This window comes from Shewanella xiamenensis, from assembly GCF_014647135.1.
Lineage (GTDB): Bacteria > Pseudomonadota > Gammaproteobacteria > Enterobacterales > Shewanellaceae > Shewanella > Shewanella xiamenensis.
In genome coordinates this window covers 115,343-173,013 of sequence record NZ_BMOP01000005.1, presented here as the reverse complement: position 1 = coordinate 173,013, position 57,671 = coordinate 115,343, and the positions used below count along the sequence as shown (strand labels likewise).

General features: G+C 46.1%; 47 protein-coding genes and 8 tRNA genes (2 of these 55 running past the window's edge). 17 read left to right on the top strand and 38 right to left on the bottom strand.

Annotation, left to right across the window (positions count from 1 at the left end):
* The 8 genes from rsxB to IEY09_RS06915 all read right to left on the bottom strand — a co-directional run.
* Positions 1–394 carry the 5' portion of an electron transport complex subunit RsxB gene (rsxB, locus tag IEY09_RS06950; RefSeq protein ID WP_011626120.1) on the bottom strand. The gene continues 188 nt to the left of window position 1, outside the view, so 394 of the gene's 582 nt are visible here — the first part of the coding sequence; its start codon is at positions 392–394; the stop codon falls past the left edge of the window.
* A complete protein-coding gene (rsxA, locus tag IEY09_RS06945) occupies positions 395–973 on the bottom strand; it encodes an electron transport complex subunit RsxA (protein ID WP_023267235.1) in 579 nt (192 codons plus the stop codon).
* Positions 974–1,098: 125 nt separating this feature from the next.
* Entirely contained in the window at positions 1,099–3,003 is a 1,905-nt protein-coding gene (locus IEY09_RS06940; protein WP_188870417.1) for an EAL domain-containing protein, read from the bottom strand.
* A gap of 202 nt (positions 3,004–3,205) precedes the next feature.
* A tRNA-Asn gene (locus IEY09_RS06935) sits at positions 3,206–3,281 on the bottom strand.
* 45 nt (positions 3,282–3,326) lie between these two features.
* Positions 3,327–3,402, bottom strand: a tRNA-Asn gene (locus tag IEY09_RS06930).
* Between the two features lie 45 nt (positions 3,403–3,447).
* Positions 3,448–3,523 (bottom strand) — tRNA-Asn (locus IEY09_RS06925).
* Between the two features lie 31 nt (positions 3,524–3,554).
* Positions 3,555–3,630, bottom strand: a tRNA-Asn gene (locus tag IEY09_RS06920).
* A 48-nt stretch (positions 3,631–3,678) separates the two neighbouring features.
* A tRNA-Asn gene (locus tag IEY09_RS06915) sits at positions 3,679–3,754 on the bottom strand.
* Between the two features lie 1,079 nt (positions 3,755–4,833).
* Here IEY09_RS06915 and uvrB point away from each other — a divergent pair.
* Positions 4,834–6,855 carry an excinuclease ABC subunit UvrB gene (gene uvrB, locus IEY09_RS06910; protein WP_188870415.1) on the top strand — a complete coding sequence of 674 codons (2,022 nt, stop codon included), beginning with the start codon at positions 4,834–4,836 and terminating at the stop codon, positions 6,853–6,855.
* Positions 6,856–7,003: 148 nt separating this feature from the next.
* Here the strand turns inward: uvrB and rrtA are convergent, their stop codons facing one another.
* On the bottom strand, positions 7,004–7,618 hold the full coding sequence (gene rrtA / locus IEY09_RS06905) for a rhombosortase (protein WP_188870413.1): 615 nt from the start codon (positions 7,616–7,618) through the stop codon (positions 7,004–7,006).
* Positions 7,615–8,334, bottom strand: a complete 720-nt coding sequence (gene queC / locus IEY09_RS06900; protein ID WP_188870411.1) for a 7-cyano-7-deazaguanine synthase QueC — start codon at positions 8,332–8,334, stop codon at positions 7,615–7,617. The genes rrtA and queC overlap by 4 nt, the downstream gene beginning before the upstream one ends.
* Positions 8,335–8,522: 188 nt before the next feature.
* Here queC and queE point away from each other — a divergent pair, with 188 nt between their 5' ends.
* Positions 8,523–9,191: a 7-carboxy-7-deazaguanine synthase QueE gene (gene queE, locus IEY09_RS06895; protein ID WP_188870409.1), complete on the top strand. Its 669-nt coding sequence runs from the start codon at positions 8,523–8,525 to the stop codon at positions 9,189–9,191.
* Positions 9,192–9,371: 180 nt separating this feature from the next.
* On the opposite strand, the gene IEY09_RS06890 is transcribed toward queE, so the two are convergent.
* The 3 genes from IEY09_RS06890 to IEY09_RS06880 all read right to left on the bottom strand — a co-directional run bounded on the left by IEY09_RS06890 (position 9,372) and on the right by IEY09_RS06880 (position 9,782).
* Positions 9,372–9,456, bottom strand: a tRNA-Tyr gene (locus IEY09_RS06890).
* 117 nt (positions 9,457–9,573) lie between these two features.
* Positions 9,574–9,658: transfer RNA gene (locus IEY09_RS06885), tRNA-Tyr, on the bottom strand.
* A gap of 39 nt (positions 9,659–9,697) precedes the next feature.
* A tRNA-Tyr gene (locus IEY09_RS06880) sits at positions 9,698–9,782 on the bottom strand.
* 125 nt (positions 9,783–9,907) lie between these two features.
* Between IEY09_RS06880 and IEY09_RS06875 the strand changes: the two genes are divergently transcribed.
* The 3 genes from IEY09_RS06875 to IEY09_RS06865 all read left to right on the top strand — a co-directional run bounded on the left by IEY09_RS06875 (position 9,908) and on the right by IEY09_RS06865 (position 13,205).
* Positions 9,908–10,396 carry a VC2046/SO_2500 family protein gene (locus IEY09_RS06875; RefSeq protein WP_088585641.1) on the top strand — a complete coding sequence of 163 codons (489 nt, stop codon included), beginning with the start codon at positions 9,908–9,910 and terminating at the stop codon, positions 10,394–10,396.
* A 148-nt stretch (positions 10,397–10,544) separates the two neighbouring features.
* Entirely contained in the window at positions 10,545–10,832 is a 288-nt protein-coding gene (locus IEY09_RS06870; protein WP_037418691.1) for a DUF406 family protein, read from the top strand.
* Positions 10,833–11,021: 189 nt separating this feature from the next.
* A complete protein-coding gene (locus IEY09_RS06865; RefSeq protein WP_037418694.1) occupies positions 11,022–13,205 on the top strand; it encodes a putative bifunctional diguanylate cyclase/phosphodiesterase in 2,184 nt (727 codons plus the stop codon).
* A 120-nt stretch (positions 13,206–13,325) separates the two neighbouring features.
* On the opposite strand, the gene IEY09_RS06860 is transcribed toward IEY09_RS06865, so the two are convergent.
* Together IEY09_RS06860 and IEY09_RS06855 are read right to left on the bottom strand one after the other, a co-directional pair.
* Positions 13,326–13,820 carry a YchJ family protein gene (locus tag IEY09_RS06860; RefSeq protein ID WP_037418697.1) on the bottom strand — a complete coding sequence of 165 codons (495 nt, stop codon included), beginning with the start codon at positions 13,818–13,820 and terminating at the stop codon, positions 13,326–13,328.
* Positions 13,821–13,849: 29 nt separating this feature from the next.
* Positions 13,850–14,425, bottom strand: coding sequence for a YybH family protein (locus IEY09_RS06855; RefSeq protein ID WP_172590214.1), 576 nt, complete (start codon positions 14,423–14,425; stop codon positions 13,850–13,852).
* A 132-nt stretch (positions 14,426–14,557) separates the two neighbouring features.
* On the opposite strand from IEY09_RS06855, the gene smrA reads away from it, so the two are divergent.
* Complete coding sequence (gene smrA / locus IEY09_RS06850; protein WP_037418703.1) at positions 14,558–15,148, top strand: DNA endonuclease SmrA; 591 nt, start codon at positions 14,558–14,560, stop codon at positions 15,146–15,148.
* A 140-nt stretch (positions 15,149–15,288) separates the two neighbouring features.
* Here smrA and IEY09_RS06845 read toward each other — a convergent pair whose 3' ends face one another.
* Positions 15,289–17,139, bottom strand: coding sequence for a M2 family metallopeptidase (locus IEY09_RS06845; protein WP_188870406.1), 1,851 nt, complete (start codon positions 17,137–17,139; stop codon positions 15,289–15,291).
* Between the two features lie 218 nt (positions 17,140–17,357).
* Between IEY09_RS06845 and psrA the strand changes: the two genes are divergently transcribed.
* The gene (gene psrA, locus IEY09_RS06840; protein ID WP_037429545.1) at positions 17,358–17,996 is read left to right on the top strand and encodes a TetR family transcriptional repressor PsrA; all 639 of its coding nucleotides are present in this window, start codon (positions 17,358–17,360) and stop codon (positions 17,994–17,996) included.
* Between the two features lie 16 nt (positions 17,997–18,012).
* Positions 18,013–20,292, top strand: a complete 2,280-nt coding sequence (locus IEY09_RS06835) for an acyl-CoA dehydrogenase (RefSeq protein WP_188870405.1) — start codon at positions 18,013–18,015, stop codon at positions 20,290–20,292.
* Between the two features lie 140 nt (positions 20,293–20,432).
* Here the strand turns inward: IEY09_RS06835 and pyk are convergent, their stop codons facing one another.
* Together pyk and IEY09_RS06825 are read right to left on the bottom strand one after the other, a co-directional pair.
* The gene (gene pyk / locus IEY09_RS06830; protein ID WP_037418713.1) at positions 20,433–21,872 is read right to left on the bottom strand and encodes a pyruvate kinase; all 1,440 of its coding nucleotides are present in this window, start codon (positions 21,870–21,872) and stop codon (positions 20,433–20,435) included.
* Between the two features lie 185 nt (positions 21,873–22,057).
* On the bottom strand, positions 22,058–22,912 hold the full coding sequence (locus IEY09_RS06825; protein WP_011072455.1) for a MurR/RpiR family transcriptional regulator: 855 nt from the start codon (positions 22,910–22,912) through the stop codon (positions 22,058–22,060).
* 312 nt (positions 22,913–23,224) lie between these two features.
* On the opposite strand from IEY09_RS06825, the gene zwf reads away from it, so the two are divergent.
* Genes zwf through IEY09_RS06805 form a run of 4 tightly spaced genes read left to right on the top strand, consistent with a single transcriptional unit; the run spans position 23,225 to position 27,906 of the window.
* Entirely contained in the window at positions 23,225–24,697 is a 1,473-nt protein-coding gene (gene zwf / locus IEY09_RS06820) for a glucose-6-phosphate dehydrogenase (RefSeq protein ID WP_037418717.1), read from the top strand.
* 9 nt (positions 24,698–24,706) lie between these two features.
* Entirely contained in the window at positions 24,707–25,405 is a 699-nt protein-coding gene (gene pgl / locus IEY09_RS06815) for a 6-phosphogluconolactonase (RefSeq protein ID WP_037418721.1), read from the top strand.
* Positions 25,406–25,417: 12 nt separating this feature from the next.
* Positions 25,418–27,244 carry a phosphogluconate dehydratase gene (gene edd, locus IEY09_RS06810; protein ID WP_188870403.1) on the top strand — a complete coding sequence of 609 codons (1,827 nt, stop codon included), beginning with the start codon at positions 25,418–25,420 and terminating at the stop codon, positions 27,242–27,244.
* Between the two features lie 20 nt (positions 27,245–27,264).
* Positions 27,265–27,906: a bifunctional 4-hydroxy-2-oxoglutarate aldolase/2-dehydro-3-deoxy-phosphogluconate aldolase gene (locus IEY09_RS06805; protein ID WP_055648241.1), complete on the top strand. Its 642-nt coding sequence runs from the start codon at positions 27,265–27,267 to the stop codon at positions 27,904–27,906.
* Between the two features lie 73 nt (positions 27,907–27,979).
* On the opposite strand, the gene IEY09_RS06800 is transcribed toward IEY09_RS06805, so the two are convergent.
* From IEY09_RS06800 to IEY09_RS06790, 3 genes are all read right to left on the bottom strand, one after another.
* Positions 27,980–29,320, bottom strand: coding sequence for an anti-phage deoxyguanosine triphosphatase (locus tag IEY09_RS06800; protein WP_188870401.1), 1,341 nt, complete (start codon positions 29,318–29,320; stop codon positions 27,980–27,982).
* A 25-nt stretch (positions 29,321–29,345) separates the two neighbouring features.
* Positions 29,346–29,933 carry a 5'-deoxynucleotidase gene (gene yfbR / locus IEY09_RS06795; RefSeq protein WP_037430288.1) on the bottom strand — a complete coding sequence of 196 codons (588 nt, stop codon included), beginning with the start codon at positions 29,931–29,933 and terminating at the stop codon, positions 29,346–29,348.
* A 220-nt stretch (positions 29,934–30,153) separates the two neighbouring features.
* The gene (locus IEY09_RS06790) at positions 30,154–31,368 is read right to left on the bottom strand and encodes a pyridoxal phosphate-dependent aminotransferase (RefSeq protein ID WP_037418735.1); all 1,215 of its coding nucleotides are present in this window, start codon (positions 31,366–31,368) and stop codon (positions 30,154–30,156) included.
* 740 nt (positions 31,369–32,108) lie between these two features.
* Between IEY09_RS06790 and IEY09_RS06785 the strand changes: the two genes are divergently transcribed.
* A complete protein-coding gene (locus IEY09_RS06785; protein ID WP_188870399.1) occupies positions 32,109–33,491 on the top strand; it encodes a Na+/H+ antiporter NhaC family protein in 1,383 nt (460 codons plus the stop codon).
* A 208-nt stretch (positions 33,492–33,699) separates the two neighbouring features.
* Here the strand turns inward: IEY09_RS06785 and IEY09_RS20205 are convergent, their stop codons facing one another.
* From IEY09_RS20205 to IEY09_RS06700, 17 genes are all read right to left on the bottom strand, one after another.
* Entirely contained in the window at positions 33,700–33,915 is a 216-nt protein-coding gene (locus IEY09_RS20205; protein WP_037430289.1) for a DUF2897 family protein, read from the bottom strand.
* A gap of 28 nt (positions 33,916–33,943) precedes the next feature.
* The gene (kdsB, locus tag IEY09_RS06775; RefSeq protein WP_011622622.1) at positions 33,944–34,681 is read right to left on the bottom strand and encodes an 8-amino-3,8-dideoxy-manno-octulosonate cytidylyltransferase KdsB; all 738 of its coding nucleotides are present in this window, start codon (positions 34,679–34,681) and stop codon (positions 33,944–33,946) included.
* Between the two features lie 82 nt (positions 34,682–34,763).
* Positions 34,764–35,834: a 3-deoxy-alpha-D-manno-octulosonate 8-oxidase KdnB gene (kdnB, locus tag IEY09_RS06770; protein WP_088585631.1), complete on the bottom strand. Its 1,071-nt coding sequence runs from the start codon at positions 35,832–35,834 to the stop codon at positions 34,764–34,766.
* Between the two features lie 19 nt (positions 35,835–35,853).
* Complete coding sequence (kdnA, locus tag IEY09_RS06765; protein WP_037418748.1) at positions 35,854–37,041, bottom strand: 8-amino-3,8-dideoxy-alpha-D-manno-octulosonate transaminase KdnA; 1,188 nt, start codon at positions 37,039–37,041, stop codon at positions 35,854–35,856.
* 339 nt (positions 37,042–37,380) lie between these two features.
* The gene (can, locus tag IEY09_RS06760) at positions 37,381–37,986 is read right to left on the bottom strand and encodes a carbonate dehydratase (protein WP_037418751.1); all 606 of its coding nucleotides are present in this window, start codon (positions 37,984–37,986) and stop codon (positions 37,381–37,383) included.
* A gap of 420 nt (positions 37,987–38,406) precedes the next feature.
* Positions 38,407–38,844 carry a substrate-binding domain-containing protein gene (locus IEY09_RS06755; protein WP_037418757.1) on the bottom strand — a complete coding sequence of 146 codons (438 nt, stop codon included), beginning with the start codon at positions 38,842–38,844 and terminating at the stop codon, positions 38,407–38,409.
* 10 nt (positions 38,845–38,854) lie between these two features.
* Positions 38,855–40,033 (bottom strand): porin, encoded by a 1,179-nt coding sequence (locus IEY09_RS06750; protein WP_188870397.1) that lies wholly within the window; start codon positions 40,031–40,033, stop codon positions 38,855–38,857.
* Between the two features lie 241 nt (positions 40,034–40,274).
* Positions 40,275–41,105, bottom strand: coding sequence for an alpha/beta fold hydrolase (locus IEY09_RS06745; protein ID WP_188870396.1), 831 nt, complete (start codon positions 41,103–41,105; stop codon positions 40,275–40,277).
* A gap of 67 nt (positions 41,106–41,172) precedes the next feature.
* Positions 41,173–41,925 (bottom strand): M15 family metallopeptidase, encoded by a 753-nt coding sequence (locus IEY09_RS06740; protein WP_373290351.1) that lies wholly within the window; start codon positions 41,923–41,925, stop codon positions 41,173–41,175.
* 5 nt (positions 41,926–41,930) lie between these two features.
* Positions 41,931–43,076, bottom strand: coding sequence for a succinyl-diaminopimelate desuccinylase (gene dapE, locus IEY09_RS06735; protein WP_037430294.1), 1,146 nt, complete (start codon positions 43,074–43,076; stop codon positions 41,931–41,933).
* Positions 43,073–43,417 carry an ArsC family reductase gene (locus IEY09_RS06730; RefSeq protein ID WP_037418768.1) on the bottom strand — a complete coding sequence of 115 codons (345 nt, stop codon included), beginning with the start codon at positions 43,415–43,417 and terminating at the stop codon, positions 43,073–43,075. Before IEY09_RS06730 ends, dapE begins: the two co-directional genes overlap by 4 nt.
* A gap of 244 nt (positions 43,418–43,661) precedes the next feature.
* Positions 43,662–46,331: a TonB-dependent receptor plug domain-containing protein gene (locus tag IEY09_RS06725; protein WP_037430297.1), complete on the bottom strand. Its 2,670-nt coding sequence runs from the start codon at positions 46,329–46,331 to the stop codon at positions 43,662–43,664.
* 454 nt (positions 46,332–46,785) lie between these two features.
* Positions 46,786–48,060, bottom strand: coding sequence for a translesion error-prone DNA polymerase V subunit UmuC (gene umuC / locus IEY09_RS06720; RefSeq protein WP_188870392.1), 1,275 nt, complete (start codon positions 48,058–48,060; stop codon positions 46,786–46,788).
* Positions 48,057–48,464, bottom strand: coding sequence for a translesion error-prone DNA polymerase V autoproteolytic subunit (gene umuD / locus IEY09_RS06715; protein WP_229777742.1), 408 nt, complete (start codon positions 48,462–48,464; stop codon positions 48,057–48,059). Before umuD ends, umuC begins: the two co-directional genes overlap by 4 nt.
* A gap of 101 nt (positions 48,465–48,565) precedes the next feature.
* Positions 48,566–49,708: a hypothetical protein gene (locus IEY09_RS06710; protein ID WP_099458129.1), complete on the bottom strand. Its 1,143-nt coding sequence runs from the start codon at positions 49,706–49,708 to the stop codon at positions 48,566–48,568.
* 265 nt (positions 49,709–49,973) lie between these two features.
* Positions 49,974–52,490, bottom strand: coding sequence for a glucan 1,4-alpha-glucosidase (locus tag IEY09_RS06705; RefSeq protein WP_188870451.1), 2,517 nt, complete (start codon positions 52,488–52,490; stop codon positions 49,974–49,976).
* Between the two features lie 129 nt (positions 52,491–52,619).
* Positions 52,620–54,215 carry an MFS transporter gene (locus tag IEY09_RS06700; RefSeq protein ID WP_188870390.1) on the bottom strand — a complete coding sequence of 532 codons (1,596 nt, stop codon included), beginning with the start codon at positions 54,213–54,215 and terminating at the stop codon, positions 52,620–52,622.
* Between the two features lie 610 nt (positions 54,216–54,825).
* Here IEY09_RS06700 and IEY09_RS06695 point away from each other — a divergent pair.
* The 4 genes from IEY09_RS06695 to IEY09_RS06680 all read left to right on the top strand — a co-directional run.
* Positions 54,826–55,119 carry a YciI family protein gene (locus tag IEY09_RS06695; protein ID WP_037431416.1) on the top strand — a complete coding sequence of 98 codons (294 nt, stop codon included), beginning with the start codon at positions 54,826–54,828 and terminating at the stop codon, positions 55,117–55,119.
* A gap of 88 nt (positions 55,120–55,207) precedes the next feature.
* Entirely contained in the window at positions 55,208–56,089 is an 882-nt protein-coding gene (locus tag IEY09_RS06690; RefSeq protein ID WP_188870388.1) for a LysR family transcriptional regulator, read from the top strand.
* Positions 56,090–56,227: 138 nt separating this feature from the next.
* The gene (locus IEY09_RS06685; protein WP_188870386.1) at positions 56,228–57,325 is read left to right on the top strand and encodes an alkene reductase; all 1,098 of its coding nucleotides are present in this window, start codon (positions 56,228–56,230) and stop codon (positions 57,323–57,325) included.
* Between the two features lie 8 nt (positions 57,326–57,333).
* A protein-coding gene (locus tag IEY09_RS06680) for an alkene reductase (protein WP_188870384.1) crosses the window boundary here: on the top strand, positions 57,334–57,671 show its beginning. 772 nt of this gene lie beyond the right edge of the window; the window shows 338 of its 1,110 coding nt (coding positions 1–338); the start codon lies at positions 57,334–57,336; the stop codon falls past the right edge of the window.

Here is a 57,671-nt window from a genome sequence, read left to right as displayed (position 1 = left end):
CGCCAATAATGGCGTCGACAGGACAGGCCTGAATACATTTAGTGCAGCCAATACATTCATCTTCGCGAATATAGGCGACTTTTTTGACTTGGGACTGAGCCTCGGCGTTGAGCGGCTCTGGCTCGACCCCCATTAAGCTGGCGAGTTTTTCCATGGTCGCAGTGCCGCCGGGGGGGCACTTGTTGACTTTATCGCCATTGGCAATGGCTTCGGCGTAAGGACGACAACCGGGATAACCACATTGACCGCATTGAGTTTGTGGCAGAATCGCTTCGAGTTCATCGACGATAGGATTACCTTCAACCTTAAATTTTAAGGCAGCAAATCCGAGTAATACCCCAAAGAACAATGCCAATAGGGTCAATAAGATAACGGCAATTAACATGGTGGACATCTATTTAACCAATCCTGTAAATCCCATAAAGGCCAATGACATCAGGCCCGCGGTGATCATGGCGATAGCACCGCCTTTAAACGGCATGGGCACATCGGCCGCCGCTAAACGTTCACGCATCGCGGAAAACAGAATTAACACTAAGGAAAAACCCACCGCAGCACCAAAACCATAGATAGCAGATTGAATAAAATCGTGTTTTTCGTTCACGTTTAATAGGGCTACCCCTAATACTGCACAGTTAGTGGTGATCAGCGGCAGATAAATTCCCAGTGCGCGATGTAGGGCTGCACTGGTTTTCTGCACTACCATCTCGGTAAATTGCACTACCACCGCAATCACCAGAATAAAGCTCATGGTACGCAGATAACTGAGATCAAAAGGCAATAATAGGTATTGATTCACTAGGTAACTGAGAATGGATGCCAAGGTCAACACGAAAGTGGTCGCCATAGACATACCGATAGCGGACTCCAGTTTGCTGGAGACCCCCATAAATGGACATAAGCCTAAGAATTTCACTAATACGAAATTGTTGACCAGTACAGTGCTGATCAACAACAGGAGATATTCACTCATCTCAATACTTGTCTAAACGGATCTTGGCCGTATTATCGACTTTTCCGTTTGCATAAACAACATATAGAATGCAGGGTTAACTATCTTTACTGTAAATATGCATGCTTGATTAACCCTGCATTGGTTTAAATTTGATCAGTTAGGGTGATGGCCTGTGGCTGGGCAATGTAATAGCCTTGGAGGCCATCAACGAGAAGTTTTTCGAGGGTTAATTTTTCTTCTTGGCGCTCAACACTGGTCGCAATTACGCGGATACCAATACGTCTGGCAACGTCTACCATCATACGCACAAAGAATTTGTTATTGCTGTCTTCATCGATCGCCGAGGTGTAGCTACCATCAAGCTTAATGTAGTCTGGGCGCACTTCGCTGAAGAATTTGAACGAGGTAAAGCTCATGCCAAAACGCTCAATTGATACCCTCGAACCTACGCTATGCACTTCACGTACAAACTTATAACTCGCCCCTAAATTGGCTTGCATACCGGATTCGTTAATCTCAAATACTAAGCGTGAAGCGATATATTTATGCTTGCCAAGAATATCCTTTAACCAGCCTACAAACAGTTCTTGATGCGCTGAAAAAGCACTGATGTTGATGCCAAAATTGCCGCTAATGGTGGGATTTTCTTTAAGCATTTTTAATGTAGTGATCACCACGAGTTTATCTAATTCTGTGCTCATTCCATGGCGCTCCGCCATGGCAATGACTGTGGTGGTCGGTAAAAACTTCCCTTCACTATTGTAGAAGCGTGCCAGCAACTCGCGATATACCTCTACATCGTTACGGCAAGGTTGAATCGGTTGTTGGAAAAATTTAAGCGCTTGGCGGGTGATTAGGTCATTGATTGCCAGTTTCCAACGGTCGTCACCAAATTGCTGATCCGCATTGAGTTTCTCTTGAATATGATAACTATTAGGACCAAGGGTTTGCGCTATGCTGACAGCCGTATCTGCAAGGGATAGCAAATTGACGGGATCTGTCCCTTGTTGGTATGGGACAAGCCCGATATGTGCCGCGGATTCTGCTTTGATCATCTGTTGATATTCATCAAGGAAAATTTTCAGTTGATCTAAAAACTTAGGTCCATCCTTTAACACTAAATCGGGCAAAAAAATCGCAAAATCGGCACTGGAAACGCGGTAGCACTCTGCATCGGGATATTTTGAACAGGCTTTACGTATGCAATTAGCCACATTCGATAAATAATCGTCACCCGCTGAGCGCCCTTGAAGTTGGTTGATATGAGCCAGTTCAGTCGCCTTAACCATGGCCATTAATCCGAGTTGAGGAATGGCACGATTGCTAATACTTTCCAACTTGGAGGTAAAACGAGGACGACTGCCAAACCCCGTAATGGGATCTTGATAAGCCACTTTATGCAGTTTCTGGTTTTCCTGTGTGAGGCTATCGACTCGTGATTTTAACGTTGTTCGGCATTCCTCAAGCGCTAATCTGACGGGGGTCATTTCGCCATTCAGTCTAGAAGACTCTATGGCTGAAAAACTCAACTCCGGAACATGCATAATATAATCGGCAGCATAACGGATAGAAGATTTTAATTTATTGATAAGTAATAAAAAAACAACAACTAATACAATGTAAGCTAGCAGCAATGAGAATCCTAGCTGCTGGGTATTGGCAATGGCGTTTTCGATGGCTTGGTTAACACTCAACTTAACTTGTAACCGACCCGCAGGCAGCTTTTGTGTATGTGACAAATCTAAGGAAAATAACCCAGCAAGTGGGTGAGCCATTTGGGCGTTGAGTTCACCTTGAGTGTAATTAAGTTGCCCATCAGTATCATCAATATATTGAAAAAATTGCAGAGGGTAATGTTCGGAGAGGCGTTGGTAAAGTTCGCTACCATTACCTTGCCACTGGTCAAAGTTGGCCATGTATTGTTTGAAATTATTGAGTTCCTGCTGTTGTTCTGCCTGTAACTGGTGATTTTCGCTTTGATAAATCCAACCAAAAAGGCCTAAAAAGATCAGCAACAAAAAAATGGGATACGATTTAGACATCGCCATAAAATTCGCTCTCAATATGTCAAAGTATGTGCAATAAGATATTGCATGAGATTTGAAATAACACCGTTATCTGCGTGATGATACACGGTATTTTGGTTAACAAACTGCTCACAGTGTAACCGTATTTAAGGCAAAACAGAAATGAAAAGCGTGATCTATAAGCGTTAGATGTAGGATAAAAAACAGATGAAGTGAAATAAAATGGCTCCCCTGACTGGACTTGAACCAGTGACATACGGATTAACAGTCCGCCGTTCTACCGACTGAACTACAGGGGAGTAGAGGGTGCGATATGACTATCGACTTTAGATATTACTTTAAAATGGCTCCCCTGACTGGACTTGAACCAGTGACATACGGATTAACAGTCCGCCGTTCTACCGACTGAACTACAGGGGAGTAGAGGGTGCGATATGACTATCGACTTTGGATATTACTTTAAAATGGCTCCCCTGACTGGACTTGAACCAGTGACATACGGATTAACAGTCCGCCGTTCTACCGACTGAACTACAGGGGAATCGTTTTAACGTATCAGCTTGCTAACTAAGTGGCTCCCCTGACTGGACTTGAACCAGTGACATACGGATTAACAGTCCGCCGTTCTACCGACTGAACTACAGGGGAATCTTAGTTATCTAACTGTATTCTCATTGATTATCAATGATTAAAGAGTGGCTCCCCTGACTGGACTTGAACCAGTGACATACGGATTAACAGTCCGCCGTTCTACCGACTGAACTACAGGGGAATCGCTTTAATCGTCTCGATGACTCGTTGAGAACGGAGCGCATAGTAAAACGCTCTGTTGGAGGAGTCAACTCGAGTTACTAAAAAAAGTGTAATTATGCTGTTAAGTGCTCATCTAATGTGCATCATGGTGTAGAAATCAGCATTTTGATGAAGAAATAACTTAACTTTTCGCAAGATAGCGCTGTTCGGTACCATAAAATTTGTCAATGAAAAGTGCTTAAAGGCTGGCTCATATCTTCAATTGCTTAAAGATCCGTCGCTTGAGCATCAAAATCACTACGGCATTGAATAAATACACGAAAGTGCAAAATTGGCTGAATGTTTACAGGAACTAATAGCAAACAAAGTCAATGCGGATTCCGGCAGATGCGAACCCTTACTCAGAAAGGTTTTTGCCCGCATAAATAATCGCTTACCTCGTTATAATGTTAATGATGCTATTTGGGCTGAGTCTATTGCGTGAGTAGTGAGCGCTGACGTTTAGGCGAATAGAGCCACAACTCGGGCATTATCCTCTTTCTAGTCACTAGATGAGCGCCGTTAAACATTAAGATGACCATTTGATTGCAGCAAAGTGAAACTTTTTGACTACGGCGTTTTAGTGCTCAAACTGACGATAAAACGCACTGAAATTCAGGATTAATGCCAAATTAATACACAAGGAAGGACTTTCATCTGCTTACAAAATTGCAACTTAAATTTATGCTAAAAAAGATAAGGCTTGCAATTGTCAACTATCTGAAATTTAAGGATTAATATTTTTATCGCCAAAATAGTGCAATTTAAGTCCATCGCCCGTGCACCAAGGGTTTGCCGCTTGTTTTAAGTCGCAACTCACAGGGTTATCCACAGAATTTGTTGATAAGTCGAAATAAGCGAGAAACCATGCGGGATTGAGGAGTATTTTTCATCCCCAACATTGGAGATAAATGGTTTGTAATTTAATTACATTTGATAAAAGTTACTACTTGTTACATTGGCGTTTATGTTCAGTGTAGGCTGATTATAAGATAACTGCTGGAGCTTAATCTGTCTCTTGATTAGAATGGTTCGACTAACCACAAGGATATGTAGCGCGTGTCAGAATCTGTTTTTCAGCTTGAATCCCAATTTGCCCCCGCAGGTGACCAGCCAACAGCCATTGCTAAATTGGTTGATGGCCTCGAATCAGGCCTTGCTTGCCAAACCCTATTAGGGGTGACGGGCTCTGGTAAGACGTTCACCATCGCCAATGTGATTGCCAAGCTTGGGCGACCGACCATTATTATGGCGCCAAACAAAACACTCGCCGCACAGTTATATGGCGAGATGAAAGAGTTTTTCCCCAATAATGCGGTGGAATATTTTGTCTCCTATTACGATTACTATCAGCCCGAGGCGTATGTCCCCGCATCCAATACCTTTATAGAAAAAGATGCCTCGGTAAACGCCCATATTGAACAAATGCGGCTATCGGCCACTAAAGCCCTGCTGGAACGCAAGGATGTGGTGCTGATTGCCTCGGTATCGGCGATTTATGGTCTTGGCGATCCTGACTCTTACCTCAAGATGCTATTGCACCTGCGCCAGGGCGATACCATGGGACAGCGGGATATTCTTAAGCGCTTGAGTGAATTGCAATACACCCGCAATGATATCGAGTTGCAGCGCGGTACCTTTCGTGTTCGCGGCGAAGTGATTGATATTTTCCCTGCCGACTCAGACCGCTACGCGATTCGGGTAGAGCTATTTGACGATGAGATTGAGCGCTTAAGCGAGTTTGATCCGTTAACTGGGCAGATTGTTAAACGTATCGCCCGCACCACAGTGTACCCTAAGACCCACTATGTGACGCCGCGGGAAAAGATCCTTGAAGCCACCGAGCTGATTAAACAAGAGCTGCGTGAGCGCAAGCAATATCTGCTCGACAATAATAAGTTGATTGAGGCGCAGCGCATCCACGAACGGGTGCAATATGATATCGAGATGATGGTGGAGCTAGGCTATTGCTCCGGCATTGAAAACTACTCCCGCTATTTATCCGGACGCGCCCCCGGTGAGGGGCCACCAACGCTGCTCGATTACTTACCCGCTGATGGTTTATTGGTTATCGACGAATCCCATGTCACCGTGCCACAAATTGGTGCCATGTATAAGGGTGACCGTTCCCGTAAAACCACCTTGGTGGAATATGGCTTTCGTTTGCCCTCGGCGTTGGATAACCGGCCGCTGAAGTTTGAAGAGTTTGAGCAGTTAATGCCGCAGACGATTTATGTGTCGGCGACGCCAAATCCCTATGAATTGGATAAGAGTGGCGGCGAGATTGTTGAACAAGTTGTGCGGCCCACAGGATTGCTCGACCCTGAGCTTGAGGTGCGCCCCGTTGGCATTCAAGTGGACGATTTGCTCTCTGAGGTCGCTAAACGGGTTGCGGTAAACGAGCGGGTGTTAGTCACCACGTTAACTAAACGTATGTCGGAGGATTTAACCGAATACCTCGATGAGCATGGCGTCAAAGTCCGTTATTTGCATTCGGACATTGATACCGTGGAGCGGGTGGAGATCATCCGCGATCTGCGCCTGGGTAAGTTTGATGTGCTGGTCGGGATTAACTTGCTGCGCGAAGGCTTAGATATGCCGGAAGTCTCGCTCGTCTGTATTTTGGATGCAGATAAGGAAGGCTTTTTACGTTCTGAGCGTTCGCTTATCCAGACCATTGGTCGCGCCGCCCGTAACGTTAATGGCAAGGTGATCCTCTATGCCGATCGCATCACCAACTCGATGGCAAAGGCGATGGGCGAAACCGAGCGCCGCCGTGAGAAACAGCGAGCCTACAACCTTGAGCATGGCATTGTGCCAAAAGGCGTGGTCAAGCGTATTACCGATGTGATGGATGTGGACGATGGCAGAGAGTCTGAAAAGGGTTATGGTCAAGCATCCCTTGGCAGAGTCGCTGAGCCTAAAGCCAAACGTTATCATGCAGATGCTGCGCAGCTGAGCCATGATATCGACAAGCTCGAGAAGCAAATGCATGAACATGCGCGTAACTTGGAGTTTGAACAGGCGGCGGCCTTGCGTGATGAGGTGAAACGCTTAAGGGAATTACTGATCAGCGCATAAATGAGTTTCTCGCCTAAGCAAGGCGTTGAGACTCGACGCTGTGATGCTAACGTTCTGCCACTAAGGTGTTTTACTGAATAAAAAGCCGCTAACACAATGTGTTTAGCGGCTTTTTATTGGATTAGATCATCAAAGAAGAATTAAGTATTTACGCTTTAGCTTTGATTAGTATCGAGCGTTGGAACACAAAGAATAATAGCGCGCACAGTAATCCGCAGAGCAAACCAACTAAGTGTGCTTCGGTGGCTACCCGCGCGCCGATCATTGCGGTTACATCATCACTGGCGCCATAGAACTGTTCATGGCCGACTTTGACTATCACCCCGAGCAGCAGCAAATAACCAGAGTACATTTTGCGGCGAATATCCTGCACTGCGCCAAAGGTAAATAGGCCATGTAACATGCCGCTCAAGCCTACATAGCCAAATAATTGTGGGTAACATAAATACAGACCAATGCCTTCAAACAGACAAAGCAGGATAAACAGCGCGGTTAATCCCTTAAGCTGGTAATGAAAGTGGTGCAAAAACAGCACTACCCATAATCCCGCGAGGTTCATCAGCAGGTGCCAATGATTGGTATGCAGCAGATTACCGGTAATCAGGCGCCACCACTGGCCGTCACTGATATCGCTGCGTCGATAGGCGAGCAGATTATCTACGCTTGGGGTAAAAAGTCCCGCAACATACAAGAGTGCGCAGAGCAGACTGACGACAAGCGCCAGCCAATAGGGGCCGAGTTTATTAAACGTCACCAATCTCACGCCTTTGGTTTACCCGTTTCAGTTGCCTTGTCGAGCGACGCCATCACCTCTGCTTTATTTTGCAGGTAATCCTCTAAGCCTCGTTTACGAAGATGGCAGGCTGGGCAGTCACCGCAACCATCGCCGACAATGCCGTTATAACAGGTCAGGGTATGGTGGCGAACTAAATCGAGCAGCTGATATTTATCGGCTAATGCCCAGGTTTGGGCCTTGTTGAGCCACATTAATGGCGTGATGATCTCAAGCTTTTTATCCATGCCTTGCACCAGTGCTGATTCCATTGCACGGACAAAGTCGTGGCGACAGTCGGGATAACCCGAAAAATCGGTTTCGCAGACACCGGTAATAATCGCCTCTGCCCCTAATTGATAGGCGTAGATCCCCGCCAAAGTCAAAAATAGGATATTACGCCCAGGCACAAAGGTATTGGGCAGGCCGTTTTCCATTAACTCGTGGGACACTGGGATCGCATCCCGGGTGAGGGCAGAAATGGCTAACTCGTTGAGTAAACTCACATCCATCACTTTATGGCTGGTGATGTTTAAGCGTTTGGCGAGGGATTTAGCCACGTCAATTTCTTCACGGTGGCGCTGTCCATAATCGAAGGTGATCCCATGGACTTCATCATACTGTGTTAAGGCTTGAATAAGACAAGTCGTTGAATCTTGTCCGCCACTGAAAACCACTACCACCTTTGAAACTGATGCTGCTGACATAGGATCCACTTAAATTGACACATAAAATAGGGCGTAAGTGTAACTCAGGCGCTAGGGCTTGCAAACTCTTTGCTGGCGCGTGGCGACGGGTATGCGGCACTTAGTATCACAATGGCAGAGGCGGTAAAAACTTGCAGCTGCATCTAAAATCCTCTATAAATGCCGCCCCAGAAAAACGGAACGCTAGCATGAATTACCCAGTCAACGAAGTCTTTGAAACCATTCAAGGTGAAGGTGTCTTTACCGGAGTGCCCGCCATTTTTGTGCGTTTACAGGGCTGTCCAGTAGGCTGTGCTTGGTGTGATACCAAACAGACTTGGGATCTGCTTGAGGAAAACAAGGTGTCACCCGAACAAGTGATTACCGTCGATGGTTCCGTGGGGCGCTGGGCTAACCATACGGCGCAGAGTCTTATCGAGGCGTTCAACGCTAAGGGATACACGGCGCGCCATGTGGTGATCACAGGTGGTGAACCTTGTATGTACGATCTGCATGAATTAACTCACACGTTCCATGCTGCCGGCTTTGCCACTCAAATCGAGACCAGTGGCACCTTTGAGGTGAAGTGTGATGCTGATACCTGGGTGACTGTCTCGCCCAAGATCAATATGAAAGGGGGTTATAAGGTGTTAGCGCAGGCATTGACCCGCGCCAACGAGATAAAGCATCCGATAGCGACCGAACATCATATCGACGAACTCGATGAGTTACTCAAAGGGATTGATGTGTCAGCGAAAACTATTTGTTTGCAACCGATCAGCCAAAAACCAAGGGCGACGGAATTAGCCATGAAGGTGTGTATTGCTCGCAACTGGCGTTTATCGATTCAGACCCATAAGTACTTGAATATCGATTAATCGCCGCTTAGTGCTGTGCACTCTTCTTTAACGCTCCGAATGGGGCGTTTTTTATCAGCTAAATCTATGAATTAAAGACAATAGTTTTAAGTAAGCGATAAAAATAATTTTGGATAAGGTGGAGTGTTAGAAACAAAACTTAGGGAATAAAGCGGTATATAGCGTGAGATGAGAAAGAAGTGGTGGAGGGAGAAGGATTCGAACCTTCGAAGGCGGAGCCGTCAGATTTACAGTCTGATCCCTTTGGCCACTCGGGAACCCCTCCACATATTTTCTTCCGACTTTTAAGTTGCGCTTAAAAATCATCTTAAATCTTGGCCAGATTTAAGGGTAAAGCAAGTTTACAGCAGACTAACGATTGACGAACAACAGAAGATAAAAGTGGTGGAGGGAGAAGGATTCGAACCTTCGAAGGCGGAGCCGTCAGATTTACAGTCTGATCCCTTTGGCCACTCGGGAACCCCTCCACGAGTATCTTTTATAGCATCGCTAATTGTTAGTGCAAATGGTGGAGGGAGAAGGATTCGAACCTTCGAAGGCGGAGCCGTCAGATTTACAGTCTGATCCCTTTGGCCACTCGGGAACCCCTCCTCAATTGCGGCCGCCATAGTAGTCAGAAACCTTAGGCATGTAAAGTCTAAATATGAAAATTTTCCTAAAGTTCTTGTTCAACTGGTCGATTAACTGACAACGAGTTGTTTTGGCGATGTTTTTTTATGCAAATCGATGTTCCTTTAATCAATGAAGCCCAAATTGGCTCCCGCTTAAATGCGGCAATCGAACACAACAGGCGAGGTGAGTTTGCCCTGTTGCTGTCGCTATTGTCTGCTGACGCGAGGGACATGGCGCAGTTTCAATGGCAAAAAGAACTCGATACTGCCGAAAAACTACAACGTCAGTTTGAATTACCACCAAAACAAACGTTAGTGGCGGATTTATCCTCAGACAATCATATTATCGACAATAGCGCCGTGTTTATGCAGCAAGGGGCAAGAGCATTTCAATTGCAACAGGCCTTGAGACCGGAAGCGTTAGTGATCCGAGGTGGTGAACCCATCGCCATGGCCGAAGCCTTAAGTAACTGTGAGTTTACAACTCGCTTGCGTCAGCGGGGACAATTGCCATCTCCTCAAGTTGAAATCATGCACTTTGCCGATCAACTGGCGATCCAACGTAATTTGATCCCACGCTTAGCCAGTGCTTAATGCTACTGAGGCTATTTATTCGGGTAATAAGCGTGAGCAATACCTGAGTCTCTCTCATCATCATTCCCTATAATTAGTCGTTAGTGATATTAATGTTGAGTCGCTTATGTTGAGTTTTTAACATGAGACCATTAGAGAGGATAACCCTATGAAAGGTATCATTGCAGGACAAACCCCCACAGTAAACGACACATGTACCGATTGCGGCAGCTTTGTCGACATCGGTGCTGTGATTGATGAACAAGATACTGTGCTTGAGTTGCAGTTTACGGGTGGCGAGGCGGAAAATGAGGCGGCAAAGATGGTTGAGCGTGCTCAGACACGTTTTCGACACACGCAAGCGAGCGTTACTCGAGGTGAAACGGGTGTGACGCTCAAACTGGTATTTGATGTCAGTGTCGAAAAAATGATTTTCCAGTTAGAGAATGGTCTATAGCGCAACCCCTGTGATACAAGTCGAGGTTAATTTGTAATAAAGTGTGGCCGATGTTGCTGTTTTAAATGTAGATCGTGTAATCTGCGTCAACAAAAACAATGATAAATCGGCTCCATTAACACTCCTATCTTTGGTGTGTTAGTCGCAGCATTATCGTTTTACCCAACACGAAGTTTTGTAGGGATCAGAGTGAAGCGACGTCAGCATCAACACTTATTAGAGTCTTTAGTCCATTCTACGGCAAAGCAGCAGGGTGATTTCACTAAGACGGCAGAGTTAGCGACAGAGCTACTGTGTCAGAATTTAGCGGTCTCCTTGGTGTCGGTGTGGATTTTTTCTGCCGAGCAAAACACCCAATCTCTCGTCGCCCAGTTTGGGGCGATGGCGCTGCAGGACATCTACCGTCCTAAACTGCTGCAAACGGTGCCGCGTTATTTAAATGAACTAAAAAATCACAGACATATAGATGCTGGTAATACGCTTATTGACCCGCGGTTGACCGAATTAGTCGATAGTTATTTTATTCCTCGCCAAATTTTATCCAGTCTCGAAGTCGGCATCCGTATCAATGGCCATCTTGAGGGCGTGCTCTGCATTGAGCGCGCGCAGCTCACACACCATTGGCACGATAGTGAAATTCATCTGGCTTGCCAAATGGCCGATCAATTAGCCCTAACTCTTGCTACCAAACATGCTTACGATAAGGAAGAACGTCTCAGCCTTTTTCGCTGCGCCATAGAACAATCTCGTCAAATGACTATGTTGATTAACTTGCACACTGAAAAAGTGGAGTACGTTAACCAAGCCCATCAGGATATTAGCGGTATTTCGCGGAGCAGGAGCGTTGGCACTAATTTACGTGATTTAACTTTTTTCAAACAGCACAATGCGTTAGCTGAGCAGACCTTAGCAAAAATTTTCAGAGGTGAACTGGCAAAAGGTGAGGTGCAATTTAATCGTGCTGATGGTAGTCGTTATTGGCTGAAATATGTTGTGAGCCAATTTATTACCGATAGAGGCAATCATTACGCTTTAGTGTCGGGTGAAGAAAGTACGGATGAGCATAACTACAAAGCGGAGTTGGAACGTCTGGCGTGGCGTTGTAGCTTGACTGGACTGAACAATCGCAGTCACTTTAATCGAGTGCTCGAGCGAACAACACATGGGCTACTGTTGCTAGTCGATTTAGTCGCCTTTAAGCGTTTTAACGATACTTATGGTCATGAAAATGGCGACAGCCTGTTGATTGAGATTGGCCGGCGCTTAAAGCATTTTTCAGACATCAACAAAGCGACTGAAATCGCTCGTGTCGGTAGTGATGAGTTTGCGGTATTACTGACCGACGACAACGCAGTTTATGATCTGGACTATATCAGCACCCGCTTATACCAGCATTTAGCCATGCCGATATTAATTGGCCGTGAACAAGTGGAACCTAAACCCGCACTGGCCGTGGTTGATATTGCGTCGGTGGCAAATTTATTTGCACCACTGACATGCGCCGATATTGCAGTGCAATATGCGAAGAAGAAAAAGGGCACAGCAATTCAAGTCTTTAACAGTACATTGCTGAGTGCGTTTAAGGAAGATGCGCAAATTGAACGCGATTTGCATAGTGCTATTCGCGGTCGACAATTTGAGCTTTATTACCAGCCCTTAAGGGATCTCGAACAGCAAACTTATATCGGTGCCGAAGCGCTTATTCGTTGGCATCATCCCAAAAGAGGCGTGCTATATCCCGGCGCGTTTATTGATATTGCCGAGCAATCGGGGATGATCAATGCGATAGGCAGTTGGGTATTAGAGGCGGCCTGTCGGCAATTGAATATTTGGCAGCATCACAATGCCGATCTTAGCATGCATGTTAACGTGTCTGCGCGGCAGTTTTTTAGTGGTAATTTGTATGAACAAGTATGGCAACTCTTGACCCGTTATCGTTTAAAGCCCAAAACCTTAATTTTAGAAATTACAGAGACGGAACTCATGGGCGATATTCGCCATGCGACCTTATTGTGTCAGGAGTTGGCTGAACTGGGGGTAGGCTTGGCTATCGATGATTTTGGGACGGGTTACAGCTCGATGCGCTACCTTAAACAGTTTCCTATCAGTAAGTTAAAAATCGATCGCTCGTTTATTTCAGATTTGACGATTAGCCGCGAAAGCCAAGAAATCGTCTCGGCCATTATTGCGATGGCGAGTGCGCTCAATATTTCCTTGACCGCAGAAGGGGTAGAAACCGTTGAGCAGGAGGCGTTTTTAGCCAAGAGTTTGTGTCATCAGGCACAGGGATATTTATACAGTCCAGCCCTGCGAGAACCCGAGTTTGCGCAGTTTTTGCTGGCCGCGAAACAATCGAGTTTTATCGCCCACTAAACCAGATGTTCGTATTGATGTGATGAAAAAATAAAGGCAATCAATTGATTGCCTTTATTTTATGAGTCGATTGTTTTATGAATCGATAGTTTTATGAGTCGAAACTGTCATCAACAACAACTATCGTGTTAAGCAGCACTGTTTAAATTTCTTACCACTCTGGCAAATACAGGGATCGTTGCGCCCAGGGCGTTTGGCCTGCATTTGTTGTCCTTGGGTATAGTACCAACGGCCCTGTTCAAATATAAACTCAGATCGTTCATAGATTGCATCAATCTCACCCGCGAGTTTATACCAAGCTTTGAAGGTCACATTGCCGCGTTGAGTACCATCGGGATAGATTTTTTCATTCGCAGCTAAGACCTCAAGCCCTAACCAATGTGGATGTGGGCCTTGCTGTAGTTGTTCGAAGGTTAAGCCATCGAGAAAGTCTACATGGTGAGTTTTAATAATGTAATCAAAATTTTTCAACACAAATGCGCAGTAGCGTGAACGCATTAGTTGTTCGGGACTGGTGGCCACTTGAGTCCCTGAATCAACATTAAGGTGCAACGTTTCACAACAGTGCTGATAAGGTTTTTGGCTGCCACAGGGACAATAGGCTTCTGGTGTCATGAGTGTAACTTGCTCAATAATAAAGATTATTACTTTTGTTTTTTACTGTCAGGTAACGGCGGAAACTGACGGCCATAGTAAAGATTTGGCACAGGCTTCGCATTCAAATAAAAACTAGGCTCGGCTCGATTGTTCATATCAAGGGTGACATTCCAGCGGTGCTGGGTGTCTTTTTGTGTGCCAATGACGAACTTGCCTGCAAATTCACTCACGGGTTCGCCAGTCTCTTCGGCGGGATAAAAACGCACTAAATAATAGCCTGTGTCGAACGCGCTGTTGCCTGATAATTTGCGGTTTAGCACCCGAAAGTCGATATCGATACGGGCCTTTTTGGTTCGGATTTTATCAAAAAAGCGTTGATAAATGGCGACAATATTATCACGGCCGTAATAAATTTCTTTACTTTGACTTTCTGACAGATAACTTGCGTCTTTAGCATAAATCTCGGCAGTGACGTCGTGATTAAGTTCATTAAATGCTTGAGTAAACAAAGGATAATTCGCATTTATCAATTGATCTGTTGTCATGCTGGTCTTGGCTTTTGAGGGGGTCGCAAAACTCGGCAGCGACAATAGGCATATCAGGGCTAGCAGCAAAAATCTCATTACATTATTCTAATCAAGCATTCATGGCGCCACTATAATGGAGGCGCCCGCTGAACTAAAGGGGTGAATGTTTACAAAGTGTGTTTCTGTTGTAAAAGTGCACACTGAGTGTGAAGAGTGGAGGAGCTTGCCATGCTGGATAATGAATCGGCACTATTTTTTGAAGAAATGGCGGGAGTTGTGCCACTTAAAGGTGATGTCAAGGTGGTGAATTTACAACCTAAGGCATTAACGGATGAGCAAATTCAGCGCCGTGATGCGCTGCAACGTGAGGCTTATTTGGCTTGTATGCCGCTGGATTTAAGCTTGATCCCGATTATGGCACCCGATGATATAGCCAGTTTTAAGCGTGAAGGGGTTCAGGGGGCTGTTTTTAAGCGCTTAAGGCTGGGGCAGTACAGTATTAAAATGGAGTTAGATGTGCATGCCTACCGTTTGAGTCAGGCCAGAGATGCGTTACTCAATTATTTGTTAGCGGCGCAGGCCCATGGGGAACGTTGTGTGATGCTCATTCATGGTAAAGGCCATAACAGTAAACCCGTGGCTGGATTGCTTAAATCAGCGGTATGTCACTGGTTATCTCAGCTTGATATGGTACTTGCCTACCATTCTGCGAAAACCGAGCAGGGCGGCACGGGCGCCTTATATGTGATGTTGACTAAATCCGAGCAGCTTAAGATTGAGAATAAAGAAGCAAACCGAAAGGGAATGGGATGGCGTTAATGGATTTGCGAACGCATTGATTTCTCTGATTGTCGCGAGCGTTAGACCTTAATACTGGAGCTTAAAAAAATGCCCAACATCGTTGGGCATTTTTATCGGTTTAGTTTAAGGCGTGGATATGACTCGCACCTGAGGCTTTATTACCAGCCACATTGACGATTCGCAGCTTTGTTCTGCTCATCAAGCCAGATTTTAAGCGGCGCAAAATAATCGAGTACGGCGCTCGCATCCATCATTTCCGTTCCTGTGACTTCTTTTAAGGCAATGGGCCAAGGTTGGCTTGCACCAAGCGCTAACATTTTATTGAGTTTTTCTCCTGCCGCTTGATTGCCGTAAATACTGCATCGATGCACTGGGCCCTTGTCTCCAGCCGTTTCACACAGCGCCTTGTGGAACTGGAATTGCAGAATATGCGCGAGGAAATAGCGAGTATAAGGTACATTACCGGGCACATGGTATTTTGCACCTGGGTCAAAATCGGCTTCGCTGCGATCAGTCGGGGCCTTAACGCCTTGGTATTTCTCTCTTAATTCCCACCAGGCTTGGTTATATTGGGCAGGGGTAATTTCGCCACTAAATACCTTCCAACGCCATTGGTCGATCATCAAACCAAAGGGGAGAAAGGCGATTTTATCCAGAGCTTGTTTAAGCAGTAAGCCAATATCCTTCGAAGCATCGGGCACGTCTTCGAGCAAGCCAATCTGTTTTAGATAGTTCGGGGTGATAGATAGCGCAATCGTGTCACCAATGGCCTCATGGAAACCATCATTGGCACTGTTTTTAAACAGGAAAGGCTGCTGTTTATAGGCACGTTGATAGAAGTTGTGTCCAAGTTCGTGGTGAATGACGGTGAAGTCTTCAGCGGTTTTCTGGATACACATCTTGATGCGGATATCATCGAGGTTATCCAGATCCCACGCGGAAGCGTGACACACTACGTCGCGATCTTTGGGTTGTAAGAATAAAGAGCGGCTCCAGAAACTTTCTGGCAGCGGCGCAAAGCCCAAAGAGGTGAAAAAGCTTTCGGCTTGTTTCACCATTTTCTGCTCATCGTAGCCTTTCTGCTCAAGCAATTCCGTCACATCATAGCCTGGATCTGCATCATTCGGGGCGACGAGATCGTACACATTTCCCCATTGCTGCGCCCACATATTCCCTAGCAAATGTGCCGGAATCGGGCCTGTTTTCGGCGCAATGGCATCACCGTATTCGTTATTCAGCTCGCCGCGAACATAACAATGCAGGGATTCGTAGAGGGGTTTAACTTGTCCCCATAAACGGTCTAATTCCTTTGAAAATTCATCGGGTTTCATATCGTATTGGCTGCGCCACAATTCTGAAAGATCCGCGTAGCCTAAGTCTTTTGCACCTTCGTTAGCGAGTTCAACTTCACGTTGAAACAACGGGCGCATTGGTTTTGCTATTTCACGCCAGCCCTTCCACGCTTCCAGTAATTTGGCTGGATCCCGCGATTCCGCCATCAGGGTAGACAGTTCAGGTTGCGTCATACATTTGCCATCGGCGAAGCAATATTTGCCTTTACCGTAGAGCCCATTGAGCTCGGAGCTGATTTGCGCGAGCTCAGCATTTTTGGCGGGATCCAGCGGCGCCGGTAACACAAGTGCGCTGCGCAGAATATTCAGTTTGCGCGCATTGGCGGGATCGAGTTCCACATTGGCATACTTTGCGGCTTCAGTGGCAAACTTAACGGAAGCGGCGCTGACTTTTTCACCCACGGCGGCCGATAATGCTGCGGTATCTTCGGTAATAAAGTTGCTGTAAATCCATTCGGCACGATTCGCTTCGATGGATAACTGCGCCATTTGCGCTTCCGCATCTTGTATAAAGGCAATGGCCTGGGCTTTATCGGGTGCATTTTTGTTAGCTGTAGTAGCATCGGCCTTGCTTTGTGCATCATTACAGGCGCTTAAGCCTAAGGTTAGCGCAATGGTGAGCGCGAGTGTCGTGGGATGATTTAATCGAATAGTCATGTATTGCAATCCGCTGTTGTTTTTGTGTTGCACATTCTACCTAAGTGGATTGTATTTTGAATAAAACTTGATGGCTTTTGGCTCTTTTTTGCAATCACTGTGATTGGCTTGTTAAGCCTCGTTGTTGTGACGCAGCTTATTTGGTCATTTTTCGTTTGACAATGACCATACCAATGTTTAATTTAAACGAGTGTTTTAAATTAATTCAAGGTCACGGAATGGCAAGTCGATCTGATACAAAAACAAGAATACTTGATGCTGCAGAGAAACTCTTTGCCGAAAGAGGTTTTTCTGAGACGTCATTACGACTTATCACTAGCAAGGCAGAGGTCAATTTAGCGTCGGTGAATTATCACTTTGGCTCTAAAAAAGAGTTAATCCGTGCAGTGTTAGCCCGCTATTTAGACGTTTTTATGCCCGCTGCATCGACGGCTATAAAACGTTTACATACTGCATCCTCTCAGGCTTCGCTAGAGGATATTTTATCGGCGTTAGTCGATCCGTTATTGGATTTAAATGACTTGCGCACGGAAGGTACCACAATTTTCCTACAGCTACTTGGACGAGGTTATATCGAAAGCCAAGGGCATCTGCGCTGGTTTATCACCACTCACTATGGACAACATCTAGATACCTTTGTGAAGGCGGTATCGGCCAGTGCTCCCCATATTCCTCAGGCAGAAATGTTTTGGCGCTTACACTTTACCCTCGGCACAATCGTTTTCACTATGGCTTCAGCTGACGCCTTAAACGATATTGCTGCGGCCGAATTTGGCGAGCACAACGATATTGAAGCCGTGATCCGTAAAGTGATCCCCTACATGGCCGCGGGCGTATCAGTTCCCGTAGCTTCTTAATAAAAAGGTCTTGATTATGTTGACGATTATAATTATTGCCCTGATAGCTGTTATTGCGCTGTTTGCAGTAAAAAGCCTCAGAATGCAATTTATCACCCAGCCAGTTTTCCATTTTTTCAAAAAAGTGTTGCCGCCATTATCCGATACTGAGCGCGAAGCGATGGAAGCGGGCGATGTATGGTGGGAAGGGGAATTATTCCGCGGTAATCCGAACTGGAACACGCTGCACAGCTACGGCAAGCCAACGCTGACGGCAGAAGAGAAGGACTTTATTGATAATCAGGTCATGACGGCCCTGACAATGATCGATGATTTTGACATTGTCCATAATCGTAAAGATTTGCCGACAGAGCTGTGGGATTATTTCAAAAAAGAAGGCTTCTTTGCGCTGATCATTCCGAAAAAATTTGGTGGTAAAGCGTTTTCGGCTTATGCCAATTCGACGATTGTGAGCAAGTTAGCTAGTCGTAGCGTGAGTGCTGCGGTAACTGTGATGGTACCTAACTCATTAGGCCCTGGTGAATTATTAACTCACTATGGCACTGAAGAGCAAAAGGAACGTTGGTTACCTGCATTAGCAAAAGGCGATGAAATACCTTGCTTTGCGTTAACAGGCCCAGAAGCAGGCAGTGACGCGGGCGCAATCCCAGATGTGGGCATTGTGTGCCGTGGTGAGTTTAACGGCGAAGAGGTATTAGGCCTTAAATTAACCTGGAATAAGCGTTATATCACCTTAGCACCTGTTGCAACGGTATTGGGTTTAGCCTTCCAGATGCGCGATCCAGACGGTCTATTAGGTGATAAAAAGAATCTTGGTATTACCTGCGCGTTGATCCCAACGGATCATCCTGGCGTAGTGATTGGTCGCCGTCATAATCCGCTTAATATGGCGTTTATGAATGGTACAACCCAGGGCGATGAAGTCTTTATTCCGCTCGATTGGATCATTGGCGGTCCAGAATTTGCGGGCAGAGGCTGGCGCATGCTGGTTGAATGCTTATCAGCGGGTCGCGGTATTTCTCTGCCAGCGCTGGCAACTGCTTCAGGCCATATGGCAACCAAAACCACCACAGCATACAGTTATGTGCGCCACCAATTTGGCATGGCGATTGGTCAGTTTGAAGGGGTGCAAGAAGCCCTTGCTCGTATTATTGCCAATACCTACCAGTTAGAAGCTGCACGTCGGTTAACCACCACAGGCATTGACCTTAAAGTCAAACCCTCAGTGGTGACGGCTATTGCGAAGTTCCACATGACTGAACTTGGCCGAGCTGTTATGAACGATGCGATGGATATTCAGTCGGGTAAGGGGATCCAATTAGGACCTAAAAACTACCTCGGCCATCCTTATATGTCGAATCCAATTTCGATCACCGTAGAAGGCGCGAATATTCTTACCCGCTCGTTAATGATCTTTGGTCAAGGCGCAACCCGTTGTCATCCTTACGTTCTGGCCGAAATGGAAGCGGCAGCTATGGAAAATCAGCACGAGGCGCTTGCGCGTTTTGACTCGTTGCTAATGGGCCATATGGGGTATGCGACGCGTAACGCGTTCAGTGCATTATTTAGTGCCTTAACTGCGAGTCGTTTTGGTAGCGCCCCAGTAAGTGGCGAAACCAAACAGTACTACAAAGATATGTCCCGTTTATCTTCGGCGCTGGCCTTTATGACGGACATTTCAATGTTGATTATGGGCGGCGATTTAAAACGTAAGGAAATGTTGTCTGCACGGATGGGCGATGTATTGAGTCAGTTGTACTTAGGCTCTGCAACGCTAAAACTATTTGAAGACAATGGTCGCCAACAGGATGATTTACCTGCGGTACGTTATGTAATGGCTAATCGCCTACACTTAGCGGCGAAAGCACTAGAGGACGTGATCCGCAACTTCCCCAATCGTCCAGTTGCTTGGTTATTGCGAGCACTCATTTTCCCGATCGGCAATCATTTTAATGCGCCGAGCGATAAAATGGCGACTGAGCTTGTCTCTGGCATGTTAAAACCAAGTCCTGCCCGCGAGCGCATTACCTTCCTTTGTCCTGAGTTTGAAGGCGATGTGGGTGGTATTGCTGAAGTAGAACAAGCGTTTGTAGCACAGTATGCCTGTAAAGAGATTTACAAAAAGCTCAAAAAAGCACAGCGCAGCGGTGAGTTACCTGCAAAAGTACCAAACTTGGTTCTATTTGCTAAAGCGTTAGAGCAGGGCACGATTAATAGCGAAGAACATCAAACACTATTGCATGCGGATAAGTTACGTTTAGCCGCTATCAATGTGAATGATTTTGAAGCCTTATAATCTGATTTGCTAGCACGACTACAATAGTTTCTCACCGTTACAAGAGATAAAAAAACCACCTCAACTGAGGTGGTTTTTGTTTTTAAGTTTAATGACTTTTAGCCTAACTTTTTCGTCTAACGAAAGCCAATCAGCAAAGATTAAGCGACGATTAGCACTTTACAAGTGTTCGTGCCACCGATGGTTTCCATCGCATCACCTTTGGTCATTAACACTAAGTCACCGCTGTGCAAGTAACCCGCTTTGGTTAATGATTCCAACGCTTTTTGCGCGAGCTCATCGGCTGGATAGATCGTTGAGTCGAAGTAAATCGGTAATACACCACGGTACAGAGCCATCTTCGCCAGTGTTGTGTCATGGCGAGATAGGCCAAGGATTGGTAAAGATGAACTGATACGCGACATCAGTTTAGGTGTTGCACCTGATTCTGTTAAAGCAATAATCGCTTTAACACCTTCTAGGTGGTTTGCCGCATACATAGTCGATAGGGCGATGGTTTCTTCAACTGAAGTGAAACGTGCATCCAATCTGTGTTTAGAGACTTTCACACTTGGGTGAGATTCTGCACCAACACACACATTCGCCATTGCTTTAACCGTTTCTTCAGGGAAGTCACCGGCAGCGGTTTCGGCTGATAACATCACGGCGTCGGTACCATCAAGCACGGCGTTTGCCACGTCCATCACTTCTGCACGGGTTGGCATTGGGCTTGAGATCATTGACTCCATCATTTGAGTCGCAGTGATGACGATTTTATTGAGCTGACGTGAACGGGCGATGAGTTTCTTTTGTACTGCCACTAGTGCAGCATCACCAATCTCAACCCCTAAATCTCCACGGGCAACCATGACAACGTCAGAGGCTAAAATCACATCATCCATTGCTTCATCGCTAGCAACCGCTTCTGCACGTTCAACTTTCGCGACGATCAGTGCATTGCTACCAGCCTGCTGTGCTAAAGAACGTGCGTATTCTAAATCGGCACCGCTACGTGGGAAGGAAACGGCTAGATAATCCACTTGGATCATCGCTGCGGTGAGAATGTCAGCCTTGTCTTTTTCGGTCAGTGCCGCAGCGGACAAACCACCACCTTGCTTGTTGATCCCTTTATTGTTTGATAAAGGACCCGCAACCGTTACCGTCGTATGGACTTTACGACCTTCGACGCGCTCAACACGTAGTTGGACACGGCCGTCATCGAGCATCAGGATGTCGCCAACATTCACATCATCAGGTAATTGCTTATAGTCGATACCGACTTGATTCTCATCGCCTTCACCTTTGGGGAGTTCAGCATCAAGAATATAAGCTTGGCCTAATTTCAGTTGGACTTTCTTGTTGTCTTTAAAGGTAGAAACACGGATTTTAGGACCTTGTAGGTCACCTAAAATCGCTACATGTACACCTAATTCTTTTGCAATTTCGCGAGCTTGAGTCGCGCGTTTGAGATGATCTTCGGGGGAGCCGTGGGAGAAGTTAAGACGAACAACGTTTGCACCTGCCGCGATAATACGGCGTAAGTTATCGTCACGGTCAGTGGCGGGGCCCAGGGTGGTGACGATTTTGGTTCTGCGGAACATAAGATACTCCGTTAAAGTTAAAAAAATCTTGTGACTATATTAGCATGCAATTCCAAATTATGTAGTAAAGTTACAATCAAATTGATCTGAAGTTATGTTTTAAAATTGTGAGGTATCGCTGAAATTTGCTTTAAAAAAGGCTAGACGTAGGGTTTGCGCTAGCCTTTTTAAAGATAGGAAGTGAATTACAGTATCGGATCTTTATTGATACGAGACTCTTTCAACACTTCTTTTACCCGTTTTAAATTATCACGAAAACGAGGGCCGCGGCGTAGGGTAAAACCCGTCGCCAATACATCTATAGTCACCAATTGCGCTAAACGCGAGGCCATAGGTAAATACATATCTGTATCTTCAGGCACTTCCATAGTTACAGGTAGTGTACATTCCATCGATAACGGCGAGTTACGAGCCGTAATACCAATAACGGCTGCACCGTTTTCTCTCGCTAAACGTGCTATTTCAATCAATGACTTAGTGCGGCCTGTGTGGGAAATTAAAACCACAACATCGCCTTCATTGCTGTTGATACAGCTCATGCGTTGCATCAGAACATCGTCAAAACAGATGACAGGCACATTAAAACGGAAAAATTTATTTTGTGCGTCATGGGCGACTGAGGCTGATGCTCCTAAGCCAAAGAATGAAATTGTCTTGGCCTGAGTCAGAATATCTACGGCTTTATTGATGGCCGCTACGTCTAAACTTTGACGTGCTGTATCTAAGGAAGCCATTGAAGATTCGAATATTTTTGTTGTGTATGATTCGGGAGAATCATCTTCTTCCACATGGCGACTCACATAAGGCGTGCCGTTTGCGAGACTTTGTGCCAGATGTAACTTAAAATCAGGAAAGCCTTTAGTATCTAAGCGGCGACAGAAACGGTTCACAGTAGGTTCACTGACATCTGCCATCTTAGCGAGTGTGGCGATACTGGAGTGAATAGCTGTTTGCGGAGAGGCTAAGATGACCTCTGCAACCTTGCGTTCTGACTTACTAAAATGGGTGAGGCTTTTTTGAACCTTTTCTAGGGTATTCATACGCGTATGTCCGCTAAATTGAGTATGTAATTTTATTTTTTTTTGTTTAGTGCCACAGATCAGCTTGACGATCCCACTAATCAAGATTGCTTAAGTAAGTTTTACGTCGGTTTTTGAAATAAGAATTTACTATCATCAGTAATTTAAGCACAAAAATCATATCAGATTTATGCCTTAGGTGCCTAGTTAGCTAGAATGTTAATATTGATAAAAAGAGATGCATTTAACAAATTCTGTTGTTATATTACAACAAAAGTGTGGATTCCTTCATTAGCATGAAGGGACACGACATACAAAGGAGAGCGTAACGCAATGGGCAAAACATCATCAGGCGCCAAAGCTTGTGACTTCGTACTCTTTGGTACTAAAGGCGACTTGGCAAGACGCAAGTTGTTACCTTCTTTATACCAGTTAGATAAGGCTGAACTTCTCGACAAAGATACTAAGGTGATCGGTGTCGCAAAAGATGAATTTAGTCAGGATGAGTTTAGAGAGCTAGTCATTCTTGCGTTAAACACCTTCGTCAAAGAACCCCTCTGCGAAGAAACGCTTAACCGATTCGTGTCCCGTTGTCATTATGTCGGCACTAATTTTACAGATTCAGCAGGTTACAGCGCCTTCCATGAATTGCTCAAACCAGAAGAGCGCGTCATGGTCAGTTACTTTGCCACCCCACCGTCGATTTTTGGGGATATCTGCCGCTGTTTACATGAACAAAATCTGATCCACAGCGACTCGCGCGTCGTTCTCGAAAAACCCATTGGTTCTGATCTCGCATCTTCCCGTGTGATTAACGATCAAGTTTCTGCCTACTTTAAAGAAAGCCAAGTCTACCGTATCGACCATTATCTAGGTAAAGAGACAGTTCAAAACTTAATTGCGCTGCGTTTCGCTAACTCCTTATTTGCCTCTAAATGGGATAACCGGACCATTGACCATGTCCAGATCACGGTTGCCGAAGAAGTGGGTATCGAAGGCCGTTGGGGTTACTTCGATAAAGCTGGTCAAATGCGCGATATGATACAAAACCACTTGCTACAGGTGCTTACGCTCGTCGCAATGGATCCACCAGTGAACTTAGATGCCGACAGTATTCGCGATGAAAAGGTGAAAGTACTTAAGTCGCTGCGGCCGATTAATGCTGACAATGTGTATGAAAACACCGTCCGTGGTCAGTACAGTGCGGGCTTCCTAAAAGGTAGTCCCGTGCCAGGCTATTTAGAGGAAGAGGGGGCGAACGTACACTCGCACACAGAAACCTTTGTGGCGCTGCGTGTCGATATCGATAACTGGCGTTGGGCTGGGGTGCCGTTTTATCTGCGCAGCGGTAAGCGCATGCCGTTTAAGAGTTCTGAAATTGTGGTGTATTTTAAAAATCCACCGCATAACTTGTATCGCTCTAGCTACCGTAACTTGCCACCTAACAAGTTAACCATCCGTCTGCAACCACACGAAGGGGTTGAGATCCAGATGATGAACAAGGTGCCAGGGTTAGAGCAAAAACAACGTTTGCAAACCACCAAACTCGACTTGAGTTTCTCTGATACTTTCAAAAACGAGCGCATTGCCGATGCCTACGAGCGTTTATTGCTTGAAGCCATGCTCGGTAATCAAGCCTTGTTCGTTCGCCGAGACGAAGTGGAGCAAGCTTGGACATGGGTTGATGGCATCATCCAAGCATGGGAACAGAGCAATGAAAAACCGAAACCTTATCCTGCGGGCACTTGGGGCCCCGTGGCTTCCGTCGCGCTGATCACCAAAGACGGTCGTTCGTGGGATGAATAGGGGGCTTTGATGATTAAAGAAACCGTATTTAAATCCTTTGATACACCTGCTGCGCTCGAGCAACAGTTAGCGAATAAGATCGCTAGCCAGTTACAAGAGGCGGTGGATGCCCGTGGTAAGGCGAGTTTAGTGGTCTCTGGCGGCTCAACGCCGCTGAAACTGTTTGAGCTACTTAGCATGAAATCTATCGACTGGAGTGATGTTTACATTACGCTTGCCGATGAGCGTTGGGTCGATGTCGAAGATAGCGCCTCTAACGAACGTTTAGTGCGCGAGCATTTATTGCAAAACCGCGCGGCCAATGCCAAGTTCCGTGGATTGAAGAATATGTTTTCCACCGCCGAAGCGGGCGCAGATATGACCGCCGAGTTGCTGTCTAACTTCCCGCGTCCCTTCGATGTGGTGGTGCTCGGGATGGGCAACGATGGTCACACCTGCTCATGGTTCCCTTGCAGTGCTGAGTTAAACGATGCCTTAACTACTCAAGCTTTGTGCGTGGCAACCAATCCCACCACGGCGCCCCATGGTCGGATCACATTATCTAAGAATGCGATCCTCAATAGCCGTCAGATTTATCTGCATTTGGTTGGGGAACAGAAATTATCCGTATATCGTCAAGCCTTAGAAAATGATGATGTTAATGCTATGCCTATCAGAGCCGTATTAGCGCAGCGTAAAACGCCCGTTGACGTGTTCTGGAGCGCTTAAGGAGTCACTCTCATGCACTCAGTCGTTCAATCTGTTACCGACAGAATTATTGCCCGTAGCAAAGCATCACGTGAAGCATACCTTGCTGCATTAAACGATGCCCGTAACCATGGCGTACACCGTAGCTCGTTAAGCTGCGGTAACTTAGCCCATGGTTTTGCGGCTTGTAACCCCGATGATAAAAACGCATTACGTCAATTGACGAAGGCCAATATCGGGATTATTACTGCATTCAACGATATGTTGTCAGCACATCAACCCTATGAAACGTATCCTGATTTGCTGAAAAAGGCCTGTCAGGAAGTGGGTAGTGTTGCGCAGGTGGCTGGTGGTGTTCCCGCCATGTGTGACGGCGTGACTCAAGGGCAACCTGGGATGGAGCTGAGCTTACTGAGTCGTGAAGTGATTGCCATGGCAACCGCGGTTGGCTTATCCCACAATATGTTCGATGGCGCCTTACTCCTTGGTATTTGCGACAAAATCGTGCCCGGTTTATTGATTGGTGCGTTAAGTTTTGGCCATTTACCTATGCTGTTTGTGCCAGCAGGCCCGATGAAATCGGGTATTCCTAACAAGGAAAAAGCCCGTATTCGTCAGCAATTTGCCCAAGGTAAGGTCGATAGAGCACAACTACTCGAAGCGGAAGCGCAGTCTTACCACAGTGCGGGTACTTGTACCTTCTATGGTACGGCTAACTCAAACCAATTGATGCTCGAAGTCATGGGCCTACAATTGCCCGGTTCATCTTTTGTGAATCCTGACGATCCACTGCGTGAAGCCCTGAATAAAATGGCGGCTAAGCAGGTTTGTCGCTTAACCGAACTGGGCACTCAGTACAGTCCAATTGGTGAAATTGTTAATGAAAAATCGATAGTGAACGGCATTGTTGCATTGCTGGCGACCGGTGGTTCAACAAACTTAACCATGCATATCGTGGCGGCGGCGCGTGCAGCGGGCATTATCGTGAACTGGGATGATTTTTCTGAATTATCCGATGCGGTGCCATTGCTGGCTCGGGTTTATCCAAACGGTCATGCGGATATTAACCATTTCCACGCCGCGGGCGGGATGGCCTTCCTTATCAAAGAATTACTCGATGCGGGCTTACTGCACGAGGATGTCAACACAGTTGCAGGTTTTGGTCTACGTCGTTACACCCAAGAGCCCAAATTACTCGATGGCGAGCTGCGCTGGGTCGATGGTCCAACCGTCAGCTTAGATACCGAAGTATTAACCTCTGTCGCTACACCTTTCCAAAACAACGGTGGTTTAAAACTGCTTAAGGGCAACTTAGGCCGCGCGGTGATAAAAGTGTCTGCCGTTCAACCGCAGCACCGTGTAGTTGAAGCGCCCGCTGTGGTGATTGACGATCAAAACAAGCTCGATGCGTTATTTAAATCCGGCGCATTAGACCGAGATTGTGTGGTGGTGGTGAAAGGCCAAGGGCCGAAAGCCAACGGTATGCCAGAGCTGCATAAACTAACGCCGCTGCTAGGTTCACTACAGGATAAAGGCTTTAAAGTGGCGCTGATGACCGACGGTCGTATGTCGGGCGCATCGGGCAAAGTACCAGCGGCAATTCATTTAACCCCAGAAGCGATTGATGGTGGGTTAATTGCAAAGGTACAAGATGGCGATTTAATCCGTGTTGATGCGCTGACCGGCGAGCTGAGTTTATTAGTCTCAGACACCGTGCTTGCAGCCAGAACTGCCGCTGAAATTGATTTACGCCATTCTCGTTATGGCATGGGTCGTGAGTTATTTGGGGCACTGCGTTCAAACTTAAGCAGTCCAGAAACCGGTGCGCGCAGTACTAGCGCCATCGATGAACTTTACTAATACAAAGGAAGAATAACGCAATGCTTGAGAATAACTGGTCATTACAACCACAAGATATTTTTAAACGCAGCCCTATTGTTCCTGTTATGGTGATTAACAAGATTGAACATGCGGTGCCATTAGCCAAAGCTCTGGTCGCCGGTGGGATTAGCGTGTTAGAAGTGACATTGCGCACGCCGTGTGCTCTTGAAGCGATCACCAAAATCGCTAAGGAAGTACCAGAGGCGCTAGTCGGCGCTGGGACTATTTTAAATGAAGCCCAGCTTGAGCAAGCGATTGCTGCGGGCGCGCAATTTATTATCACCCCTGGTGCAACAGTTGAACTGCTCAAAGCGGGGATGCAAGGCCCGGTGCCGTTAATTCCTGGCGTTGCTAGTATTTCTGAAGTGATGACGGGTATGGCGCTTGGTTACACCCACTTTAAATTCTTCCCTGCTGAAGCGTCTGGTGGAGTGGATGCACTCAAGGCTTTCTCTGGCCCCTTAGCCGATATCCGCTTCTGCCCGACAGGTGGTATTACGCCGAGCAGCTATAAAGATTACTTAGCGCTGAAAAATGTGGATTGTATTGGTGGCAGCTGGATTGCGCCTACTGATGCGATGGAGCAGGGCGATTGGGATCGTATCACTCAACTCTGTAAAGAGGCGATTGGCGGACTTTAATCCGCTATTTCACTGATTAATTTGTGAATAAAAAACCACCTTCGCGGTGGTTTTTTATTACTAAATCAAAAGGCTACATTTCTTTACTCAACTCCACGTTTGAGCCAGCCTTAGGGCTAAAGAGTTGTTGATAGAGCCGTCCTGCAAACTCGTCCGTCATCCCTGAAATATAATCGGCTAAGACTCTGTGACTGTTTAGACCCTGCTGTTCGCTTGCGCGCCAACGCTCTTGAGTGTTAAGCGGTAACAGGCGCTCGGGATCGGAGGCAAATGCTTCAAATAACCCCATCACAATTTGTTGCCCTTTGTATTCGAGCATTTGGATCTCGGGTTTACGGATAACATATTTATACACTAGCTGTTTTAATACATTGAGCGCATGGGCAAAGTCGGGTTCAAGGCTGGCATTAAACCGCAGCAACGGTTCCTCGAAAGCCGGATCGTCGTTGATGATAATGGCGGTGACAAAGCCATTCACTAAGGTACCTATGGCATCTTTTCGCAGATGATGTTCATGGGAGAAGAGTTTAGTGCCAATATCGGCAAGCTCTTGGCGGATCCAAGGATCGCCACTGTACTTAAGTGTTGGCGCTACATCCTGTTGCCATTGCGAGGCGGTCACTATACCCATGACGATGGCATCTTCAAGATCGTGCACCGCGTAGGCGATGTCGTCCGCCAGCTCCATAATCGAGCAATCGAAGGATTTAAACTGAGTGCGTAGATGCGGATAGTTTGGTTGCTGGCTAGGCTGAACAGAGGTAAAGCGCGCTCTATCGGCAACGGATAACGGTTCCAGTACCCAATCGAAAATGTCGTTATCATCGTCGAATATGCCTTTAACTGGCGGCCATTGTGACGGTTTAAGCTGTCTGTGGTTGGTGATTTCAGGATGATTGCCTGCGACAAACAGGTGCGATTGTGGTGCGGGATATTTTAAAATCCCTAACATGGTTCTGCGGCACAGATTCATCCCAAAATCTAAGGTGTAGGGCTCGAGTTTAGAGAGAATACGAAATGTCTGGCCATTGCCTTCAAAGCCTCCGTGGTGGCGCATCATATAGTTAAGGGCTACTTCACCACCATGACCAAAGGGCGGATGGCCAATATCATGGGCAAGGCATAAGGATTCCAGCAAACTCATTGAGTCTAATAAGGGCTTATGCTCGGGATATTTACGGCTCAGCTGAGCGGCGATCCCCGTGCCGATTTGTGAGACTTCTAATGAGTGGGTTAAGCGTGTGCGATAGAAGTCATTCATGCCTACGCCAAGCACTTGGGTTTTTGCTTGCAGGCGACGAAATGCAGCAGAGTGGAGGATCCGCGCCCTGTCCCTTTGGTATGGGCTGCGATGATCATTACGTCTTTGTTTATCTTCACCATGGCGGCGTTCTTGCCAAACACTTGAGGTCATATGCATTCCTAGCGGGAGTGGTACATCAGAGCATCTTGTTTATTTCGTCTAAATTCAAGGTAAAACTGGGCACAAAGCAATCCATAAAATATTTCACTGCAGGGTTAGGGTTGGACTCGAGCATGGCTTCGAGGCGTTTTCGTGCGGTGTTAAATTCAGTATTGCCAGCGCGATTTTCCTCTAAACACTTCAGGTAAGCACACAGGGTATCGGCTGATTTAACTATGGCTTTGTAGATTGGATCGGCGTTATCGCTGATAAACAGGCTGCGATAATCCTCTTTAAATTCATCAGGTACCATATCGAGCATGCGCTGCTCGGCAATGGCTTCAATTTTTTTATACTCAGCTTCAATTTCTTTATTGAAATACTTCACCGGAGTGGGTAGATCGCCAGTTAAGATCTCACTGGCATCATGGAATATAGCCAAACTGGTTGCTTGATGGGCATCGAGAGTCGTGCCAAATTTCTTATTACTGATGATGACTAAGGCGTGTGCCACCATGGCGACTTGCAGAGAGTGTTCCTGAACGTTTTCGGTGCGCACGTTGTACATTAAAGGCCAGCGCTGGATAAGTTTCATTCTGGCAAGGTGGGCAAATAAATGACTCATAAGGCTCCTTTAAATGAAGGCTAAAAGGCGCGTCACTCGACTCTGAAGATAAGTGAAAAGCAAAGTGCAAGTACGGCTATTGAGCGTAAGCCTAACACTTATCGCAAGGATAAGTGAGTGAAATAATGGCAGGATTTACAGAACAAATACAAAAATAAAGCGATCTTGTTGATCGCTTTATTGCCTAGGTTTGCTAAGTAAGCGTGATGCTTAAACCCATTTATTGTTTATAGGCTTCCAGGAAGTTACCAAATTCAGTTAATGCCTTCGTTAGATCTTCTTTATAGGGTAAAAACACCACACGGAGATGATCAGGTTCCGGCCAATTAAAGGCCGTGCCGTGCACTAATAGGATTTTTTTATCCCTTAATAAATCGAGTACTAGGCGCTCATCATCCCTGAGATTGAACTTTTTCATATCCAATTTGGGGAAAGCATAGAGTGCGCCCTTAGGCTTTTTCACGCTCACGCCTGGGATTTGATTCAACAGCTCGTAACATGCATCTCTTTGGACTGTGAGGCGGCCATTAGGCAGTATCAGCTCGTTAATACTTTGATAGCCACCGAGTGCGGTTTGAATCGCATGTTGATTGGGCACGTTGGCACACAGGCGCATCGAGGAGAGCATCTCTAACCCTTCGATATAACTCTTTGCAGCCTTAAGATTGCCAGACAACATCATCCAACCAACACGAAAGCCAGCAGCGCGATAAGCCTTAGATAGCCCATTGAAGGTAACCGTTAAAATATCGTCCGACAGACTAGCCGCAGGAATATGCTTGGCTTCGTCGTATAAAATTTTGTCGTAAATTTCATCAGCAAATAAAATCAGGTTGTGTTCACGGCAAAGCTCGATAACTTGCAGCAGTAATTCTTTGCTGTAAACCGCACCCGTAGGATTATTCGGGTTGATTAGTACAATACCACGGGTGCGAGAAGATATTTTGCTCTTAATATCATCAAGATCGGGAAACCAATCCGCTTCTTCATCACAGCGATAATGTACGGCTTTACCGCCGGCTAAGTTAGCTGCGGCGGTCCACAGTGGGTAATCGGGTGAAGGGATCAGTACTTCATCAGCGGTGTTCAATAAGCCCTGCATGGCCATCATGATCAGTTCTGACACGCCGTTACCAATATAGACATCTTCGATATCAACGCCATAGATACCCTGCGCTTGATAATGCTGCACGATCGCCTTGCGGGCTGAGAATAATCCTTTTGATTCACAGTAGCCCTGGGCACTCGGGAGATTAAGGATCACATCGCGCACAATTTCTTCTGGTGCTTCAAAACCGAAGGGAGCAGGGTTACCAATATTGAGTTTGAGGATCCTGTGGCCTTCGTCTTCTAAACGTCTGGCTTCCTTGTGCACTGGGCCGCGGATGTCGTAGCAAACAGTATCCAGCTTATTGGATTTGATGATAGGGCGCATTTACACCTCGAAACATGCAGTTAATTTTGGCTTAAGTTTGTGCACCATAACGAAATTATCTGATTTAAGGAAGGGGCATTGAGCACAAATACCATGTTTTTTTTATTAAACGTACTAGTTAAATATGCTTTAACCTGGCATTAAATAAATTTATACAAGTTATATGTGCTGTTATTGTGTCTAATTTTGATTTTTTATACTGCATCTTGTTATGGGGTTAGCCTTTGTACCTATCAATTAGGCTGCATTGGCTCATGCACTCTGTTTTACTACAACCGCATTACCCTAGGGGCAAGATGTTAGTAAAAATGTTAATCAGTGTTTGCTTAACTGCTGATTTATCAGAGTTGATTTAAGTTAATGTCGCATTATCCTGCATTCGGTAATTTTTCGATATTTAGGCAGATTAACTGAATGCTTATTAAGCATTTAGGTTGAAATAAAAAATTCATCACACTCTAGTTATTTTGTTTAAAATCAAGTTGATAAATCATTTTTTAATTCAAGATGAAAAATTATTTAGCGCTAGCATAAATTTATAGTTGACTCGATATTCGATGCGCTTTATTTTCTGCGCGATGTTTTCGGCAGGGCACCTAAGATAACAAGCTTTTAGCAGGTTTTATCAGCGGAGTTAGTCATCATGAAGCAGCAATATTGGCGTCCGTTATCGAGGTGATTTCAGGCGCTGTTCTAAAAACTTTTGCCTTTTAGGCGACTTATTTAGAGGACCTAAGTGCATGTCTGAACCGACAGCGTTAAGTCTTATTCCACCTTTGGTGGTATTGGTGTTGGCCATTTGGTTACGCCGCCCCATTTTATCTTTGATCATTGGTGCGGTAACGGGTTTTTTGTTACTTGATCCAACGCAAGTTTTAAATAATTTTGCAAGTACTTCATTAAAAGTCATGGCCGATGAAACTATCGGTTGGTTGATTTTGGTGTGTGGCTGTTTTGGTGCCTTGATTGCGCTGTTAGTACGTACTGGCGGTGCTTTGGCATTTGGTCGAAATGCATTGAAATTTGCAAAAGGGCCAAGATCTTCCCTGTTTATGACCTTTATTCTGGGGATTGTGATTTTTATTGATGACTATCTGAATGCGCTAACTGTGGGTGAAACCATGAAGCGTGTAACGGATAAGTTTAAAGTCTCCCGCGAAATGCTGGCTTATGTGGTGGATTCCACTGCGGCTCCTGTGTGTGTATTAGTGCCGCTCTCCACGTGGGCGGTGTTTTTTGGTGGCTTACTGGTCGATAACGGTGTGGCCGCTGAAGGTCAGGGCATTAGCGTCTACATGCAAGCTATACCCTATATGCTTTATGCTTGGTTAGCCGTCGCGATGGTATTACTGGTTGCATTGGGCGTGGTACCTGCTATTGGCCCGATGAAAAAAGCCGAGCTGCGCGCAGCAAAAGGTGAACCTGCCGAGGCGCAAGTCGATTTAGACCAAGTACAAACCTCTGACGAATACGCGATTGCTGCGATTGAAGAAGAGTTTAAGCATGCCGATAATCAAGGTAAGCTGCATAACTTCTTGGTGCCTATCCTACTCTTGGTTGCTTTTACCGTTTATTTTGAAATCGACGTGTGGAAAGGACTATTAGCGACGCTGGTCGTCACACTGCCTTACTATGCGGTGCAACGTTTAATGCCACTGTCAGAAATGATGGATCAGATGATCGATGGTTTTAAGAGCATGTTGCCCGCGATAGGTACCGTAATCGCTGCATTCGTATTTAAAGATGTATGTGATGCGCTGCTGCTGCCACAGTATGTGATTGAGTCATTAAGCCCATTTATGACGCCTAAGCTGTTACCTGCCGTGGTATTCCTATCAATGGCGATTTTGGCCTTTGCGACGGGTTCTAGTTGGGGAATTTTTGCAGTAACCATCCCAATTGTGATGCCACTGGCGCAATCGGTGGGTGCGGATATTCCATTAGTGATTGGTGCGCTGTTGTCGGCTTCTTCTTTTGGTAGCCAAGCGTGTTTTTACTCTGATTCAACCGTTTTAGCTGCCCAAGGCTCTGGTTGTAACTTAGTAAGCCATGCGGTGACTCAGCTACCTTATGCGTTAATTGCAGCGGTTATTGCATTCTTTGGCTTTATCCTGATTGCTTAATGCGTGACTTAATACATAAAAAACCAGCTTCGGCTGGTTTTTTATGCGCGAATGTTAATTGTAGCTTTGTGCTAACCGCTAGTTTATGGATGAATCACTTGAGTTTGTTACAAAATCTGAACTACGATTTAAAGGGATGGTAAGAAATGCAAAAAGGCGCCGATGCGCCTTTTTGTGAGGGGAAATCAAGATGAATGCTAATCTTAGTTTATTTGGATTGATTCGAAGACTTATCTGGAGTTTGCGTTTCGTTACCATCGGCTTCGTGTGGAGGCTGAGTCATGTCGGATTTTAGTTGTTTCTCTTTATCGTGCTGACCAAACTGTGGCAGTTTGAATTTTGCACTGTATTTCAGTGCGGCAAGATTGCTGGCAATCACACCTACCACCAAAATTATAATGATCCACACTTCTAAGCTCGACATAACAACTCCTTATTGAGCAACACCCTGATTAATCAACGGCTAAGCGCTGCTCACACTTACGAATATCTTCTGGCGTGTCAACTTCGATTGAGTCAAAGGCGCTGATGGCAACTTTGATCTTATGGCCATGTTCTAGGGCGCGTAGCTGCTCTAATTTTTCCAGATCTTCGAGGCGGCCTAATGGCAGGGCTGCAAAGGCTTGCACAAATCTGCGGGTGTAAGCATACACGCCTAAGTGCTTGTAAACTGGATAATCTTTGGTATCGCGACCGAAGGGAATACGCGCGCGGGAGAAATACAGCGCGTAATAGTCGTTATCGAACACCATCTTCACATGCATAGGATCGTCAAGTTCAGCCTTGTTGACAATTTCATAGCCGAGGGTCGCCATTTCAAACTCGCCTGGGTGACGTTCGAAGAGGCTGATCACTTGCTCAATGGAGGTTGGGTCGATTAAGGGTTGGTCGCCCTGAAGGTTGATGACCAGATCGTCATCCTTTAAACCTAATTGGTTAATCGCATCATTGATACGGTCTGTGCCCGATGCCGCATCAGGGCTGGTCATGACCACTTTGCCGCCAAAACCTTCTACGGCGCTTTTAATACGCTCATCATCGGTTGCAACATAAATATTGGTGAGGCCTTTGGCTAACGACGCGCGTTCATACACGTGTTGGATCATCGGCTTGCCGTTAATCGGGGCTAAGGGCTTGCCCGGGAAGCGGCTTGAACCGTAACGCGCCGGGATTAACAGAGTCACATTCATTAAATTATCCTACTTTATCAGAGATATGCAGTGTAGATAGACAAAAGGGCTCACAATGAGCCCTTGTCATCTGCTTGAGAGCTTAAATGCGACGGAACAGGGCAGTCAACATTTCGTCAGTGACTTTCTCTTCCCATGTTGGGCCGTACACGTTTGCCCATAATGGACCCATGCTCTTAGTCACGGCAACCATTTTCGCGATGGTTTCATCTGGTAGATCTTTACAGATGTTCTTCGGCAGAGTGATGTTGTGTTTCTTCATCATCTGACGGAACTCTGCCACGCCTTCTGGGTAGAATTCTTCTAACACGTCAAAGGCGATACAGTTACCGATACCATGATGGTAGCCGAGGATGTAAGACAGACCATAGGATACCGCGTGGCATGCACCTACTTGGCTGTAAGCGATACTCATACCGCCCATAAATGACGCCATCATCAGCTTGTCGTCTTTTTCTGGGTGATCTTCTAAGTACACTTGGCGGCAAAGCTCCATGGCTTTTTCGGCATAGGCTTTAGAGAATTCGTTTAAGAAGGTACCTTCTAAGGATTCCACACAGTGGATATAGCAATCCATACCGGTGTAGAACCACTGGTCAGTTTCAACGCCATCGATTAACTCTGAGTCCATGATGATTTGGTCGAACACAGTGTAGTCTGAGTTCAGACCTAGTTTACGCACTGGACCACACAATACCGCTGTGCGTGATGCTTCAGCACCGGTACCAGAAATTGTTGGAATACCAATGTGGTGTACCGCTGGGTTTTTGATTAAATCCCAACCTTGGTACATGGCTGAGCCGCCTGGGTTGGTCAGCATTAGCGATACCGCTTTTGCCACGTCCATGGTTGAACCGCCACCTAAACCAACGACGCTGACGGGCAGTTTGCTATTGAAAGCTTGCACTTGTTCGGTCAGGGCATCGATTTGAATCGTGCTTGGCTCTTCATCAACGTTAACCCAAATCAGTAAGTCTTGGGCTTTGACTGGGATGCGTGCTTCGAGTGGTTTGCCTTGGTGAACGTCATCGACTAAAAATACCACGAAGTCATCGTCGTTTTTACGCTGTGCAGCTAAGACGTCGTCTAACTGAGCGAAAGAGCCACGACCGAAGATCATCTTTTCAACTACTTTAAAATTTTTAAAACTCATTGCAAAAACTCCCGTTTAATTATTGGGCAAATGCTTTCTTAATGTTTTCAATACGCTCGGCAATCTGAGCATCGGTCCAAGACAATTTAATGAGCATAGAAATAGTGCGGCTCATAATGGCATCAGATTTCGGCACAGAAATTTGAGTATAGTCAGGTCGGTCGGCGATTAATGTGATTGGTAACGCAGCAGGGGCCTTAAGCTCCTGAATGTGTTTCCAGTTTTTCAGATAATGCCAGTTGTTCACGTACCAGTAGAAGCAGCCATCTACACCATTTGCAGCTAATTTCTTGCTGATCTCTTGGGTACGGGCTTCTGTTGGTAACATAAAGCTTAAGAAACCAGCTGAATCACCCTCTGGATCGGGGATTTCGCGGAAGCTGACTTCAGGAATGCTCGCCATAGCTTCTTTAATGGCTTTTTTGTTTTTACGTTGAATGTCGATAATGGTATCGAGTTTACGTAACTGGGCTAACCCTAAGGCCGCATTCATTTCAGAGATACGGAAATTCAGACCCATAATCGGGTGTGACTCGGCGCCACGGTCTTTACCAATATGGTCATGGCCGTGATCGGAGAACTGGTGGGCGTTATCGTAAATTTCGGTGTTATTGGTGATCACCGCGCCACCTTCACCACAGGTGATGGTTTTAACAGAATCGAAAGAGTAACAACCGACATCACCGATAGTACCAAGGGCTTGGCCCTTGTAGCTGCCGCCAATGGCTTGGCAAGCATCTTCTAACAATACTAAGTTGTGCTTTTTACAAATGGCTTTGATTTCGTCCATCTTGGCCATAGAGCCACACATGTGTACTAAGTTTACCGCTTTAGTACGTGGAGTAATTGCCGCTTCAATGCCTTCTGGTGATAAACACAGGGTTTCGTCGATTTCGGCAAAAATCGGTACTGCTCCGGCCATGAAAATCGCTTCTACAGACGCTACGAAGGTAAAAGGTGGCACGATAACTTCATCGCCAGCGCCAATGCCTGCGGCCATCATCGCCGTTTGCAGCGCGGCTGTACCGCTTGATAACAGATGAGCATGCTTAACATTCATTTTCTCGCAGAGCAGTTGCTCCATATCGCGAGTCTTCCAGCGATCATTACGCATATGGTCGAAGTTATAACGGAAGGTAAAGCCGTGCTCCATCACATCGGCAACTTCTTGTTTTTCTTCTGGACCAAATAATTCAAAACCGGGCATGGAAGGTATCTCCTTAGAATTTGTGGCGCATGGTCGCGCTGCAATTAACTGGCGGATTATAACTGGGCTAAAGATCCCTTGCGATGTTTTCTTGATGAAAATAAGGTCATGTTGAGATTTCGCGCTTAATTTTTGCTCACTTAGCAAGACTAGATGAATGAAATGATAAATGTTGTCTAAGGCGATGAAGTGAAATGGTCTCCTCGAGATAGATTTTGGTCATTCCTCGTAAATGAATAGCGAGTCTTTGCCTTTAGGGCGTAAAACCAAAAACCTGCACAGTGGCAGGTTTTTGTGGCGTCAGTTGGGCCGTTAATGGCATATCATACGACGAAAGACTTACACGACTTGTGCACGGTCTACCGTAACATCAAGATCCGTTAATAGACCATTATCGATACCGTAAATCCACCCATGGACAGCCAGTTCTTGGCCGCGAGACCAGGCTTCTTGCACGATAGTACTACTGGTGACATTGGAAACCTGTTCAATCACATTGAGCTCACACAGGCGATCAAAACGTTTGGCTTCATCCATTTGCATTAATTCATCATGATGTAGGCGATAGACATCGCGCAAATGACCTAGCCAGTTATCGATAAGTCCAAGGCGCTGATTACCCATTGCGGCACGTACACCACCGCAGCCGTAGTGACCGACGACCATAATATGTTTCACTTTAAGTACATCGATAGCATATTGCAGTACTGACAGGCAGTTAAGATCGGTATGGATCACCATATTGGCAATATTGCGGTGAACAAAGACTTCGCCAGGCATTAAATCGATGATTTGGTTAGAAGGGACTCGGCTGTCTGAACAACCAATCCAGAGATACTCAGGGTTTTGCTGTTTTGCCAGTTGTTCAAAAAAATCAGGGTGTTCTTGACTGATGCGTCCGGCCCAACGGCGGTTATTATCGAATAAGGGTTTGAGTAATTTCATTTTAACCTATTGTTTTATTGGACATATTAAAATGTCTTTTGCCCTAAATGATGCAAGCCGCACCTTTTTTGCGATTGAGTATACCAGCAAAATCGTGGCCTCTGGTCTATCCAATTAAGATTAAACTCAGGTTTGACCATGACTTAATTCCATCAACAGTTAAATAATTTGGTCTAATGCTTTGAATTTTTTTGATAAAATTTATTTAGCCTGCGCCTAAGAGCTCAATGTTACTGTTGGCAAAAGAGGGAACACTGGAATGAATGGGTAAATCTGTTATTGCGCATGGCGCAATCACGCAGAACTTTTCGTTAAACTTAGACCGGGTTTGTATATATCTATATGATTTAAATGCTTAATGTAAAAATTTGATGCCTTCTTATTGAAAGAAGGCATCAATAGGTACAATCAGGTTAATCCCTAAAACTTACCTACAACTTTGACATTGGGCGTCACTTCTGCTGCATCCACAAAGCCGATCATATTTGGATTGGCGGCGACGAGAGTAAGAATCTCAGCACTGGATTCGACCACTTTAGGCGGTTGTCCTTGTCCAGAAAATACGAGTTTTGACCAATAGGCTTTTAACTGACTTTCTGTTTTATTGAGGATTTGTTTTACAAAGGCTTCCCTGACAGGTGAGCCTTCCGCTTGATCGAGTGCGACAATCGTGCCTCCTGTCGAAAAGGTTTTAAGCTTTCCCGAATAAATTCTTGAAATATCGGCAGCTGATATCTCTGAACTGTTCGAAGGGTGAACGATTACGGCGATTTCCGCTTGAGCCCATTGACTGAGCAATAGGAGTGCACACAAGCTGATTGGCTTGACGATGTATTTAGCAATGTGAGGTAAATTCATAAATGACTCCTTAGAAAACAAGATCAACAGCCATGCTTAAGAGTTGTTCGTCGGAGGTCGGCTTATCATTACTGTAATTGGTGTATTCCAGTTTTAGCGCCGCAGAGGGATGAAAATCCCAGCGGGTTCCGATGATGTAATAGGAACTATCCTCTTGTTGTGCTTCTAATGCGGCTTTCGTTCCTATCACTAATGGCGCGAGAGCTGCTTGATTGGCCGGAGGTAGGGCGTTGTAGACAGGCAACATTGCATCATAGGCATCATATTGTGGGTCACCTTTATCAATGCCATAGGTTAAATGGAAGGTAAAATCATGGTAACGAACACCCGCTGAAACAAAGGCAGAATCTTGAATATTAAAACTGCTAGGGTCGACGTCTATTCGGGTGTATTCCGCTAATATAAACCACTTTCCTGCGTCATATTTGATGTTAGCGCCAATAAGTAAGGCACTATCCTCTATCGCTAATAAGTCATTTACAACTTGATCATCGAATAAACCTGTTTGGGAAATGGCTTCACCCAAACCAAGTAGTGCTGGCAGTTCATATGAGAAATCCGTGACTATCCCCACATTTAAACCGTACTCAAATCCAGCGGTGCTAAAATTGAAGTTCATAATATGGCCCTTGGCGGAAAAGGGCGCTGGGGGCGTTGATGAACCGACAGGCGCATAGTCAGACACCGATGTCGTAATATATTTATAGGTTAAGCCAACTTCAGTATTGCCCCATAAATCTGAATAAACTAAACCAACGCCTTCGCCAGAATTAAAGGGGAGCGAATAGACTCCCCTTGGTGGCGTTATCCAATGGTAGGCATAGCCAACATCGATATAATCGGAATATTTGTAAAGATTAAATCGTTGTCTTCCAGCCATTAGCATCAACTTATCGCTAATGTCATAGGAAATATAAGCCCATTCAAACTCTGCACTATAATCGTCACTGCCACGGGAGAGGACTTGTGCGGTTGCTCGTAAGCCGCTCCCTAAATCTGCGGCAAATTGTAATGCGACTTTGGAGTCATTATTAAAGTCGATTTCTTTATCATAACCGTAGTAACTTTTATCATCGGATAAGCTTGAGCCAGCAACAATGGAGGCAAAGCCGTTTATTTCAACATTCGCGTAAAGGGATGGAATATAGAGTGCGGTCAACACACCTAATGCAACTGTACTTTTTCTCATGTTAGGAAACCTTTTTGAGGGAATACAGTTTAAAGGTAGTTGAATTTTTGGCGTTTTCACGATTTTGCAACATTTTTGGGGCAGTTAACAAATCGATGTTTGTTAAGCCTCAAGTGGGATAGCACTCCAAGATTATTGGAAAAGATTTCGAGTAATAGGCAAAAGACTCATTCTTATTGAGGGTTCTAGAATATGAATCTGTTAGAGCATGGGTGACATGCTCTAACCATCATGGTGCGTATTAAGCGCATTGGCTCAGAAATGCTAATAATTGCTGATTAACAAATTCGGCTTGTTCTAGACTTGAAATATGGCCAGCACTTGGAATATGCACTAATTGGCTGCCATTGATGGCATCACTCATCAAATAACTTTCTAAAACACTGCGCGCCTTGTCTTCTACACCCACCATGATTAAGCAAGGTAAGGTAAATTGTTCGGCAAATTCTAGGGTATCGCGCCGACCAAAAATAATCCGTCCAAGTTTTACTATGTCGGGAATGCGTTCTGGCGTTAGCGCAGCTAAGTCGCTTTCAAAACGTTGCACTAATTCGGGATTATTCGTTTTGGCATTATCTGCAAAAAACAGCGGTGAAATTGCATTGATAAGTGCTGGCGGAATACTGCCAGCGGTTTGGATCATGTCTAACATCCCAAAATATTTGGCACGGGTGATTTCTGGCTCAAAACCAATAAAACTGTCCAGCATGGCAAGCGTCTTGACGCGAGCAGGCGCCTTAAGCACCAGTTCTGCCCCCCACATGGCGCCAACGGACAAACCGATGAGGGAAAATGTCTCAAGTTCGAGGGCGTCCATCAGGGCTAACATATGCTCACTAATGTCTAACAGGCTATGGCAGTTTTCCGGTACAGCGCCAGATTGGCCGTGTCCCCAGAGATCGGGTACGATACAGCGGTAGCTTTTGCTTAAGAGCGCAATTTGTGGCGCCCACATGGCGCTGTCCCAAAGGTAGCTGTGGCCAAATAACAGGGCAGGGCCTGTGCCGATATCAAGGTAACTAAGTTGGCTACCCGCGATGCTAATTTGTTGTCTGTATGATGATAAATCCATAAAACCTACTTAATCTATAAAACCAAAAACGGGAAGGGACGTCGGCTAAAACGTGCAGAAAAAGCTATTAAGGCTGCGCAATCCGATGTACATATTCCGCTACTAACTCGGGTAAACGCCGGATCACGGCGTCTTTTAGCAACATATCGCTCTGCTGGATAACCTGCGCTAAGGCCTGCACCTCAAATTGGGGTAACAGGGTTTGAGACACGGGAAAATAGCTGATATGCCAAGGCTCAGCACTTACCGCGCTTTGGCCTTTCTGGAACGGAAAATAAAACCCAAAATCCTTGGCGTTAGCCACTAGCCACTGGTGCAAGTGGGCGCAGGGGCCGCCGTCACGGTACTCGGCGTCCACCAGACGCAGGGATTTGACCTCAATTTGCTTGGCATCAAACACATCGATATCCGTTCCCCAATGGTGACGCGAAGCACCGGGCAATGCCGACCAGAGTAAGATCAAATCGACTAATTCATCATCGCTGAGCGGCGCGATATCCACAGGCTGCTCATTGATATCTAGGACCACTCGTTTACCGCTAGCCTTGGCATTCCAAATGGCGAGTTGCCGATCGAAGGGGCGATAGGCAGAGCAAATCGCCAGCTTAATACCGTCTTTGGCGGCACTGTCGGCCATTGCTTGAAAGGCAAGGGCGGTTTGTGACTCTAACTTAAACCGCGTTTCTCGCTGATGATAGGGGCTGAGTAACTCAACGAACACTAAGTCGCTCATTGAGTCAGAGTCTACATACGCTGTTAAACCTGTCTCTCCCCTTGGCTCTAGACCATAGAGCAGGGCTTTTTTTGCCGTGATAGCCATGGTATTTAACACAGTAACTGTTCCAAAATCACTTCGTAACACAGCGCTAATTGCTCTAGATCGTCTACCTTCACGCACTCGTTCACTTTATGGATTGTGGCGTTCACTGGGCCAAGTTCCAACACTTTGGCGCCCGTTGGCGCAATAAAGCGTCCATCTGAGGTGCCACCCGTGGTTTGCGGATCGGTATCATAGCCCGTGACTTGACGAATAGCATGGCGGGTCGCGTCTAATAGTGGGCCTTCGCCGGTTAAAAAGGGTAAGCCATTGAAAGTCCAACTAATGTCATAATCCAGTTCGTGGGCGGTTAATAAGGCTTCCACACGCTCGATGAGTATCTCGGCGGTCACTTCGGTGGAATAGCGGAAGTTAAACATCACCTCCAAGGCGCCTGGGATCACGTTCGATGCGCCCGTACCGCCGTTAATGTTGGCGATTTGCATGCTGGTGGGCGGGAAGAATTCGTTGCCATTATCCCAATGGGTTTGGCTTAACTCGGCTAAAAAGGGGGCGGCTTTGTGGATAGGGTTATCCGCAAGGTGCGGATAGGCCACATGGCCTTGAATACCTTTAACGGTTAAGTTGGCGGTGAGACTGCCACGGCGGCCATTTTTAACCACATCACCGAGTTTTAAGGTCGACGAGGGTTCACCCACCAATGCCCAAGTGATTTTTTCATTACGGGCTTCTAGGGTGTCGATAACCCGTGTGGTGCCATTGATAAAGGGGCCTTCTTCATCGCTAGTGATTAAAAACGCAATCGAGCCAGGATGATTTGGGTGCTTAGCCACAAAACGTTCGGTCGCGACGATCATCGCCGCCAGTGAGCCTTTCATATCGGCAGCACCGCGACCATACAGATAACCGTCAATAATGGTTGGCTCAAAAGGCGGGGTATGCCAGCGGCTTAAATCGCCTGCGGGCACCACATCGGTATGGCCGGCAAAACAAAATACCGGGCCTGTATTACCGCGCCGCGCCCACATATTGGTGGTGTCTTCAAAGACCATGGGCTCAATATTAAAGCCTACGGCGGCAAGACGTTCGGCCATTAAGCTTTGACAGCCTTCATCTAGCGGTGTGACCGAAGGACGGGCGATTAACGCTTTAGTCAGTTCGGTAACCGGGTGAGTGTTCGAAGCGTACGTCATAGAGAAAACACCTTCTTATATTCGGCTTCGTTAAAGCCCACTAGCACTTGTTCACCCAAAACCAGCACTGGCCGCTTGATCAGTGTCGGGTGAGTGAGCATTAGTTGAATGGCTTTGGCTTGGTCGATATCCGCTTTATCGGCATCACTTAAGGCGCGAAAACTGGTACTGCGTTTATTAAAGACGGTTTCCCATCCGGCAATTTGACACCAATGCTGCAGATCCTTTTCCGCTAATCCATCTTCCCTAAAGTCATGGAAGTTGACCGAAAGTTGATGGGTTTCAATCCATTTACGTGCTTTACGCACAGTATCGCAATTTTTAATACCAAAAAGGGTCAAGATGATGCTCCTATCGAGGGGCGCCGTTGGCACGCATTGATTTTGCTCGCATTGTGGCATTGTGCGCTGGATGCTACAAGGGGATATTGCCTAGGGCATGTTGAGAATAAGGTCAGATAGTCGCAAAGATTTGATAGGTGGTCGATGTAGGTAAAAGTGAAATATTTGATGTTAATTTGGGTATCAGTATGCAAATAAAAAGCCGAGCAAATATGCTCGGCTTTGTCCTTGGAAATGTTTTTAATTAAAAGTTCATTTCCAGAGCGAGGTAATACTCACGGCCTACTACGTTGTAGTAAGAACGTGGGTAATGTGGCCACGATGACTGGGTTTGATCAATCTCAGGGCCCGCATCAAACAAGTTGTTGATGCCGGTTGAGATTTTTAGTGCATCGTTGACAAGATAACTTGCTGACCAGTTCACTTCAACATGGCTGTCGATCGTTACGCTGTAATCTGCGTCCAGACCATTTTCGACGAAGTAATCCATGCGATCGCCATTCATGCTGTCAGTGTATTTGAACAATAAGTTAGTCGCAAAATCGTTATAGCTCCAACCTAAGTTCAAGTTACCGCGGATTTTAGGCGCTGAACCTTCACCATCAATAAGATCTAATGCCTCTGAATCTGGGGTTAATTGCTCTTCCCATTTCAGTAAGTAGGTGCCTTCTAAGCGGGCGGTTAAATCACCTAAGTTGGCAGTTTCATAGCGATAACCGATAGAGAAGTCGATACCAGAGGTTTTTTGTGATGACATGTTAATCGCTTGGGTATTCACCTGAATTAACTTGCCATTCGCATCACGTATAATTTTGTCTGTAAATGCATCTGAATGATCCAGAATATATTGGGCGCTAGGATCATTCACTAGGTTATCGATTTCAACAATCCAGTAATCTAATGTCAGATTGAGATCGTTGTAATCCCATACCATACCAAGGTTATAGTTTTTACCTGTTTCAGCTTCTAACTCAGGGTTAGCACCAATGGTAATTGGCAAGGATTCGATCTTATCGCAAGCAGGACCAGGGCCAGAGGCTTCACAAGTAGGAGTATCAATCACAGTACTATAGGCTGACGTGGGTTCTCCAAATAAACGCTGCATATCTGGAGCACGGAAAGTCTCTGCATATAGACCACGTAGCAGTAAGCTGTCGATAGGACGGTATTCTACAGCCACTTGAGGACTGAATTGACCACCCACATCTGATTCGTCATCGTAATAGTCGTAACGGCCAGCTAAGGTCACTGTGAGGTTTTCAATCACAGGAACAGCCACTTCAGCGTAGCTAGCATATTGTTCACGTTCACCTTGAGCGCTGCTACCGCCTTTACCCATGACACCGCCGTTAGTGGTAAAGCTATCGGATTTGTCATAAAACCATTCTTTGCCATATTCGATACCAGCAGCATAAGCTACGGCGCCTGCTGGTAATTCAAAGACTTCGCCACTAATACCGGCGTTAAAGCTTGATAGGGTTGATTGACCTTTTTTACCACCTTGATAATCCAGCATGGCGGCATCTTCATTGGAAATAACATCCAATAGAGAATGACCATTGGTTCCTTCGGTCAAATAATCCCACATACTTTGGTAAGTTGGTGAGCCCGTTGTGGTGGATTCTACAGTTTGGCGGGCAATAGACCAAGATGTGTCATATTCGATGCCTTCAGTCAGATAACCTTTACCACCGATCAAGAACGAGAAGTTATTGGTTTCAAAATCAGAAGTACGTGGACCTAACTCTGACATACGACGAGTGTAGAAATATTCTCCGTCGGCTGCGCTGGCAAAATCACCGCCAAAGGCTGATGATTTTTTGAAGGTTTGTGAGAGGCCTTTTGACTTGTTGTAGATAGTGACATCATCGCCAACTACTTTATATTTAAAGTCATCACCGACAGTTGCTGACTCAATTTCGGTAAAAGTTGAGGCATGTGTATAGTCAATTCGAGAGTAGAGCTGATGGTCATCATTCAGTTCTTTGGTGAGGTTCACCATAGTTGAATAGCGTTTTTGTTCTGGAGAGAAATCCCGTTGTGGCGAGCGATCAAAACCGCAGCGACCATTGGACATCACTTGATAACCACGTGCCTCACATTCTGCGGCAGATAAGGTTTTAAAGAGTTTATTATCGCTGGTGACAATGTTCGCACCATATGAGCTGTAAGCCGCATAAGGGTTGCCCGGAACGATATCTGTTCCCCATTCTGGGCGATCTGTTCCTTTTAAGGCTTGACGGTCTTCGTATTCGGCGAAGAAAGTTAGGTTCGCTTTATCGCTGCTTACGCCCGTCATAAAGGAGAATTGGTTGTTTTGTAAGCCACCATCAACGGTATCGGAGAAGCGATATTTCAAGGTGCTTTGCTCAACATCTTTTTTCAAGATAATGTTGATAACGCCGCCCATGGCATCCGAGCCGTAAATGGCTGATGCACCTGTGGTTAAGATCTCAATGCGTTCAATCGCTCCTAACGGAATGTTTGCGGTATCGACAAAACTATCTGTACCACCGGCCCCAAAAGGATATTTAGGTACGCGTTTACCATTGATGAGGGTGAGAACGCGTCCAGCGCCAACACCACGAAGATTTACAGCAGATGCAGCTGGGGTGAAACCATGAACTTCTTGCTGAGTCATGGAGCCGCCAGAGTTTTGCGATAGGTTACCTAAAACATCTTGGACTGAGTTAAACCCGCCTTTTTCAATGTCGGCTGCACTGACAACCACTACAGGTGAAGCATTCTCAAGATCGGTACGCTTAATACGTGAACCAGTTACTTCGATACGCTCAACTTTATCCTCGGCAACCGCGGTTTCATCAGCTGCGAAAACCAATGGTGATAAAGATGTTGATACTAAAGCAAGTAAACTAAAACGAACCGCACGTGCAACGGTTGTTTGCGTAATCATATTTTCATTCCCTTAACAATGCCGTGATGATCAGGAAGGGTTTCATCAAGGCTTATATTTTATGTGCAACTGCCCTCCATAGTCGGAAAACTATCATTAACAACTTTAATATCAACAGCTTAATTGTTTGTTTTGTGTTAATCGCATGTTGCTAATGTAAACTTGCAGAAGCTAATTAAGGTTGGCTTGAAGTAATAAGATGCGGTGCTGCATGTGAAAAAGGCTAGATTGTATCGCAATGTAACGTAACATCATCTTTACAATGTCAATCTTTAGGCTGAATGTTTTGTTTAGGTCAGTTTTGAATAATGTGATCGCTATCAATTTAAGATTAAAGGTGTTAATAGCATGAATCTTATTAGATGTTGAAATATAGACCATTATTGACTGTGTTTTAGCGGATTTAACAAATGGAACAGCTCTAGCATATTATTTCGTTGTTCATGCTTATGGCTTATTTTATTATCGGAATATGTCTCCATTGGGTAGTGTAGCGGGGAGAGAGTTGACCACGCTTCATTCTCCAATCGGCATTCAGTCCTTGTCCTGCAAATTGAATATTTCCTTTACCACTGTGATTGATACCATCAAGCAGTTTCATCAATTCTTTACTTTTAGGTTGTGGTTTGGCCTCGTCAAACAAGCCTAATTGAAACACGCCTGGTGCATAAAAATCTCCTAGCATGACGCCAGCTTTAGCATAGGCGGGACCTGCACGCCAAAGCCGATGCAATAGTCGCTGCGCTAATTCGATAAAATCACGGGTATCGTCACTGGGATACACAAGATGACCAGTGAGTACTTGGCTATATTGGGGCTGATGTTGCGTAAAATAACTGCTGAGAATAAACACCGATAAGGTGCGGGCAAGCTGCCCCTCCGCTCGCAATTTTTCGCAGGCCCTAAAGGTATAGTCGCTGATAGCCTGCTGCATTGCCTCAAAGGTGGTAATACGTGCGCCAAAGGAGCGCGAGCTGATTATTTGCTGCTTTGTCGCTACCACCTGCTGAATATCATCACAGGCAATACCGTTAAGCTCGTACACTGTTCGCTCAACCATGACGGAAAAATTGTCTCGGATAAGTTTAGGATGGGCATCTGCAAGCTGTAGAGCGGTATGGATGCCCATCAGTTTTAAACGTTGCGCAATTTTTCGGCCAATGCCCCAAACTTCATCAATGGGAGTGAGCGCCATTAACCGACGTTGGCGTTCTTTATCGCGTAAATCGACAACGCCTTGGGTGGCGGGATACTGTTTTGCTGCATAGTTAGCTAGCTTGGCTAAGGTTTTGCTCGGCCCAATTCCTACGCAGACACTGATCCCTATCCATTGCTGGATCCGCTGACGAATATCCATGGCTAACTGGTTAATATCTTGACATTTATCGAGCCGAGACAAATCCAAAAAAGCCTCATCGATTGAGTAGACTTCAACCCTAGGCACCATCTGCTCAAGTGTGGTCATGACGCGATTTGAAATATCAGCGTAAAGGGCATAGTTGGACGAAAATACCGCCACATTATGGGCGCGGATCATCTCCATCACTTGATAAACCGGCACGGCCATTTTTATGCCTAATTGCTTTGCTTCCGATGAACGCGCGACGACACAACCATCGTTATTTGACAGCACAACGATAGGTTTGCCCTGTAGATCGGGCCGAAACATACGCTCACAGGACGCATAAAAATTATTACAGTCTACGAGGGCGAATAAGTTGGCGGTCATTTGAGTTTTTTCACCACACAAGTCACGACACCGAATAGGTCTAACTCTGACTCGTGGCTGAGTGGAATTGCACTGTAGGCCGGGTTACATGGCAATAATTGCACCACAGGACGTAATTGCAATTGCTTTACCGTAAATTCCCCATTGATGGCCGCCACTACAATATCTCCATGGGTGGCTTGTAAGGCTCGGTCAACCACTAATATATCACCAGAGGAAATTCCGGCATCGACCATCGAATCGCCTTGAACTTTGACAAAAAAGGTTGCGGTGGGGTGTTTGATACAAAGCTCATTTAGATCAAGCGATTGCTCAATATAATCATTGGCGGGAGAAGGAAATCCCGCCGCCACCGATGTGCTAAAGAAAGGGTATTGGATTTTTGATTGTTCAGGAGTAACCATGATCATATGCATCTAGGTGCTGTACATATACACAGTATAAGCTAACTTTAGCACATGTCGAAGGCGTTTATGTCATGTATTTGCTTAAGTAAACAATCACCCTATTGGAGTCTCGTGATCAAGCGTGCTCTTTGTGGCTCGAGCTCATCAAAATCTTGTTGGTAACGGTCTAATGATGTAATGCCAGAGCAGAGTACAAATTTACCAAGTGGGTTATATATAAATTGGCTCATGTCAGCGATTGACCAAGGAGCAGGGCAAGTCTGCGGAGGAGTCGTGCCATTTAAAATTTCCGCGTAACGATTCGCTGTGTCTTGATCTTTCATTAACGGTGTCAGCAACCATTGCGTCACGTTTGTGGTGATATCTTCATCATCAATTGTCTGCAATGCTTTGGCCATGGCTGTAAAGTAATACCATTCACCCATTTTTATTTTTTCAAATGCAGTCACCTCAGCAGGGAACGGCGTTTGCCAGCTAGTGGGGATGACGTTGCTTAATTGAGAGGGGGGCAGTTGGCCTAGTATCAATTCGCCAAATTTCATATTTGTTGTGATGCCGTTTTGACTAACGGTTTTTATCAGTAGCACATGGGTGTTAGCTGCTACGCGTTGCCAAAACAACATATCTTGATTAATCACATCGGCAACTTGCTGCGCAGACATGGTTTGAGCGTGAGCCAGTAAATCGATGAAGTAGAGTTTTTGTGCCGTGAGCAGATGTGAAAGTGACGGAGAAGACAAAAAGACATTAAATTGGCTGCCTTCTTGCCAGGTATCTAACTGAATTAATGTTTTATATCGCGTGATTAATTCGGCGTTTGTTGCGATGAGTTCGCCAAAAGACGTTTGTTCTGTCAGTACAGGGAGACAACTGGACAGAAAATCATCACGGTTAAGGCATTCGTTAAAAGGGGTTTGCGGTTTGTCTATACGCGTTGTGTTTAGCGTTGGGGAGCGCTCCAAAATGCCAAGCTGTTGTATGCTTTTAAGTCGAGAAATCCCCGCATCCATCGGTGAGGCGCCACTATTCACATCAAAGCCCAGTGCATAGAGATACGCATTCTGAGCTTGGTTGTCGGCTAACGCCTTATTACTCTTTTGAATTTCGTCTAGGTAGGTTTTGGCCTGCTCTGAAGCTGGGCTATCTTTTATGTTGATGGCGGCAAGGATCAGATAAAGACTCACTGGCACCAAGAATAACGTGAGCAAAATCCATTTGATTACGGTTTTTAAAGGCTTCATCAAAACTCCATTTATCGATAAATTAACAAAAGCCCAAATAGCTTAACATCTTAACGAACTTATGTAAGTCAATTTTTTATTGAAGTAACGGCAATAAAAACAAGTATTCACATAAAAACAGAGAATGCTTTTACGGTGCGCAGAATGGATGATGTGGGGCAAATTAAAGGTATTAAGTCGGTGCTGAATGATATGCCGCTTGTGATCATAAAGCCCGCAAAACTGAGGTTTTGCGGGCTTTACTCACAGGTATCAGCCTTAAAAATTATTTCAACGCCTCAGGGACGATGGGGTAGTTATCCCATACACGGCCGTCGCTCATTGAACGTACCAGCTTGATATATTCAGCATGGGTCCAGGCGAGCGGGGTGGCGGAGTTAGTGCCTTGGCCGAGTTGATATTGGTAACGAGTGGCGTTACCCACACCGTCCCATGCTTGTTCGGGGAGCATTAGACCCGCGTTGGCGAAGGTTTCCATCCCTTGCACATAGGTATTGATAAGTTGCTGCTTGGTTTGCTGTGCGTGAGCACCGCTTAGCTCTCCCTTGGCGCTGGCAAGGGCCAATTCAAAATGCCCACGCTCGCCAGTAAAGAAGGGCCAGACGCGGCCGCGTTGGTTGTCGCTATTACTGCCCGATTCGGCGTAGTTTGCGCCAGTGAGGGTATCTTCACCGTAGCCATCGTTACCGTAACGTCTAAAGCCAGGAACGCTACTGCCATCCTTTGCCGTAAAGTTGTATTTGAGGCGTAAATTGTCCTCAAGCTCGGTATTATCCACCAGCGCTAGGCTTTGATTAATCAGCTTATCGGTGGCGCCACGCACGCCATAGCGCACCAGTTCTAAAAAGCCGCCATCGAGGATCTGACGTTGATCTAATCCCGCACGACCATTATTAGCGGCGAGTTGCTCGGCGCTGTTTGGTTCGCCATTGGGGCTTAATCGCAGATAATACGGCGCTTTAATGCCTTGGCTATCGGTAAGCAAACCTTGGGTCGTCACTAAGTGTTTTTCAAGTTGTTGATTAAGCGTTTTAGCGGTTGCGAGGTAACGCTGACTGGCATCGCTATCGTTTACTGCCTTGGCAATATCACTCGCGGCCACTAAGCCTGCGATCACTGCGGCCGTGGTGGAGGGCGAATAACCTGCCTGTTCTTCCCAACGTTCTTGTTGGGTTTTCGGTGGCGTAATTTGGGTGTGATTCCAGTCAAGATTCACCTCACCGCCACTGACTAAAAAATCCGCCGCGGCTTTTAGCATCTCTTGATACCAATGGTTCAGTTCAGCTTGACTGAGTACGCCTGCCTGCCAGAGTTTCCAGCCGAGCATGATAGGCATCGCCGTTTGGTCGAGCTGTACGCCCACCCATTCAATTTGGCCGTCCACATGGGTCTTTTGTAAAAACCAACCGGGTGTGCCGCTAAAGCCTGGGGTTTTATCGCTCACTTGCACCTTTTTAAGGTATTCAAAGGCGACTTTAGGCGTTTGGGTATCGCCCATGGCGAGAAATGCCATGGCGCATTGATAAAAGTCGCGCGGCCAAACAGCCTTGTAGCCCGTGCTGGGTGTGACAGCAGGGACGGTATCGCCCCAAGGATTAGAAAGCGAAGCGATAAGGGCGCCCGCGTAGGTTTTATCTTCCTGCGCCTTGAGTACCATGGCACTGGTATACAGCAGCTTGCCATTATCTGTGGTGCTTTGCGCCATAGCTGGCATCGCGGGTAGCGATTGTAAATAACTGCGCCAACCGGCGTTGTATTGGCTCAGCACCGCATCATACCCCGCCGTTAAGCTGGCGTTGGCATTGGCTAAACTGCTGGCCTCATCCTGGCCAAAACCAATCGCCAAATTCACATTAAGAGGTTGGTTAGCTTGGAGTGCGGGATAACTGGCGGTAAAAGCAATGTTGCCTTGAGTAGGCTTTTCGGCGTTGCTGGTGGCTTGATACAGGGTATCAAGCTTGCCGTTATCGGCTAAATCAGCCAAACCGTCGGATACACCGACAAAACCGGTGGTCGCCTGCGTAAAATCGATATCCGATTTCACTGTCATTACGCTGCTGTGGGGATTCGCCGTGCGAGCGATAAGGGCTTGATGATCGATTCTGCCCATATCATTCGCGCCCGCATTATCGATATGGGGGTTAACGTATAAATGCGGTGTGATACCCGCTTCAAAGGCGGTAAACGTCACGCGCATCATCAGCGTATCGCGGTCGGGATCGGTAAAGATATGCTTTTCTATCTGATACTTACCTTCAACGTCGCGATTGATAATCTTATAGGCCAAGGATTGTGGGCGACCGTTAGCATCGGTATCTAAGTATTCAATGCTGCTGATCGTGTTGTCTTTTTCGGTATCGACAAAGCCATTGCCGGTGATCACAAATTGCAACTCTTTGAGTTGAGCATTGTGAATAAGGCCATACATGGTTTCGGTTAAAATCCCCTGCGCGATGGAGAACCACACTCGGCTAATGGGATTTTGAGCGCTGTCTTGGTATTGCCCCTGAGTATAAGGCTCATAGGAGGTACCGATACCGGTTTTGCCGGAGAACGCCCAGGTTGGGGCTTTGCCGGGGGCGCCGGGGGCAATCTGTACATCTGTGGCTTTTGTGACGGTCGGTGTTGATGTGTCTGCATTGGGGGCCGAGGGTGAGCAGCCCATTAAGCTGGTAACGCCGATAAGGCTTGCGGCAATTGCGAGCGCAATCGGCTTACGAGTTAAGTTGCGGCGGTCAGTTAAGCTGCGAATCTGCTGTGAAGGTACTGTTGTCGATGCCATATTCATCAAAATCTCCCCAATCAATAGATGGTGCTAATTGCGATTTATTCTTGTTGTAAGCTATCTGGCCATGCTTCTTGGCGTTTAGTTGCCCAAACGCCAAGGGTGCCGAGTTGTAGGATCTGCGATTTACGCTTGAGTGTGCTGAGTATTCGGCTGCTCAACAAAGAGCACGGCAATCCCGGCGCAGAGCATGAGGACGCCGCCGGTGATCAGGGCATAGATGGGTTGACCATCAAATAATCCATTGAGGATTACGCCTAAGACGCTGGCTGCAAGGAGCTGTGGGATCACGATAAAGAAGTTAAAAATTCCCATATACACGCCCATTTTTTTCGGCGGTAAGGTGCCGGATAACATCGCGTAGGGGATAGATAGAATTGAGGCCCAGGCAATACCCACCCCTATCATCGGCAGCCATAGCAGGCTGGGATCCTTGATAAAATAGAAACTGATTAAGCCAAAACCACCGCAGAACATATTGAAGGTATGGGTGAGTTTGATCCCGATACGTTTAGCAAGTAGCGGAATAAACAGCGCCGCAATGGCCGAAAATCCATTGTAGGAGGCGAATAGTACGCCCACCCAATCGGCACCATTATTGTAGGCTGGGGATAACACATCGCTGCAGCCAAAATGGTAGGACGTCACCGCCGAGGTGGTGTAAATCCACATCGCAAAGAGCGCGAACCAAGAGAAAAACTGCACTATCGCTAACTGATGCATGGCCTTTGGCATATGGAATAAATCATCGACCACATTAAAGACAATACCCAGTTGCGCGCGCTGTGAGGGCGTTGATTTACCTAAGCGCAGGGCGCAGTAAAGTTGCAATGGGCCAAAGGCAAAAATCCCTAAGGTTAAAATATACAGCTGCTTATCTAAATCCTGCGTCCACACCGCAAGCGTCAGTAGTGCGCCTACAGCCATCCAAACAATAGCGGCAAATTGATAATTCTGATGGGTGCGAGTGCGATATTGTTGCTCATCTGCGCCTGCGTCAGCATTGCCATGAAAGGCGGCTAGTTCGTCTGGGGAATATTCTTTGGTGGAGATCACTGTCCACGCAACGCTGAGAAACAGCACTGCGCCACCAAAATAGAAGGCATAACGCACCGAATCGGCTATTTCGCCCGCGGGCGCGGTATTGGCGACATCAAAGAAGTTACTGAGAATATAGGGCAGGGCTGAGGCAACAACCGCGCCGATGCCAATAAAAAAGCTTTGCATGGCATAGCCTTGGGTGCGCTGCTTGGGAGGTAAATTATCCCCCACAAAGGCACGGAAGGGTTCCATGGCGATATTGATTGAGGCATCCATAATCCACAGCATGCCCGCGGCAATCCATAACGTAGGGGAATGCGGCATCACAAATATCGCAAGAGTCGTACAAATAGCGCCGATTAAAAAATACGGCCGACGGCGACCTAAGCGCCCCCAAGTGTTATCGCTCAGATAACCAATAATAGGTTGAACCAGCAGACCCGTTAACGGTGCGGCAATCCACAGGATGGGAATGTCATCGATAGAGGCGCCAAGGGTTTGGAAAATGCGGCTGACGTTGGCATTTTGCAGGGCAAAACCGAATTGGATCCCCAAAAAACCAAAGCACATATTAAAAATTTGCCAGAAATTTAGCTCGGGTTGTCGCTTATGAACGGCGCGATGCACCACCTTGGGTGAGACACTTTCTAATGGGGTAATCGTTTGTTGATCCGTGGACATGCAACTTCCCTTCAGTAGCGGACAGCAGTGCTGCCTTGAGTCATTTATCGTTATAATTTGAAAGCTTAATCAATAGCTTTGGCTCAGTTTACGCATTATTGTGCCAGTTCGGTTTGGTCGCTATAAAGGTGTGTTTTGATGCTAAAAAATAGCGAATATACCTCTCCCTCAGAAGCATATTCGCCAATAAATTCATTTTCATACTCTATGATGCAAATGCTCAGAAGCAGAAAAGAACCTAAGCCTGACAGCTATCCTCAAAGGCTGCTACCAGAAACGACCTCACAGTGTTCAACCCCACAAGCAGAGGGTGGAACTAGCGAATTTATAGTAGCCGCAGCGTCGATTGACGCACAACCGCTTACATACGTATTCATCATCCATTGATAACTCAAGTTAAACAGCCGTGTAACCTAATGGCAGCCTATTTTACACTCCTATGGGGTTGTGTGGGTATCCAGTCAGTGGCTAAAGTGTCAGCAGCAGTGAGCAATAGACGCATTATGCGATTGATACTGCAAAAATAATGGAACAGTATGTCAGCAGATGCTCTCATGTAATCATGGTTAGCACCTGTCAAAATCGATTATGTTTTGAATAAAGGATATCTATGTTTGTTATCACCTTAACCTACAAAAAGCCGCTGGCAGATGTTGAGCTACATTTAGCTGCTCATATTGATTATCTTGATGCGTATTACGCCAAGGGCGTTTTTATCGCCTCGGGCCGTAAGGTGCCACGCACGGGCGGTGTGATCTTCGCTAAGGCGGAGTCGCGTGCAGTACTCGAGGCTATTTTGCAGCAAGATCCTTTCTATACCGAAGACGTGGCTGAATTTGATGTAGTGGAATTTGTGCCAACCAAAGCCGCCGCAGGATTCGAGCAACTCATTGAGACACTTTAGTGATTTTTGCAAATTGTAAAATACAGATATTTATACCAATGATATTTGCTATAAATGCAATAATTGCGGGTGTGGTGCGAGAAATAAAATGAAAACACGGTCCGATGATTTAGAAATACTGCTTGCTGTCGTCGACAGTGGTGGTTTTTCGGCGGCAGCTGAACTGTTAGATATTCAAGTTGCCCGCGTGTCTCGGGCGGTGAGCAAGGTTGAAAGCCAAGTTGGCGTTTCTATTTTAAATCGCACGACTCGCCGGATCGAATTAACCGAGGAAGGTCGCCAGTTTGTTGAAGCCATCCGAATTGGCTTATTACAGATCCAGCAAGCTGAAGAGGAGATCATTACTCGTGGAGAGCTACCGAGAGGCCGTTTACGTGTCGATGCCGCAAGTCCCTTTGTGTTTCATCAATTAGTGCCGCTTATCCAGTCATTTAAGCAAACCTATCCCGATATTGAATTGGAACTCACCTCCAACGAAGGTTTTGTCGATTTGCTTGAAAAGAAAACCGATCTCGCGATCCGCATTGGCAACTTAACGGATTCGACTTTGCATGCTAGGCCACTTGGGAAAAGCTTGCTGTACATTGTAGCCTCACCAGATTACCTATCAAGGCGCGGTTTTCCCAATAAAAGCAGCGATCTTATTCACCACGATTTGCTGGGATTTTCTACCCCAAAAGCCCTCAATGATTGGCCACTGAACGGATTTACTCGGTTTACACCTACATTAACCTCGAGTAACGGTGAAACGTTAAGGCAGCTTGCATTAACGGGTAATGGTATTGCCTGCTTATCGGGATTTATGGTGAAAAAGGATATCGCTGAGGGGCGTTTAATCCCCTTATTGGAGAGTGAAAAAATCACCAATACCGGCCGAGAGCAGATCAATGCGGTGTACTATAAATCTTCTACCGTCGCGAAACGTATCTCGGCCTTTATTGATTTTATTCAGCCTAAGCTAATCCTGTAGGCAGTAGGGCAACACTTGTCATATTGACGTGTCAGTGAACACTTTTGCAGTTACAACAAAAATCATTTGTCTTTATTGCGCTCAATGTCTCTTGTTGAGTTTGCTAGTATGTTTGTAACGAAATGAGAGGGTTATATTATGACGCAATCACTGTTTCAACCGATCACCTTGGGTGCATTAACACTCAAAAACCGCATCGTTATGCCGCCAATGACTCGTTCAAGAGCCAGTCAGCCAGGCGATGTGGCCAATCATATGATGGCAACCTATTATGCTCAGCGTGCGAGTGCGGGGCTCATTGTCTCTGAAGGCACACAGATTTCTCCAACTGCAAAAGGGTATGCTTGGACTCCTGGTATTTATACTCCCGAACAGATCGCGGGCTGGCGTATCGTCACTGAGGCAGTTCATGCCAAGAACGGAGTGATTTTTGCTCAGTTATGGCATGTAGGCCGAGTCACCCATCCTGACAATATTGGTGGGCAACAACCGATTTCTTCATCCGCATTAAAAGCGGAAAACGTAAAAGTGTTTGTCGATAACGGCACTGATGAACCTGGTTTTGTTGATGTCGTTGCGCCTCGGGCAATGACGAAGGCTGATATTGCGCAAGTGATCGCCGATTATCGTCAAGCAGCGCTCAATGCTATGGCGGCTGGCTTTGATGGCATTGAACTCCACGCCGCTAATGGCTATTTGATCAACCAATTTATTGATTCCGAAGCCAACAACCGTAGTGATGAGTACGGCGGTAGCCTTGAAAATCGCCTACGTTTTTTAGACGAAGTGGTTGCGGCATTGGTCGATGCTATTGGTGCTGAGCGAGTGGGTGTGCGTTTAGCGCCCCTTACGACCCTCAATGGCACTGTGGATGCTGACCCGATTTTGACCTATACCGCTGCCGCAGCGTTACTTAACAAACATCGCATTGTTTATCTACATATTGCCGAGGTGGATTGGGATGATGCACCTGATACGCCACGCTCATTCAAACAAGCATTGCGTGAGGCTTATCAGGGCGTGCTGATTTATGCCGGACGATACAACGCACATACTGCAGAGCAAGCTATTAACGATGGTCTGGCTGATATGATTGGTTTTGGACGACCTTTTATCGCTAATCCAGATTTACCCGAGCGGCTAAAATACGGCTATCCGTTGGCTGAGCATGACCCAACAACGCTGTTTGGTGGTGGCGAAAAAGGGTTAACTGACTATCCAACTTATCAAGCCTAGGGGAAAGTATGTTCAAGGCATTCAAAGGTCATATGTTAGAGACCAAAAACCGTATTGTGATGGCTCCAATGACTCGCTCACGTAGCACTCAGCCGGGGGATATTCCGAACGAGATGATGGCCACCTATTATCGCCAGCGAGCAAGCGCAGGATTGATTATTGCCGAAGGCGCACCCGTATCAGCGGTGGCGAGAGGGTATTCAATGACCCCTGGGATTTATACTCCAGCACAGATTGAAGGCTGGAAAAAAGTCACTGAAGCGGTGCACCAAGAAGGTGGGAAAATATTTATCCAACTCTGGCATGTTGGTCGTCGCAGCCATTCGAGTGTGTCTGGCGCTGAGCC

What these genes read in the sequence shown, in the direction of transcription:
- IEY09_RS06825 (WP_011072455.1), bottom strand. Translation starts at nt 22,912, where the DNA reads ATGAATACCCTAGAAAAGGTTCAAAAAAGCCTCACCCATTTTAGTAAG.
- pgl (WP_037418721.1), top strand. Translation starts at nt 24,707, where the DNA reads ATGATTAAAGAAACCGTATTTAAATCCTTTGATACACCTGCTGCGCTC.
- kdsB (WP_011622622.1), bottom strand. Translation starts at nt 34,681, where the DNA reads ATGAATGTGACTCTGTTAATCCCGGCGCGTTACGGTTCAAGCCGCTTC.
- IEY09_RS06725 (WP_037430297.1), bottom strand. Translation starts at nt 46,331, where the DNA reads ATGATTACGCAAACAACCGTTGCACGTGCGGTTCGTTTTAGTTTACTT.
- IEY09_RS06755 (WP_037418757.1), bottom strand. Translation starts at nt 38,844, where the DNA reads ATGAATTTACCTCACATTGCTAAATACATCGTCAAGCCAATCAGCTTG.
- IEY09_RS06870 (WP_037418691.1), top strand. Translation starts at nt 10,545, where the DNA reads ATGAAAGGTATCATTGCAGGACAAACCCCCACAGTAAACGACACATGT.
- edd (WP_188870403.1), top strand. Translation starts at nt 25,418, where the DNA reads ATGCACTCAGTCGTTCAATCTGTTACCGACAGAATTATTGCCCGTAGC.
- IEY09_RS06805 (WP_055648241.1), top strand. Translation starts at nt 27,265, where the DNA reads ATGCTTGAGAATAACTGGTCATTACAACCACAAGATATTTTTAAACGC.
- can (WP_037418751.1), bottom strand. Translation starts at nt 37,986, where the DNA reads ATGAAATTACTCAAACCCTTATTCGATAATAACCGCCGTTGGGCCGGA.
- kdnB (WP_088585631.1), bottom strand. Translation starts at nt 35,834, where the DNA reads ATGAGTTTTAAAAATTTTAAAGTAGTTGAAAAGATGATCTTCGGTCGT.
- queC (WP_188870411.1), bottom strand. Translation starts at nt 8,334, where the DNA reads ATGTCAGCAGCATCAGTTTCAAAGGTGGTAGTGGTTTTCAGTGGCGGA.
- umuC (WP_188870392.1), bottom strand. Translation starts at nt 48,060, where the DNA reads ATGACCGCCAACTTATTCGCCCTCGTAGACTGTAATAATTTTTATGCG.
- IEY09_RS06855 (WP_172590214.1), bottom strand. Translation starts at nt 14,425, where the DNA reads ATGAGATTTTTGCTGCTAGCCCTGATATGCCTATTGTCGCTGCCGAGT.
- rsxA (WP_023267235.1), bottom strand. Translation starts at nt 973, where the DNA reads ATGAGTGAATATCTCCTGTTGTTGATCAGCACTGTACTGGTCAACAAT.
- IEY09_RS06700 (WP_188870390.1), bottom strand. Translation starts at nt 54,215, where the DNA reads ATGTCCACGGATCAACAAACGATTACCCCATTAGAAAGTGTCTCACCC.
- IEY09_RS06710 (WP_099458129.1), bottom strand. Translation starts at nt 49,708, where the DNA reads ATGAAGCCTTTAAAAACCGTAATCAAATGGATTTTGCTCACGTTATTC.
- IEY09_RS06695 (WP_037431416.1), top strand. Translation starts at nt 54,826, where the DNA reads ATGTTTGTTATCACCTTAACCTACAAAAAGCCGCTGGCAGATGTTGAG.
- zwf (WP_037418717.1), top strand. Translation starts at nt 23,225, where the DNA reads ATGGGCAAAACATCATCAGGCGCCAAAGCTTGTGACTTCGTACTCTTT.
- IEY09_RS06690 (WP_188870388.1), top strand. Translation starts at nt 55,208, where the DNA reads ATGAAAACACGGTCCGATGATTTAGAAATACTGCTTGCTGTCGTCGAC.
- IEY09_RS06785 (WP_188870399.1), top strand. Translation starts at nt 32,109, where the DNA reads ATGTCTGAACCGACAGCGTTAAGTCTTATTCCACCTTTGGTGGTATTG.
- IEY09_RS06740 (WP_373290351.1), bottom strand. Translation starts at nt 41,925, where the DNA reads ATGGCTATCACGGCAAAAAAAGCCCTGCTCTATGGTCTAGAGCCAAGG.
- umuD (WP_229777742.1), bottom strand. Translation starts at nt 48,464, where the DNA reads ATGGTTACTCCTGAACAATCAAAAATCCAATACCCTTTCTTTAGCACA.
- pyk (WP_037418713.1), bottom strand. Translation starts at nt 21,872, where the DNA reads ATGTTCCGCAGAACCAAAATCGTCACCACCCTGGGCCCCGCCACTGAC.
- smrA (WP_037418703.1), top strand. Translation starts at nt 14,558, where the DNA reads ATGCTGGATAATGAATCGGCACTATTTTTTGAAGAAATGGCGGGAGTT.
- queE (WP_188870409.1), top strand. Translation starts at nt 8,523, where the DNA reads ATGAATTACCCAGTCAACGAAGTCTTTGAAACCATTCAAGGTGAAGGT.
- kdnA (WP_037418748.1), bottom strand. Translation starts at nt 37,041, where the DNA reads ATGCCCGGTTTTGAATTATTTGGTCCAGAAGAAAAACAAGAAGTTGCC.
- yfbR (WP_037430288.1), bottom strand. Translation starts at nt 29,933, where the DNA reads ATGAGTCATTTATTTGCCCACCTTGCCAGAATGAAACTTATCCAGCGC.
- psrA (WP_037429545.1), top strand. Translation starts at nt 17,358, where the DNA reads ATGGCAAGTCGATCTGATACAAAAACAAGAATACTTGATGCTGCAGAG.
- IEY09_RS20205 (WP_037430289.1), bottom strand. Translation starts at nt 33,915, where the DNA reads ATGTCGAGCTTAGAAGTGTGGATCATTATAATTTTGGTGGTAGGTGTG.
- IEY09_RS06790 (WP_037418735.1), bottom strand. Translation starts at nt 31,368, where the DNA reads ATGCGCCCTATCATCAAATCCAATAAGCTGGATACTGTTTGCTACGAC.
- IEY09_RS06940 (WP_188870417.1), bottom strand. Translation starts at nt 3,003, where the DNA reads ATGGCGATGTCTAAATCGTATCCCATTTTTTTGTTGCTGATCTTTTTA.
- IEY09_RS06685 (WP_188870386.1), top strand. Translation starts at nt 56,228, where the DNA reads ATGACGCAATCACTGTTTCAACCGATCACCTTGGGTGCATTAACACTC.
- IEY09_RS06835 (WP_188870405.1), top strand. Translation starts at nt 18,013, where the DNA reads ATGTTGACGATTATAATTATTGCCCTGATAGCTGTTATTGCGCTGTTT.
- IEY09_RS06860 (WP_037418697.1), bottom strand. Translation starts at nt 13,820, where the DNA reads ATGACACCAGAAGCCTATTGTCCCTGTGGCAGCCAAAAACCTTATCAG.
- dapE (WP_037430294.1), bottom strand. Translation starts at nt 43,076, where the DNA reads ATGACGTACGCTTCGAACACTCACCCGGTTACCGAACTGACTAAAGCG.
- IEY09_RS06750 (WP_188870397.1), bottom strand. Translation starts at nt 40,033, where the DNA reads ATGAGAAAAAGTACAGTTGCATTAGGTGTGTTGACCGCACTCTATATT.
- IEY09_RS06745 (WP_188870396.1), bottom strand. Translation starts at nt 41,105, where the DNA reads ATGGATTTATCATCATACAGACAACAAATTAGCATCGCGGGTAGCCAA.
- IEY09_RS06705 (WP_188870451.1), bottom strand. Translation starts at nt 52,490, where the DNA reads ATGGCATCGACAACAGTACCTTCACAGCAGATTCGCAGCTTAACTGAC.
- IEY09_RS06800 (WP_188870401.1), bottom strand. Translation starts at nt 29,320, where the DNA reads ATGACCTCAAGTGTTTGGCAAGAACGCCGCCATGGTGAAGATAAACAA.
- IEY09_RS06875 (WP_088585641.1), top strand. Translation starts at nt 9,908, where the DNA reads ATGCAAATCGATGTTCCTTTAATCAATGAAGCCCAAATTGGCTCCCGC.
- IEY09_RS06845 (WP_188870406.1), bottom strand. Translation starts at nt 17,139, where the DNA reads ATGACTATTCGATTAAATCATCCCACGACACTCGCGCTCACCATTGCG.